Below are 57,671 nucleotides of genomic sequence, written 5' to 3' on the forward strand. Positions count from 1 at the left end.
TGAAATAATACCTCATTTTTATATTCCCCATTACTACTGATCCAATCTTTTTTTACACCAACTTTTACAAAACCTAATTTTTGGAACAAATGGATTCCCCGCCCGTTATCTTCCAAGATATTGGCATAGAGCTGTTTTAACTCCAACACCGTAAACGCATAGTCGCAAAGTATTTGAAGCGCCTCCGCTCCTACTCCCTTGTTCCTATCCGTCTCCTTTATAACAACGATTCCAACACCCGCACGTCTATGCTTTGGGTCAAAATCGAATAAATCGATCAAGCCTAGCGTATTTCCCTCCGTTCCGCAAATAACAAGTCGCAGTTGCTTTACGTCATATATATCCCTATGGGCATTCTCCAAATAAAATTGTAGCACAGTTTTGGAATACGGGGTTACAGTACCACTTATTTCCCAAATATGGGTATTATTTTCCAATTCGTATAAAAACTGAAGATCTTCCTTTTCCAAAGCTCTTAAAAATAGATTGTTTCCTTTTAAGAGTTCCATTGCACCTCGCCTTTAAAGACCTGTTTGGCCTCTCCAATTAAATAAATTTTCTCGTACCCCTTATCCATTGGAGCAAAAGTAACTGCTAATCCCCCTCCTAAGACATGAACTTTTACGCTATTCTTTTTTGTCATACCAAGATGGTGCATTACCAAAGCAACAGCGGTAACCCCAGTGCCACATGAGAGTGTCTCGTTTTCAACACCACGTTCATAGGTGCGCACGAAAAATTCTCCGTGTTCTTTTTCTTCCACAAAATTAATGTTACTTCCCTCTTGTCCGTAAAGACCATAACGCAGTTTTGCCCCTTCGGATACGACATTAAATTGCGAAAGATCGGAAACGATTTGTACGTGATGTGGAGAACCGGTGTTCAAAAAAGAAGCTCCTTGCTTTGCTTTTATTTCTGTAACATCCTGCATTTTAAGATCAACCATTAAACCCTTAATCCTAGCATGATGTAGTCCATCTATTGCGCTAAAAGTGGTTTCATTTCCTATTATCTCTAAAAAATTTGCAAAGGACACTATGCAGCGCCCTCCATTACCGCACATTGTACTTTCATTGCCATCGGAGTTAAAGTACACCATTTTAAAATCGGATTTTTCGCAGTGTTCCAGCAGGATCAATCCGTCCGCACCGATACCGAATTTTCTATCACATAAATAGGCAATTCGTTTCCTATCTTCTTTAGGAAAGGTTCCCAGACGATTATCGATCATCACAAAATCATTTCCTGTACCTTGATACTTATAAAAGTTGATTTTCATTCTTAACTTAATAAAGCACAAAGATAGGATTTTATTAAAAGCTTCGATAGCAGTTAAAATGTCGTTAAAGGGGGAGCATAGGAGATAAAATCTACTAATTTTACTTTACAAAATATTAAAGTGTAACAAATGAAAAAAATAGGAAGCCTTTTGTTGGTCTCGATTTTTGCCGGGGCAATTACATTGGGAGCGTACAAGCTCCTTTTTGAGAAAACCAATTACGCCATTGTAAACCAAGAAGCAAGCGGCTCACTAATTAACACGAGCTTTACGCCAACATCTGCCAAAGGCGCCGGAATAAACGAAGTTGACTTCACCAATGCAGCCGAGACTACCGTAAACGCGGTAGTGCATGTGAAAAATGTAACACTTAGCAAGGCACCCACCTCCATGTTCGATTTTTTCTATGGATCGGGCGGTAGTGTAAAACCACAGGTAGGTACGGGATCGGGAGTAATAATTTCACAGGACGGTTACATTGTAACGAACAATCATGTAATTGCGCGTGCCAGTCAATTACAGGTTACACTTAACAACAACAAAACGTACGAAGCCGAGCTCATTGGTGCCGACCCTAATTCGGACATTGCACTTATAAAAATAGAAACAGACGAAAAACTACCTTATTTGGCCTTTGGTGATTCTGACAACGCCAAGATTGGGGAATGGGTTTTGGCCGTGGGAAATCCCTTTAACCTTACTTCTACCGTTACCGCAGGTATCGTTAGTGCAAAAGCCAGAAGTTTGGACACAAGAACGAACCAATCCTTTATTCAGACAGATGCAGCGGTTAATCCCGGAAACTCTGGTGGTGCATTGGTAAATACGAACGGAGACTTAATAGGAATTAATACGGCCATTTCTTCACAAACAGGCTCGTACGTTGGCTATTCTTTTGCCGTACCAAGTAATATTGCCAAAAAAATAGTGGAGGATATAATGGAGTACGGTAATGTGCAAAAAGGGTTTATCGGAATACGACCTGCACCCGTGAATACCAGGGATGCCGTAGAGCGGGGAATAAGTGATATAGAGGGTGTATACATAGAATACATTGAAGAAGAATCCGGAGCATCCGACGCTGAGCTGGCCATTGGGGACATCATTAAAAAAGTAGACGATATAGACGTTCGTAAATTTCCCGATTTAACGGGGTACCTATCTACCAAGCGTCCTAAGGATACTGTTAACTTGATAATAGAAAGGTCAGGAGAATTGATAAACGTACCCGTAGCACTTAAAAAACGACAAACTATAAACGTTCCAGAAATGGGGTTGGAAGTAAAAAACCTTACAGATTCGGATAAAAAGAAATTTAAGACCAACAAAGGTGTGAAAATTACAGGCGTACCGGAAAGATACAGAGGTTTTGGTCTTCAGGGTAAGGTGATCTTGCAAGTGGATGATAAAGAAATCGAGGATATAGAAGATGCAAAAAACGCGTTTGGCGCCATATCTAGATATGGTAAAACCGTAATTACCATGATAAGCGAAGAAGGTGAGCGAGAACGACTCATTTTTCAGTAGATCGAAAATACAATAGTAAAAAGCACCTTTTAAAAAGGTGCTTTTTTTATAATTCACATTTACTAAATGCCTGAAAATCTCTAGTTTTGCACTAAACCACTATAGATTCAAAAAAGTATAACGTTAATGTGGTATTTAAATCCCAAAAGGGTATTTGATTACTTCGTTATTTATATGCAATAACTCAATAATCAATTACGACTCATCAAATTTCTAAAAATACTTACAGAAACTAACGTCACCAGAATGCCACAGTATTTTGTAGAATAGATGTAGCAGTCAACGAGATACGTAATTCAACAACCATTATTTTTTATGTCACATAAATTATCCTACGAAAAAGAATTAGCTTTCCAAGCGGATCGCAGAAAAGCAACGACAGAGTTTATTAAAATTGTAAGTGACCTTTGGTATGATAAATCCATAGAAATAGTCCTATTTAAAAATCAGGCTATCGATAAAAACGTAAGCGACATTATTCATTTGCATGAGTATGCGGGAGAATTTGTGCAAAAACCGATTTCGATTTTTGATTCGGTAGAATTATTAAGGGCAATTAACGACATTAAATTACCTCCATCCAAGCTTGACATTGGAAAACTTACGTACGAATATCATGCAGACGACAATCACTTCAATAACGTAAAGTCCTTTGTTATTGAGAAATTAAAAGATGCCTCAACATTCGCAAGTATAGAGCCAAAAGATGTGGTGCTTTATGGATTTGGAAGAATTGGTCGTTTGTTGGCCAGGGAGCTGATGACAAAAACGGGCAAGGGAAACCAGTTAAGACTTCGCGCTATTGTAGTAAGAGGGTCTGCGGATGCCGAGGTGTTGGAAAAAAGAGCTAGTCTCTTACGCACGGATTCGGTTCACGGCACATTTTCGGGAACGGTACGAACCGACTTTGAAAATAATGCACTGATCATTAACGGCACCACGGTACATATCATCAATTCAGAAACACCAGAGGAAATAGATTACACTCAATACGGTATATCCAATGCACTTATTATTGATAATACCGGAGCATTTAGAGACAAAAAGGAGCTTTCTAGACATTTGATTGCAAAGGGGACATCAAAAGTACTGTTGACCGCACCTGGTAAGGAAGCTCCTAATATTGTTCATGGTGTTAACCATAAGGAATACAATCCGGATGACTTAAATGTGTTTTCCGCTGCATCGTGCACTACAAATGCCATTACCCCAATACTTAAGGTGATAGAGGATTCTTTTGGAATCAAAAAAGGGCATTTAGAAACCATACATGCCTATACCAACGACCAAAACCTCGTAGATAACATGCATGCCAAGTATAGAAGAGGAAGAGCCGCAGGACTAAATATGGTACTTACGGAAACAGGGGCGGGGGAAGCCGTATCCAAAGCACTACCTACATTACAAGGAAAATTGAGTTCCAATGCCATTAGAGTTCCTGTTCCCAACGGGTCTTTGGCCATCCTTAATCTGGATTTGTTGAACAAAACATCTATGGAAGGAGTAAATACCATATTAAAAAAATATGCACTTGAAGGCGATTTGGTAGAACAAATACAATATTCGTTGAGCAAAGAGTTGGTATCCTCCGACATTGTAGGTACATCGGCACCCGCCATTTATGACAGTAAAGCAACGTTAGTTTCCAAAAATGGAAAGAACCTAATACTCTATATTTGGTACGACAACGAGTATGGCTATTCCCATCAGGTAATACGTTTGGCAAAATATATTTCTAAGGTTCGTAGATACACGTATTACTAAAAAATACCCCCTACAAAACATCCCAAGTCCACATATTTAACGTACCTATTCCACAACAGGACCTTAAAACAAATTTTTCCTTAATTAAGATTAATAAATTACTTTAGTTCTCGCTAAATCATATTTTAATACCAATACAAATGAAAATCCCTAAATTACTTTGTTTTTTAATTGTCCTACTTAGCGTAAATATCCATTTTTCCCAAGAAACCGAAACGGAGGATAAGCTATCGCTGGACCAAGGTCCGATAAGCAGTCAATTCGACTATATTTCCAAAAGATCAGGTAACTATCGTGCAGACGGTATTCGCTATGAGGTGGTAAAGGAAAGTAATCTATACAAGCTGCGAAAAAATGTGTTGGACTCCTTGGCAGCTATTTCCAAAAAAACCGCTGAGCTAAATGCTACTATATCCGAACATGAGACGACCATTACGTCCCTCAATAAAAAATTGGAAGAAACAACTACAAGTCTAACCGCCGTAAGTGCAGAAAAAGACAACATGTCATTGCTCGGAGCTCAGGTGTCCAAAGGTACATACAACATTATTCTTTGGGCTATTATCGGCGCCCTGTTTTTATTATTGGGACTATTTATTTATCGGTTCAGAAACAGTAATGTACTCACACAAGAAGCAAAACAAAATCTTTCCGAACTAGAATTGGAATATGAAGATCACAGAAGAAGGGCTTTGGAGCGTGAGCAAAAAATAAGTAGACAGCTACAGGACGAACGCAATAAACAGAAAAAAACCAAATAGCTAAACTTAAACTCACTTTTGGAAGTTTTTTATACTACATGGTAACCATAAAGCAAGTCTCAGAGGCAGAACTGGAAGATATTCTACCTCTTTTTAACGCATACCGTCTTTTCTATGGTCAATTTATAAACGAGTCGGCAGCATTAGATTTTCTAAAAGATAGGTTAACAAAAAAAGAGTCCGTTATTTTCCTATCCTACAACAACAAAGTACCTGTAGGGTTTACACAACTATATCCAACGTTTTCATCTGTATCGCTCCAGTCGTCATTGATTTTAAATGATCTTTTTGTGCACAAGTCATACCGCAATAAAGGCATCGCAAAAAAGTTGTTGGAGGCAGCAAAAAGATATTGCGGCACTAACAATTATAAAGGTCTTGCTTTGGAAACTGCGACAGATAATCCTGCCCAATATTTGTATGAAAAAGAGGGATGGCAAAAAGATGTACATTGTTTTCATTACTTTTGGACGGCCAAATAAATGTGGTCACGACCAGCTATGAGAATAGACATTATTACCGTCCTCCCAGAACTATTAAAAAGTCCGTTTGAGGCCTCTATACTAAAGAGAGCAATAGAAAAAGGCTTGGTAGAGGTGCACTTTCATAATATTAGGGATTATACGGACAGCAGCTACAACCAAGTAGATGACTACCAGTTTGGTGGTGGCGCAGGCATGGTGATGATGATAGAACCAATAGATAAATGTATTTCCAAACTAAAATCCGAACGGAATTACGATGAAATTATCTATATGACACCCGATGGAGAAACGCTAAACCAAAAAACCGCTAATAGCCTTTCCTTACTGGAAAACATCATTGTACTTTGTGGTCATTATAAAGGTGTAGACCAGCGGGTTCGGGACGCTTTTATCACAAGAGAAATATCTATAGGAGATTATGTGCTTTCTGGTGGAGAATTGGGAGCAGCGGTACTGTGCGATACCATTATTCGATTAATACCGGGTGTATTGAACAATGAAACTTCGGCACTCACGGATAGCTTTCAAGACGGGTTGCTGGCTCCTCCTGTGTATACCAGGCCAGCGGAATATAAAGGAATGACGGTTCCTGAAGTACTTTTAAGCGGTAATTTTGGAAAAATAGAGACTTGGAGGGAGGATAAAGCACTGGAAAGAACAAAACAATTGCGGCCGGACCTTTTGAAATAGCGTATTTTGTTGAAACGCAGATAAAAATCTTAAAAAACACTTGCGGATTCTAAATTTAGAATTATTTTTGCACCCTGTTAAATTAACCTCTGACGATAATCGTGTATGTTGATTTGATTTAATTCCAATAGTAAATCAAAATATGGAATCATTAATTAAGTTTGTTCAAGACGAATTTGTAACAAAAAAAGAATTTCCAAAATTTTCCGCAGGAGATACCATCACTGTATATTACGAAATTAAGGAAGGCGAAAAAACGCGTACCCAGTTCTTTAAGGGCGTAGTTATCCAAAGAAGAGGTTCTGGAGCAACAGAAACATTCACCATTCGTAAGATGTCCGGTACCGTGGGGGTAGAACGTATATTTCCGGTAAATTTGCCGGCATTACAAAAAATAGAAATCAATAAAAAAGGTAAAGTGCGTAGAGCTCGTATCTATTACTTCAGGGAATTGACAGGTAAAAAGGCAAGAATAAAAGAAATAAGGTCTTAAGAAACCGATATACCGAACAAAAAGCACCAACAAACCAGTTGGTGCTTTTTTATGAACAATTGTTAACAACCAGTGTTTATAACGTGTTGATTTTTACTGCCATCGAAACCACACTTCTTTTACTACAAAATTGTACTTTTAGATTATAGCAATTGGAAATCATTAACGTAAAATTTGGTTTACGGTGGCTAGTATAAAGTTTACGTTCTTATATTGTTGTTTCATAACGAGTATAGGGTATTGTTCTCAAAACCACTATCATTGCGCTATGCGTTTTAGCAAAAAAGGCTGTCGCTTTTTTTACTATTGTGAACATCTAAGCAGTTAATGCCAAATGAGAAGACAACAAGAAGAAATGCCCAGTAGTTCCATATTGGTTGTCCAACCAGGATCGAAACGTATTTCAAACGTTGAATTAGTTAAGCGGATGCAATCAATGGTTGCCGTTTTAATACCAATTAAAACAAACAAAATCTGTAAACTACTTCTAAAAAGCCATATCAATGTACTTGTACGATGATATGGCTTTTGTTATTGCACATGTTCAATATCCAAAAAATTTACTGGCAAACATTCCGCTGAATCCTATTAATCGAGCCTAGATAAAATTGTATATTTGCTCCGCTTGAATTAAAACCAATTGTGCATGTCCAAAATTTTTTACACTAAAACAGACGAAGCCCCAGCTTTGGCCACAGAGTCATTTTTGCCTATAGTTAAGGCATTTACCAAAACTTCCGGAATACAGATAGAAACCAAGGATATTTCCCTGGCAGGAAGAATATCCGCTACATTTCCAGAACTGCTAAAAGAAAATCAACGCGTAAGCGATGATCTTTATGAACTAGGCCAGATGGCCAAAATGCCAGAGGCCAATATCATAAAACTACCCAATATTAGCGCCTCTATACCACAGTTAAAGGAAGCTATTGCAGAATTGCAGGCCAAGGGCTATGCAGTTCCGAACTACCCGGACGAACCTAGTTCCGATACCGAGAAAAAAATACGTACCAAATACGATAAAATAAAAGGAAGTGCGGTGAACCCTGTCCTAAGAGAAGGGAATTCGGATAGGCGGGCGCCGCGTGCCGTAAAGAATTACGCCAAAAAAAACCCGCACAGCATGGGTGCTTGGTCACCCGATTCCAAAACACACGTAGCCACCATGACAAATGGTGATTTTAAGGCTAATGAAAAATCCGTAACCCTAGATGCAGATACGGAAGTACAAATCACACTTACGACCCCCAAAAATACAATAACATTAAAGGGAAATACCGCATTACAAGCCGGTGAGGTCATAGACGCCACGGTAATGAGCAAGAAAGCCTTGTTGGCTTTCCTTGCCGAACAGGTATCGGATGCCAAGGACAAGGACGTTCTTTTTTCCGTGCACATGAAAGCTACCATGATGAAGGTTTCGGATCCAATTATTTTTGGCTATGTGGTAGCGACTTTTCTACAGCCGGTCTTTGAAAAACACCGCGAAGTTTTTAATGACTTGGGTATTAACCCTAACAACGGGCTTGATAATCTGTACAAGAAAATAGATACACTTCCTGCCCGGGAGAAGGCACAAATAATGAATGACATCAACACAGTACTCGGAGATAGGCCTTCCTTGGCCATGGTGAATTCCGATAAGGGAATCACGAACCTACATGTTCCCAGCGATGTAATCATAGATGCCTCCATGCCGGCCATGATCCGTAATTCAGGACAAATGTGGAATGCCGAGGGTAAACCTCAGGACACCAAAGCGGTAATCCCTGATAGTAGTTACGCAGGCGTTTATGCCACTACTATAGACTTTTGTAAAAGACACGGTGCATTTGACCCAACTACCATGGGTACGGTGCCCAATGTAGGTCTTATGGCGCAAAAAGCCGAAGAGTATGGATCCCACGACAAAACTTTTGAAATACAGGAAGACGGTATCGTAAGGGTAGAGGATATAACAACAGGCAAAACACTTTTGGAGCACCGCGTAGAACGCGGTGATATTTGGCGTATGTGCCAAGTAAAGGACGCTCCCGTACAGGACTGGGTCAAACTTGCTGTTTCCCGAGCAAAAGCAACGCAACATCCTACTATTTTTTGGTTGGATGCCAATAGGGCCCATGATGCCGAAATCATTAAAAAAGTACATACCTACCTACCCCAACATGATACGGCCGGATTGGATATTCGAATTCTGTCTCCAGTTGACGCCACCCAGTTAACCTTGGAAAGGATGAAGGCGGGAAAAGATACCATTTCTGTTTCCGGTAATGTACTTAGGGATTACCTAACAGATCTGTTTCCCATACTAGAGGTAGGAACCAGTGCTAAAATGCTCTCCATTGTACCATTGATGAACGGTGGCGGACTGTTCGAAACCGGTGCAGGAGGTTCCGCTCCAAAACATGTAGAGCAGTTTCTAGAAGAAGGTCACTTACGTTGGGATTCTCTAGGCGAGTTTTTAGCGCTTGGTGTATCCTTGGAATTCTTTGGTGAAAAAAATAACAATCCAAAAGCAAAAATACTTGGGGATGCATTGGACAGTGCCACCGAAAAATTTCTATTGAACGACAAATCACCTTCTAGAAAGGTAAACGAGCGGGACACGAGGGGCAGTCATTTTTATTTGGCCCTATATTGGGCGGAAGCCCTGGCCCGGCAAAATGATGATTTAGATCTTAAATCGGTATTTTCAACTGTTTTCGCGGAACTACAAGGCAAACAAGAACAAATTTCAAAAGAGCTTATATCCGCACAAGGGAAACCGCAGGATATCGGAGGCTATTACAAGCCCGATGCGAATTTGGCAGCAAAAGCAATGCGGCCAAGTCCTACCTTAAATGCTATTTTGGACGCTATCTAAGGTAAAAGAAAGTAAAATGAAAGACCTTCAATCCGAGGGTCTTTTTTTTTGCAAAAAACTGTTAAGATCAAGTCATACAGATATTTTCTAATTATTTTTAAAAAAAAATAGATGAAGAAAGCAACACTAGTATCGGCGATACTATTTTTCTTTTACAGCTTACATTCCTTTTCACAGCAAAAATACACACTAAGCGGAACCATTACGGAAGAAAGTAGTAATGAAACCTTAATTGGCGTAACCGTAGCCTTTCCGTCTTTGGGTACAGGCGTGGTGACCAATGAATATGGTTTTTATTCCATAACAGTTCCCGAGGGCGCATATCAAATCGTGGTGAATTATTTGGGCTTCCAAGATATTGTTCGTTCCGTAAGCCTGACTTCCAACACTAAAATGGATTTTAAGCTTACAGAAGCTGCCGAACAATTGGACGAGGTTGTGGTAACCCAGGATGTTGAGCGAATGGATATTCGAAAACCGCAAATGAGCGTTAACAGCTTATCCGTAGAAACCATCAAAAAAATTCCCGTTATTCTTGGAGAGGCCGATATTATAAAATCGATACTACTGTTACCCGGTGTTACAAATGCCGGTGAGGGTGCATCTGGTTTTAATGTTCGAGGAGGCTCCGTAGACCAGAATCTTATTCTTTTGGATGAGGCCATCATTTTTAATTCCTCCCACTTATTTGGCTTCTTTTCCGTTTTTAATCCAGATGCCATTAAGGACATCAAACTATATAAAGGAGGGATTCCAGCGCGTTATGGAGGTAGGGTCTCATCCGTTCTGGATATCTTTCAAAAAGAAGGAAATAGCAAAGAGTTAAAGGTAAACGGTGGTATTGGCGCTGTTGCCAGTCGGCTTTTGATCGAGGGACCCATAAAAAAGGATAAAGCAGCGTTCTTAATAGGCGGTAGGGGCTCTTATGCACACTTGTTCCTTCCGTTGTTCGACCTGGACAATACCGCATACTTCTATGACCTAAACACCAAACTTAGTTATAACGTAAACGACAAGAATAGTATATTTCTCTCCGGTTATTTTGGTAGGGACGTATTTGGTATTAGCGAGAGCTTTGTAAACACATACGGGAATGCTGTAGGTAATTTTAGATGGAACCATCTATTTTCCGATAAACTTTTTTCTAACTTATCCTTGATCTATTCCGATTACTATTATGGCTTAAAACTAGATTTTGTTGGGTTCAATTGGAATTCGGGCATCCAAAATTTCAACGTAAAATATGACCTTAAACACTACCTGAACGATAAATTACAGGTAAACTATGGCGTTAACAACATCTATTACCAATTCAACCCCGGAAAAATTGAACCCAGTAACGATACTTCTGGCATCGTAGAAGACCAGCTTACCCAAAAGTATGCCAATGAATTTGCGGCTTATGTAGATATTGAACATCGCGTTACGGATGATCTTAGCTTGGGGTACGGCCTTCGGTTTAGTAACTTTATGAGGCTGGGACAGCAAGAACTTAACGTTTATGAAAATGACAATCCTGTCCGTTTTGATCCTGTTTTATCCATTTATCAAGAAGCGGATCCTATTGAAGTTATAAATCCAGGAAGAAAAGGCAGTTTGGCTACGTTCAACAACTTTGAGCCACGACTATCCATGTCGTATACACTAAACAGCGATAGTTCGGTTAAAGCGAGCTATACGCGTTTGGCACAGTACTTACATCTGCTATCCAACACGAACTCCCCCACTCCCTTGGATGTATGGACACCTAGTGGCCCTTTTATACAACCACAGTTATTGGACCAGTACGCGCTTGGTTATTTTAAGAACATTGCCAACGGTACCTATTCTTTTGAGACCGAGGTATTTTATAAAGATGTACAAAACAGGATAGATTATATAGACGGTGCCAACCTGATTGCCAATGATGCTATTGAACAAGTAATTCTAAATGGGGAAGCTAGGGCGTACGGACTAGAAGTATTGTTCAGAAAAAATGAAGGTAGATTGCAAGGATGGCTAGCCTATACCCTATCCAAATCGGAACAGCGAACCCCGGGTAGAACAGCAGCGGAAACCGGAATTAACCTTGGGGAGTGGTACAACACCCCCTATGACAAGCCGCATGACCTTTCCTTGTTCGCAAGTTATGATCTTAGCGAAAAATGGAGTATCAACAGTAATTTCGTTTATCAAACCGGGCAACCTACCAATTTTCCTATAGGACAGTTCGAATTTCAAGGGTTAACCGTACCTTATTATGGACTCAGAAACGAACAACGTTTACCGGACTACCACAGAATAGATCTATCGGCAACCTTGACCCCAAAAAAGAACAAAACAAGAAAAATGCAAGGAGAATGGGTGTTTAGCCTTTACAACCTATACAACCGAAGAAATGCAGCCTCCATTAATTTCCGTAGAAATCAGGATACCGGTGCAAACGAAGCGGTAAGGACCTCCATTTTTGGCCTCGTTCCGGCGGTGACTTATAATTTTAAATTTTAATACCATGCATAAATATACCTACATACTTGCCATCCTGTTTATTTTTATAAGCTGTGAAGATGTTATAGATGTGGAGCTTGATACTGAACCGTCCCGCCTTAATGTAGACGCCGTAATTCGCCTAGACACTAGCAAAAGCATCACAACAGCAACGGTGAAAGTTGGGCTCAGTAGTTCTTTTTTTGAAGAAAACCAAGCCGTATCCGTTGATCGAATAGTGATTGAGAATGCAGAATATCAAGGAACCGACGCAGGGGACCAAAATACCTTAGTGTTTAACGAAACCGAAACCGGTGTGTACGAGGCATCCAAGAATACCGCTTTCTTTACCTCGGGAGCGCTCGTTATGACCATAAATTATGAAGGTGCTGTTTTTGAAGCTAAAACTAACTTTACACCCTCGGTCCCCTTTGATAGTCTTGTTCAAGGAGATGCGGTGCTATTTTCTGGGGACGAAACCGAAATTGTGGTGTCATTTACCGATATCCCGGATATGGATAATTTTTATGTTTTCGATTTCGACTTTAACGAATTTCTGGTTTCGGAAGATGAATTTTATCCAGGCCAACGATTTGAGTTCTCGTATTTTTACGAAGACTTAGAACCTGGTTCCAGACTAAATATCAGTATTTTAGGAGCAGACGAAGGTTTTTTCAACTATATGAACCAGCTTATCGTGCAATCGGGCGGCAATCAAGGACCTTTTCAAACCCCGTTGGGAACCGTTAGGGGAAATTTTACCAATGTGAGCGAAACTAAGGAGGTAGATCGTCGTACTAATTTTGCTTTAGGTTATTTTGCGGTTGTTCAGGAATTTAAAGAAACGATAACTATCCAATAAAGCAGTAGTTATGGATAAACACCAATAACCTTATGAGAACAGATAAAGATATTTTGGTCAAAGGCCTTAAATTATTGGCCTATACGGTGCTGTTGATGTTTTCTGCACCCATCGTAATTTGGCAAGCCTTTAAAAATGAAGAACACCCGTTTTATTGGCCGGTACTTATTGTTGGAATCATATTGGCCATTACTGCCGTAGGCATGGGTTTTAAGGGAATAATGACCATAATGGAATCCCTTTTTGGGAAAAAGAAAAAGAATTAATTTTTAGATGGTTTTCTCCATTTATTAGTCAGATCGGCATAGTTGTAATCCAATACACTCTCCTGCCGATCCAGCCTTCCGGAAGAAAAAGCGCGCTGTAGAATATCCTCGATAAGATAATCTTCTTCTACCATATTCGGATGAAACTCTTCCTTTATACTTATTTTGAACATTTTGGCCGTAGTGTTGTACCAAAAAGCCCGCCAGCCGTTCCTAAGTTCCTTTACAAGGTCAAAGGCCGTTGTTCCGGTCTGCCGGTAAATTAGTTTTACAAGTATTTGACCCTCTGTTCTGGTGAGTTTCTTTAACTCTTCGGAAAACTCGCCTTCAATATACTTCTGTACTTTTTTGGTGTATTTTTTACGTTTTCTAGGTTTTTTAATCACCTTTAGGCTGTCGTTAAGTTCAACCAAACGCTCTGCGGCCAATTTCGCATACGGATATACTTTGTGGGTTTTTCTTCTTAGGATATAGTACCGTAATTTATCCTTATGCGAATCAAATTTCAACTTCCCAAAAACAAAGGTTTCCTGCAAGTCAATAGAGCTTCTAAAGACAGAATCCCCTTCTATGATGATTAATTTTTCGGATACGGAATCCAATACCTGCTCTGGCACCTGAGCCTTCGCTTTAAGAATCCCTATCGCGATAAAAAACACTAAAACACTTCTTTGTACCATGGTTTCGTTACTGCAAATGTCTTGCCAAAATTAACGATAATTGAAGCACTATAGTATTCAAAAAACAAGTGAATATTGTTAAGTTTGTAGTAAATAAACTAAACATGGCTAAAAAAGATATCATCAATAAAAAATCGCTCGATTTTTTTGAAAAATACTTAAACAATGCAGCCCCCACAGGTTACGAGTGGGAAGGCCAAAAAATATGGATGGACTACCTAAGACCCTACGTAGACACCTTTATTACGGATACCTATGGTACCGCTGTCGGGGTCATAAACCCTGATGCCAAATATAAAGTGGTTATTGAAGGACATTCCGATGAAATTTCTTGGTACGTAAATTATATAACGGACAACGGTTTGCTTTATGTAATAAGGAACGGCGGTAGCGACCATCAAATCGCGCCTTCTAAATGGGTCAACATACATACTAAAAATGGTATTGTTAAGGGAGTTTTTGGATGGCCTGCCATACATACCAGAAAAAATGAAAAGGAAGAACCGCCCAAATTAGATAATATCTTTATAGATATAGGTGCAAAAGATAAGGAAGAAGTTGAAAAAATGGGCGTTCATGTGGGTTGTGTCATTACTTATCCGGATACATTTCAGGTATTGAACAAGAATAAATTTGTTTGTAGGGCTATAGATAACCGTGCAGGCGGATTTATGATCGCAGAAGTGGCCAGACTATTGCACGAAAACAAGAAAACCCTTCCGTTTGGACTATATATTACCAATTCGGTACAGGAAGAAATAGGGTTACGCGGAGCAGAAATGATTACCCAGACCATAAAGCCCGATGTTGCCATCATTACCGATGTATGCCACGATACGACAACTCCAATGATCGAGAAGAAAACCCAAGGACATACAGAAATGGGTTCCGGTCCGGTAATTTCATACGCTCCGGCGGTACAAAACAAACTACGGGAACGGATTTTGGAAACAGCGGAGGCCAAGAAGATTCCTTTTCAGCGCATGGCAGCTTCTAGAGCTACCGGTACGGATACCGATGCCTTTGCCTACAGCAATGGCGGTGTTGCCTCGGCATTGATATCTTTACCTCTGCGTTACATGCACACGACGGTAGAAACCGTTCACAAGGATGATGTAGAAAATGTAATCCGATTGATATATGAAACACTGTTGACCATAAAAGAAGGGGAAACCTTTAGTTATTTCGACTAACTCAAATCTAAGCCCTTCTGTTCAGGAAGGGCTTTTTTATATGGATGAACTTTTGGATATTATAGATACGAACGGCAATCCCACCGGAACCACCGCGCTCAAGTCAAAAGCGCACCGTTTAGGACTTTTTCATGCTACAGTGCATATATGGTTCTATACAAAAAACGGGGACGTCCTTTTGCAGCAACGAGCACAAAACAAGGATACCTATCCCCTACTTTGGGATGTTTCGGTCGCCGGCCATGTGGGTTCCGGTGAAACCGTAGCACTATCGGCAATTCGCGAAATTAAAGAAGAAATCGGACTTACGGTACGAGAAGCGAACCTAGAAAAAATTGGTGTTTTTAAGTCGATGCAAAAACATCACGACACCCTGATCGATAATGAATTTCACCATACCTTCCTTTCTGAATTAAAGGTAACTTTACAAGCGCTAGAAAAACAAGAAAACGAAGTAACCGATTTAAAGTTGCTATCCATATCCGAATTTGAAAAAGAACTCTTTACTTCTAACATTCAATATAGAAACTATGTTCCTCATTCCAGCGCCTACTATAAAACCGTCATAGCCACGATTAAAACAAAACTATAGCTCCGATATAAAGGTACCTACGGCATCAAGACGATATGTCTTTTGCTCTCCGGTTTTCATATTCTTGGCAACAAAAGCGCCGTTGCTTAGCTCCTCTGTTCCCAAAAGTATGACAAAAGGTACCTTGCGATTGTTGGCATATTTAAATTGCTTTTGAATCTTGGTGTTGGATGGGTATACATCTGCCTTAATACCAGACTTTCGTAGCTCGCTCGTCAATTTCAAGGAAGTCAGGGCCTCTTTTTCGCCAAAATTCAAACAAAGGACATCCAAGGATTTTTCCAGGGATTTTGGGAACAAGTTTAACTCTTCCAACACCAAGTAGATGCGGTCCAGTCCAAAGGAGATCCCTACACCGCTAACATTTTTTAACCCAAAAATACCGGTAAGGTCATCATAGCGACCGCCTCCGCCAATAGACCCCATGGAAACCCCATCTGGCGCACTCACCTCAAAAATAGCACCCGTGTAATAGTTTAGCCCTCTCGCGAGGGTAACATCGATGGATAGTTGTGCTGTTTGCAAACCTAGTTCGTCAATACTCTCTATGATATATCGGAGCTCAGCCACTCCTTTACTGCCTTCCTCAGAGTTTTGAAGTAATGTTTCAAGGCTGTCTAATTGCGATGTATTACTGCCTTTTAATGTAAATAAAGGAGCTGACTTTTCAATGGCCGTATCCGAAATACCTTTCTCCCGCATTTCTTTTTTAACGCCTTCCTCCCCTATTTTATCCAACTTGTCCAAGGCCACCGTAAAATCGATCAATAAGTCTTTTGCGCCTATAACCTCTGCAATGCCCGCCAAAATTTTCCGGTTGTTCAGCTTTATGGTAACTCCGGTGAGTTGCAGCGCCGTGAATACGGTATCATACAGTTGTACCAATTCCACTTCTTGTAACAGGGAATCGGACCCTACTACATCTGCATCACATTGATAAAATTCCCTAAATCTTCCTTTTTGTGGTCTATCTGCGCGCCATACGGGCTGAATCTGGTAACGCTTAAAGGGAAAGTCGATTTCGTTCTGGTGCATCACTACGTAGCGCGCAAAGGGAACAGTAAGGTCATAGCGCAGCGCTTTTTCTGTAATCTTTGGTGCAAGAGAACTCGAGTTTTTAGAGCTGTAGGTAACGTCATCTACTTTGCTGATAAAATCCCCAGAATTCAAGATCTTAAATATCAGCCGGTCGCCCTCTTCTCCGTACTTTCCTAAAAGCGTATCCGAGTTTTCGAACGAAGGTGTTTCTATGGGCTGATAGCCAAAGTTTTGAAAGTGGGTTTTAACGATATCGAAAATATAGTTTCGCTTACTTATTTCATGCGGAGTAAAATCACGTGTTCCCTTGGGTATTGAAGGTTTCTGTGCCATTCGTTTTTGTTGCTGTTAACGGCTATTGAGACAGGCCCAAACTACCGAAATCAAAATTCATTAAATTATCAATAACAAATATACTCCTACCCAACCTGCTTTGCAACGTAGTAGAAAATTTATACAAAACCACTTTAGCATATTAGGATTACACACGATTAGTAAACCGTAACACTTTAGGTTCCTAAAACATCTAAGTGTTATGCTCAACAGTAAGCGTTCCCCCTTTGGGGGCTAGGGGGCTTTTAAGGGGCCGTGTTTTCCATCATTGATTGAAACCACTTGTACAAATCCCCTTTAGTAATAACGGCTCCTTGTTGGATCAACTGAAACTTATCCAGGTTCTTGTCCTCCGTATAGGCTTTGGACGCTGTCATATATTCTACAAAATCCGATTGCCAGTTTTTTTTGAACCAGCTAAAACCAATTTCCGTGGTTAAATCTATTTTGGGGTTCATGACCTTCACGGCAATGAGTTTCATTTCTTTATCCGTTAACTCGAACAAGTGCATTTGTTGTGCGGAGATGTTTTCCAAATACACCACCTTGCTCAATACACCTTCCCAAATAAGGTCACTAAAGACATCCAATTCATCTTCGGCCACTTCTGGAGTATCTCTTTTTATCTTGGCCCATTCCTCACCTGTGATGGACTGTGTTGCCAAAAAATTGATGAATTCTGGCTCCAATTCTTGTAGCTGTTCTTTTGTAAGTCGCGCGTACTTCATTGTCATAAAAACAAAATAAGCCCTCCAGAAAACTGAAAGGCTTATGGATTCTAAATACTAAAATTACTTCTTCTCAGCTACCACTTCAAAAGGGAAGTCTACAACTACCTCTCTGTGTAATCTGATCTGTGCGTTGTAAGGCCCTGTTCTTTTAACGGAACCACCTTGTATGCTAATAAACTTTCTGTCTATATCGTGACCTTCCTTAGCAATGGCCTCGGCCAAATCGGAGGTGGTTACCGAACCAAAAAGTTTGTCTCCCGCGCCGGTTTTCGCAGCTATCTTTAATTCCAATGCTTTAAGGGTATCGGCAACTTTGTTAGCGGCATCAACTACTTTCTTTTCTTTATGCGCTCTTTGCCTTAGGTTCTCTGCCAATACTTTCTTGGCAGAGGATGTAGCCATTGCGGCCAAACCGTTGGGAATAAGGTAATTTCTACCGTATCCGTTTTTTACAGTTACTACATCGTCTTTAAAACCTAGGTTTTGTACGTCTTCTTTTAATATAAGCTCCATGATTCTCTTCTTATTATTTTAATAAATCACCAACATAAGGCATCAAAGCCAAGTGACGTGCTCTTTTAACGGCCTGTGCTACTTTTCGCTGAAACTTCAAAGAAGTTCCCGTAAGTCTTCTAGGCAACAATTTACCCTGCTCGTTTACCAATTTCATAAGAAAGTCTGCATCCTTGTAATCAACATATTTGATTCCGGATTTCTTAAACCTACAATATTTCTTCTTGGTGTTGGTTTCAATATTCAATGGAGTTAAATACCTGATTTCCCCATCTTTTTTACCTTTTGCCTGTTGTTGTAATGTTGACATAGTACTTAAGCTTTAGCGGTTTTGTTTCTTGTTCTTCTTTTTTCTGCCCATGCAACTGCGTGTTTGTCCAGTTTAACGGTCAAAAAGCGCATTACACGTTCATCTCTTCTAAACTCTTGCTCATAAGGTAATACTACCTGGCCAAGGTCCGTGAATTCGAACAAGTGGTAAAAACCACTTTTTTTGTTTTGGATGGGATAAGCCAATTTTTTAAGGCCCCAATTCTCTTTGGAGACCATTTTGGCTCCATTCTTAATTAAGAAATCTTCAAATTTCTTAACTGTTTCCTCTATCTGTACATCAGATAGAACGGGATTCAAAATGAAAACAGTTTCGTAATGGTTCATATATATAATTTTTGTTTTAAAGAGTGCAAAAATAGCCATTATTTTAAAATATGTATAAGAAAAGATAAAAATCTTCGTTATAGCTTGGAAGAATATATAAATTGAACAAACCAAATCTTAATCTATTGTCATCACCATTTACACAATTAACACTACATTGTTTACATCTTTTGTTGCAGTTTGTCGTGTTTTTTCGGTTATTTGTCGATGATTTAACCCCACAAATCAGCCCTTATGAAGTTAAGAAGTATTATCGTTGACGACTCGTCCATGCAAAGGATGGCCGTCGCAAAGTTGGTGAACAACCACCCCAACTTAGCAATGGTAGCGGAATACAGCAATGCTATTGAAGCTAAGAACGGTATCAAAAACAATGAAATAGACCTAATATTTCTCGATGTTGAAATGCCGATTATCACAGGATTTGACCTACTCGAGTCCCTAGATAACAGTCCTCAGGTAATTTTGATTACCGGTAAACCAGATTATGCCCTTAGAGCGTTCGAGTACGATGTTACCGATTATTTGCACAAACCCATTACCATGGCCCGTTTTGATGCATCCGTTAAAAGAGCGGTGGCAAAATACGAGCAAGCGAACAGGGTTCTGGAAGACGAAGAGCACATCTTTGTAAAGAGTAATTTAAAGAAAAGAAAGGTTATCTTAAACGATATCAAGTGGATAGAAGCTTTAGGCGACTACATAAAGTTGGTAACGGATGAAGCCAATATCGTAATCTTATCAACAATGAAGTCTTTTGAAAAGCAACTCCCGGAGGATAAGTTTTTACGCATACACAAATCCTATATCGTTAATTTGGAGAAAGTTGAAAAATTCAACAGTAAGAACGTTGAAGTTAGCGGACGCTCTATTCCTTTAAGTAGAAACAAAAAGACCGAGTTGGCGGAAGCCCTTAGTAACGTATAGTTTTTATATGATATAAAATTACTTTAAAAAGAAACCGCCCAACGGCGGTTTCTTTTTTTATATATGGTCCACATTGTAAACGACCCTAACACTACGGTACATGGATATCGCATTAAAAGACTTTTCTATTCTTTTAATATGTTGCTTTTTTCTGGCAGCGGATTCCTTTTTATCCATCTTTACCAATACATGTTTTAGATATTGATTACGGATTCTGGCAACCGGCGGATATTCCGGCCCTAACACGTTCCCACCAAAATTAGTTTTGAGCGCACTAGAAAACCAGTCCGCCGCCTCGTTGAGCACATTATAATTTTTATGTTTGAAAGTAATCTTGATAATTCTGTTCACGGGCGGATATTTAAACTGTTCCCGTTCATATATTTGTTCTTCGAACATGTTGTCATATTCCCCAGTGGTGACTTGTTTTAAAATCTGATGGTAAGGGTTGTAGGTCTGTATGATCACTTTGCCCCTCTTTTTGGTCCGTCCTGCCCTGCCCGCTACCTGGGTGAGCAATTGAAAACTTCGTTCATGTGCCCTGTAATCGGGAAAATTCAAAAGCGCATCCGCATTCATAACCCCAACTAAGCTTACATTTCTGAAATCCAAACCTTTGGTAAGCATTTGTGTTCCAACAAGTATGTCCAATTGTTGCTGCTCAAAACGGGTAATGATTTTCTCATAAGCATGTTTTCCGCGGGTCGTATCTAGATCCATGCGATCGACTTTGGCTTCGGGGAATAACTTAATGACCTCTTGTTCTATCTGTTGTGTTCCGAAACCCTTGGTATCCAAATCTGGACTGCCACAGGCCAAACAACTTTCCGGCAATGCGGAATGATGTCCACAGTAATGACATCGCAACTGTTTTCTAAACTGATGGTATGTAAGGCTTACGTCACAATTAGGACATTGTGGGGTATGTCCGCAGGTTAAGCACTCCAAAACGGGAGCATAACCTCTTCTGTTCTGAAAAAGAATAATTTGTTCCCCAGCTTCCAGGGCCTCTGTCATTTCTTCTAACAAACGCTCGGAAAAATGGCCTTTCATTCGTTTTTTTCGCTGTGCTTCTTTAATATCTACCAGTTCCATATCCGGCATGAGCACATTACCGTACCTTCTTGTGATTTCCGCATAACCGTACTTCCCCATTTTTACATTATGGTAACTCTCTATACTAGGTGTGGCGGAACCTAGCAAAATTTTTGATGTATGCATACTTCCGAGCACAATGGCCGCATCTCGTGCATGGTAGCGCGGAGCCGGGTCAAATTGTTTAAAGGAACTTTCATGCTCCTCATCGACTAGCAACAAGCCCAAATCCGAAAAGGGAAGGAACATGGCCGATCTTGCACCGATAACTATTTGTGCCTTATTTTTCGCCAACAATACATTATTCCAGACCTCTACCCGTTCTTGGACATTATATTTGGAATGGTAAATCGCAATTTTTTCTCCAAAATATTCCTGTAACCTGGAAATTAATTGTGTGGTCAACGCAATTTCCGGCAATAAATAGAGTACCTGTTTTTTTAGTGCTAGGCACTCTTCTATCAATTTTACATAGACTTCTGTCTTTCCGGAGGAAGTAACCCCTTTTAATAAAGTGACCTTATCCGCATCAAAGGCGGTTTTAATATCGTTGAGTGCTTGTTCTTGATAGCTGTTCAGTTCTTTTACGGCGGAAACATCCCGAGTACCGTCAAAGTCCACCCGATCTACCCGGATGCTATACTCTTCTAAAATCCCTTTATCTACCAAGGCTTTTATAACCGCTTTGGAACTATTACCGGCTTGCTCCAGCTCCGAGGTAGAAATTGGTTTCTTACTTGTAGCCTGCAACTGGAACAGTGCCAATACAACCTGACTCTGTTTTGGTGCTCTGGTCAAGGATTCCAATAGTGTTTCCAAGGCCTCATCGGACGAATGCGCTATTCCCAGCCGAACATACTTGACCAGTTTAGGCTTGTATTGCTCAAAAACCTCCTCTTTTAACTTGATGACGTTCTTTGCCAGAAGTCGGTTTAAAATAGGTAATACGTTTTTCCGATCAACAATAGCGGCCACTTCGTGTACTTTTAATACAGATTGATGCTGCAAGGCTTCGAATACCAAAAACTCATCGTCCTTCAAATCTTGCTCATCTATCTCTGCATCCCTATTGCGCAGTACCAGGGTTTCGCTTTCCAAAAGAAATGCTCCGGGAAGCGCACTTCGTACCACCTCTCCCAAGGTACACATATAATAGTCGGCGATCCATTGCCAATGTTTCAATTGAATTTGGGTGACAATAGGTGTGTCATCTAGTATTTGATGTATTTCTTTGGCCTCATATACCTCCGGTGCCGTGGTATGAACGCTAAGTACGATTCCCGTATATATTTTTGATTTACCGAACGGCACCGAAACCCGCATGCCAGGTTGCAGTAATTTTGCCTCGGGGGCGGAAACACTGTAGGTAAAATGCCTTTCTAAGGGAATAGGTAAAACAAGATTTATAAAATGTGCCATACTACTTCTCTTGCACGCGAAGCCATGTTTGTGTACGATATATAAATGCCAGGTAGCCCCTGACCTTTAGCTCATTGGAGTTTTCCGGATTCAACCATATTTTACAGCGGAAGGTCATCGCCTGTTCCGGATCAAATAAGCGTTTTCCTTTCCACTCGCCATCTTCGTCCTTTTTGGCCGCCGTTATAATCTCCATTCCAATCACGGGTTTATCCTTTAGTTCGTCCTCACATTTTGTGCAGATAGAATCTTCTTTTCCCGGTTCCAATATTTTCTCTACATACCCGTACATTAAACCGTCTTTCTCATATATATTTATGATTCCTTTGGGATTTCCCGTTCGGTCGTCAATGGTTTTCCATTTCCCAAAAACAGATTGTCCGGACAGGATATGACCAAAACCAATAAGACAAACAAGTACTACTATTTTCGGGGGATGTATCATTCTTTATTTTTAGTGATTTTTCGAAGGGAATTAAGGGATGCGTTCAATTCAAAGCCAAGCAACAAGATATTGGAATTAAGCCAAATATAGACCATCAAAATCAATAGTCCTCCCAAAGCTCCGTACAACTCGTTATACCGTGCAAATTTATCAACATAAACACCGAACAAATAGGAGGTTACCACAAAAAGTATGGTCGTCATCAAAGCACCTACGGAAAAGAAATGCGCTTGCTTTCCTTCCCTTGTTCCAAAATAGTATAATGTAGCGGTCGTAAAATAAGAGAGAATTACAAAAAATAGAATCTTGGCAATTTGCACACCTGTTCTATCTCCGTCTTCCATTACATAACCACCAACTCTTGCCTGAAACTCGTCTAGGTATACCAATACATACACCTCAAAGTAAATGAACATAACAAATCCTACAATAATCAAAATTGCCAAGATCAATCCTACCATAAGAGCAAAAAGGTACTGCCTAAAAAAATTACGGGTCAACTCTATATGATACGAGGTTTCAAAACCTCCAAATATGGCATTTACCCCGTTTGCTACCAAAAAAATAGATATAATAAAGGCCGATGAAAGCAGTCCGCTGCGTTTTTGATCTTTTATTTGCTGAAACACTTCCCCAAAATAGTCCCCTGTGGCGGTAGGTAGAAAAGATTCCAAAAAGGATAGAAAATCGGCATCAAAATTTTCGTTCTGTAGGGCAACGATGTCCAACAAGTAGGGCACTAACGTTAACATGAAGATTAATAGGGGAAAAATAGCCATAAAAAGACTAAAGGCAATGGCACTGGCCCTTGTAGAGAGTGTTCCTTCGATAATACCCATAACATACATCTCGGTAAGATCATAAATAGAAAGTCCTTCAAAACCTGGTAACTTTATATTCTTCAAAAACCTTACAATCCAGTTTACGATTGGAATTTTCTCTAAACGGTTCTCTACCTCTACCGACATTTATACCGCTTTTAGGCTTAAGTCCAAATTATAGACCGAGTGGGTCAAGGCTCCCGACGAAATATAGTCCACACCACATTCCGCATACTGCCGAACGGTCTCCTCGTTAATACCTCCAGATGATTCTGTTAAGCAGCTATCGCCAATTAACCGAACGGCTTCCCTGGTGTCTTCGTAATTAAAGTTATCGATAAGAATACGGTATACACCATCGGTTTGGAGGATTTCCTTGATTTCTGCCAAGCTCCTTGCTTCAACGATAATTTTTAGATCTCTATTGGTTTCTTTCAAATATGTTTTGGTCTTTGCTATTGCCTTGGTAATCCCACCAGCGAAATCGATGTGGTTGTCCTTCAACATAATCATATCGTAGAGCGCAAATCTGTGGTTTTCACCACCCCCGATTTTTACCGCCCATTTCTCCAAGGCGCGTATGCCGGGAGTAGTTTTGCGCGTGTCTAAAATCTTAGTTCCCGTTCCTTCCAATAATCCCACAAAGTAGTTGGTTTTTGTGGCAATGGCACTCATGCGCTGCATTGCATTAAGTACTAGGCGTTCTGCTTTTAGTATGCTTTGCGAACTACCGGATACGTAAAATGCGACATCACCATATTTAACCGCACTACCATCATTGATAAGGGTTTCCACTTTAAGGTTTTCATCCACATGGGCAAAAACCGATTTGGCAAATTGCACCCCTGCAAGGATTCCTTCGTCCTTTACCAACAACTTTGCCTTTCCCGTGGCTTCTTTGGGTATACATGCAAGCGAACTGTGATCGCCATCGCCCACATCTTCTCGAATGGCGTTACTGATAATTATCTTTATTTCTTCCTTAAATTGTGCTTCTGAAATCATAGTGTGCTATTGACTGATGCTAAAATACGAATCCATTTCGGGAAATTGATTTACTTTTGGCGGCACCTAGTGTTTAATTTGTGCAAGCAGCAGCAAATCTAGATTTATAAACAAATGAATCATAACCAGTTAGGTTTTTATTTTTAGGCATATTATATGACAATAAAACTATTGGCCATTGGCAAAACGGACAGCCCGGAGTTACAGCAGCTCATTTCATTATATGAAAAGCGCTTGAAACACTATATAAATTTTAACCTAGTACTTGTTCCCGACCTAAAAAAGACCAAAAATCTTTCTGAACAGCAACAAAAGGAAAAAGAGGGCGAATTGATCCTAAAACAACTTGCCCCAACAGATGTACTGGTCTTATTGGATGAAAACGGGAAGCAGTACAATTCCATAGAATTCTCCGCTTACTTACAAAAGAAAATGAACTCGGGCATTAAACAACTGGTTTTTGTTATTGGAGGCCCTTATGGCTTTAGCGAGTCCGTGTACAAGATGGCCATGGGTAAGATAAGTCTATCTAAAATGACCTTTTCTCATCAAATGGTGCGGCTTTTTATGGTAGAGCAATTGTACCGTGCCTTCACCATACTTAAAAACGAACCTTATCACCATAGATAAAATCGCGTTCTAAACCACTGTTGCTAACCAAAGCGATACGGATTGAAAATCCATAGGTTTTATTGAAGCAATGAAATTGCAAATAATTATTGTGGTAGTTAGTTATACATTTATTTACTTCGAATTATAGAATATCCTATTTGTCAATAACCCAATAGCGAATGTAGCCATATTAAAATTACAGGGTTATAGCTTTTAACCGTAACATAATAAGAACAGGTATAACTACCTATGAAGAAGAAAAAATGCCTGAACAATTACTATACGGCCAATCAATGGAAAATAAAACAAGCTCTTGTTATAGTTAATGATCTATGACAAAAAATAAGATCTTAGTTTTACTACTGCGCAGATCAAAGAAAAGCGATATGTGCAACCCCCACAACGAATTTTCATCGAACACCCATAAATTTAAACCATCCTAAAAAAGAGAATATTGGATTTGTTCATTTGGTACTAACCTATGAATATAGACAAGCAAAAAACATGAAGTCTTAAACTAAAATGCATGCCGCAACGGCTAAATCTTAAGTAGCATTGATAGGCTCCAAGGTGTTTACCATATTATTTGAAACCTCTTCCAAATCATTTAACTCGTTCATAACACAGTCTAAAAGCTCCTGTTTGTGTGCTAAATTTTTCTCGATATCCATTACGTACTGCAGATCCTTGATGTTTTTAATATGGGAATTAAATGCATGGGACTGATGCCAAGCAATCTCTTTTAATTTCTTGTTCTGCACACTTATTTTCTTGATCGAGGGGTTTATAATAAAAATAACCTCCAGTAAAACAATCAAAATTGACAATGCAGCCAATTCCAGCTCTACTACCCTCAGTGTTTCAATATCATCCTCTGCCTTTTTTTGATATTGGCTTACGATGGTATTCATTCTGCTTACAAAAGTATTAACGTGCATGGAAACCTCTGCAAAGGAAACATTTTGTGCCTTGTTGCGATGATTTAAATTGTTGTACATATAGCTTAAACTAGGAGCTAGTTTATCAAAATTCCCCTGCATTTCTATGTACTCATCTTCTGTAAGACCTAAGTTTGAATTACCTGCACGTAGCGCTGCATTTGTAGAATATAACCTTTCTAAGCCAAGTATCATATCAGCGTAGTTGCATTTTAACAAACGACATTCATAAAAATTTGTAAGCACCTGCTGACCAATAAGACGTTGTTGGCCTGCAATATTCAGTAAAGCGGCAGATTCGGCTTGTTTTTTTAAGGAGTATTGGGTAATCGACTGTATGACGACAGTCAACAGTACAATAGTGCCACCTAGCAAATAATATGGATAAAAGCGCTTAGAAGGAAATGAAAGCTTGAACATTGAAATTATAAAGATATTTCCTACAATAATAACCAGCCTTTAATTAAAAGGCAATAATTTGTGGTATAACAAGGTATAGACGTTGTAAAACTAACTTTCTAAGATAAAAAGAATCGGGCATATTCATACCTGACCCTTATGTTATTGGTTTGAAGCTGCTAGCAGTCTAATAAAGTACTCTAAACTTTATAGTATTGTCTACCTTTCTTAAGGCCTTGATCACATCTTTATTATATTCTTTGTCCAAATCTGTAATTACGTATCCTACTTCGTTATCTGTAGATAAATACTGACTGGAAATGTTCAATTCATATTCCGCCAGGACTTTATTGATTTTGGCCATGATACCGGGCACGTTCTTATGTATGTGCAAGAAACGGTGTGCTTTGTTTTGTTTCGGCAGCCTAATATTAGGGAAGTTAACCGCATCTACGGTATTTCCAGAATTAATGTAATCCATTATTTTATTTGGAACAAAGTCCGCAATATCTCGCTGAGCTTCCTCGGTGCTACCACCAACGTGAGGTGTTAATATTACATTGGGCAATCCTTGCAGTTTGGTTGCAAAGCTCCCATTACTTCTTGGTTCTTCTGGATACACATCTATGGCCGCCCCTGCTAAATGACCACTCTTTAAAGCTTCGGCCAAGGCATCTATATCAACTACAAACCCCCTGGAAAGATTTACCAGCATGGCTCCCTTTTTCATTTGCTTGATTTCTCTCTCGCCTATAAAATTCTTGTTTGCAGGATTATCATCAATATGTAAAGTAACCACATCCGAAATATTCAATAAATCCTCGAGACTACTGCACTTTTTAGCATTTCCAAGCGCTAAACTATCCTCTACATCATAATAATAGACGCGCATCCCAATAGCTTCTGCCAGAACCGATAGTTGCTTTCCTATATTACCATAACCCACGATTCCTAAATTTTTACCACGCACCTCCCTAGAGCCCGATGCTGTTTTTTGCCATTGTCCGTTATGAAGTTCCGAGCTTCTGGCGAATACACTGCGCATCAACATAATAATTTCACCTATGGCCAATTCTACCACCGAACGCGTATTGCTGTAAGGTGCATTGAACACCACGATACCTTTTTTCTTGGCATACTCCAGTTCTATCTGGGTAGTTCCGATGCAAAAGGCACCGACAACCAGTAGTTTATCGGCCGCATCCAAGACCTTTTGACTTACTTGCGTCTTTGAGCGAATACCCAATACGTGTACGCCCTTTATTTTTTCTATTAGCTCCTCTTCCGGTAAACTATGTTTTACCAACTCTACGGAGAACCCATCTTCGGAAAGGTTATCGAACGCAGCGGTGTGTACATTTTCCAACAAAAGGACTTTGATTCTGTTCTTGGGGTATGATATATTTCGTGGCAAATCGTTGAGGTATAAAAATTCATCTAAACTAGGGGTAACGTGGTCCGCATTGTCCGCCGCCTTGTCCCTATGTACATTTTCTGTGTATGCGAAAAACTTATCGGCAATTCCTGCTTCTCTCATGACATAATCGCTATACCCATCTCCTATGACCTGGACCTCTCCTTCTAGATTCATATCCTTGAGACATTGTATTTTACCGTTGTGTTGGGAAAGCACATTATCCTCGTCAAAACCTACAATATTACCGGCGTCATCAAATTTGAAGGTGTTTGCATACACCCTATCCGATGGAATATTATATTCTTTGACTATAGGATCTATGAATTCTTTGAAACCACAGGAAATCACATAAATATCGTCCGCATATTTTTCAAAAAAATCCTTATTGGAAGCTATAGATTTTGATATTTTTTGTCTAAGCTCGTTTACCAAGTGCTCCAGATCGTTCTTGTGGGCATGTAACAATTTGATCCTACTTTCCAGAGATTCTGTAAACGAAATTTCGCCATCGATACCAAGATTGGTTATTTTCTGTATTTCGGCTATGATTTCGTCCTTGTCAGATTTTCCATGTAAGGTAAGCTCCGCCAGTACGTCAAGGGCCTCTACCCTAGTTAAAGTACTATCAAAATCAAACACATATTTTCTTCCTGTTGCTATCATTCTTTCCAATCCCTTGCTATAAAAAAATTAATTTTTCCAACGAATAGTATTCGTCTTCTGTATACATTGCTCAAAAGTAAAAATTATATCGCTGAGTGCACATCTTAAACGTCAAATAAAACAAAAAGTGCTGCCATTGGTTAAATTTCAAAAATAACCCCTGTGCTATTTTACAATTTTAGGGAATTAATCTATGGATTAGAGATAATTCGTGTACCATAACCCAGCCAAAATAGCCAATCCAAAACTCACCAAAGTTCCAATTAGGATATACTCCGTAAGCTTTCTACTGTTGCTTTCCTTTAAATCGTTAAAACGGAATACGGATTTTGCCGTAATCAATAGGCCAATAGCTTCCCACCTGCCGATCAATATAAAAACAAGGACGAACAACCGTTCAATGATCCCAATGTACTTACCGGCATTAGGGAGCGATTTATGGTCCGTATTTATTTGGCCCGACATAGGTTCCATTAGTTTCCCCATGATTATCGCAGATGGAAAAGTGACAAACACCACGGCCAAAACCAAAGACCAGTTTAAATTTTCGATAAAGGAGGTAAAATGCTCTGGTAGTTCTGTGTAAAATGCACAAAAGTAAAGGGCAAGTATATGTAGGAACTGGTCAACAAAAAAAGGAATTGTTTTGTTTTTAAACCAAGGGTCGCTAAACAGTTTGGCCAAGTCTATCAATAAATGTGATAAGGTAAGGACCACGGCAATTTTCCAAAGACGGAAATCCCATAATACCAATAAATATAATGCAAAATGAATAAGCACATGCAGGTATAGGTATTTGGACCTTGCCTTGTTGGATTCCTTGTGAATGACCCATTTTACCGGTTGCAACATAAAATCCCCTATAAGATGTGCAAGGAGTAGCTTTGTAAAAAGTACCATAGGTTAAATTTCCTTTATTACTTGTTGGTAATAGGCCAATAGATCTAAAACCAAATCTAGCCGTGCCCTTTTTATTCGTTGGCTAACAGCAGATTGTTTTATGCCCAGTTTTTGAGCAATTTCTTTTTGCGAAGCCTCTGGATTATCTAGCACCAGCAAGGTTATTTCTGCAGAAACCACACTCCAGTTATCCATAAAATCCAACGCTAGACGCAACATAAGGTTAAGGGTAAGGTCATGCGATTCGCTTCCCGTGGCAATACTCAGATTTACCTTGCTCTTCTTTAGGGATTCAAACTTTCTGCCGGAGCGTTGGTGTGCCGTGCCGTTAGATTCGCTTACTCCCGTTCCAATATAGGTCTCAAGGCCAATACCAATTCCCATTCTAACATCTAGTCCCTTGACCCTTTTCAGTAAGGCCTTTATTTGAATTGCGGATAATAAAGCGCTTTCGCCGGTAACCTTTAACTGAAATTCATCACCCCTATAGATTTCCCATTGCATGGGAGCAGGTCCAAAACGGTTAAAATAAGTTTTAAGGTCTTCTATCCATTCGGAGGATGGATGCTTTTCCGAGTTGATGATATCTCCGGTGATAATTGCAATCATAATAATTAACTATTATGCTAATATAATAAAATATAAGCCAAAAAATTAATATTTGAGCATATTAGCGATATACTAATACTAAGAAATTGAATGTTGGCTGTTTGATGTTTGATGTTTGATGTTTGATGTTTGATGTTTGATGAAAATTAAATAATTCGTCCCACTACTCCCAGATTACTAATCACTTTTTACCGCCACCTGCTCTTATGTACCAACTTGCCTCTAGACCAATAACACAGCAATAAAGTACAACTAGGTTAAAACCATCTTCTTGTTCGGGAAAGATACTCTTTATAGGGTTTTCCAAACGTTTCCAACAACATCCGTTCTTCTGGGATAATCTGAAATCGGTTCATGTAGCTTACAAATCCCGCAGCAATAATCGTATTGAATGCATTACCTAAAATAAGTCCAAATGCCAACAGTAACACTAGCAATGAGAAATACATTGGATTTCTGGAAAACCTGTACACTCCGTTAGTTATCAAAACAGTTGCCTTTTCCGGTTTTGTTGGGTCTACCGTAGTTTTTTTCATCAAAAACGGCAGCAAACTTAAAAAGCCTACCATCATTGCAATGATAACCAGAACTTTTGCCATGGGAAGCCTTCCAAAGAAATCAAAAAATCCAAACGGCAAGAGGACACTTAATAGGTACATGCCCAATGCAAAAAGCAAAAAAACAATCACGGGGGGTAATTTTAATTCCATGCTATAAAATTACTATTTTTGAACACGACACGTCCAATTAACTATCATTAAATTATTTTAAATGAAACTGGTATTTGCAACGCACAATCAAAACAAACTAAAAGAAATACAGGCGTTGCTTCCTAATGGAATCACACTAGTTTCCTTACAGGATATTGGTTGTAACGAAGCTATTCCGGAGACGGCCCCTACCCTGCAGGGCAATGCTAAACTTAAAGCAGATCATGTTACCAGGAATTATAAGTTAGCTTGCTTTGCAGACGACACAGGCTTAATGGTACCAGCGCTCCAAGGCGAACCCGGGGTATACTCGGCCAGATATGCAGGTAAGCAGAACGATGCCAACGCCAACATGGACAAACTATTAAAAAACCTTTCTGACAAAACGGACAGGTCAGCATCTTTTAAAACATCCATAGCACTAAACCTTAACGGTAATACGCTCTTTTTTGATGGTACTGTAGAAGGTGTAATAACGGAGAACAAAGTAGGCGAAAAAGGATTTGGTTATGACCCGATCTTTAAACCGAACGGATACAAACAAACCTTTGCAGAACTCCCTTTAGAAATCAAAAATCAAATTAGTCATAGAGGAAAAGCGTTCTCTAAACTTGTGGCATACCTAAAAACAATTTATGTTGACATCCAAGAAAAAAAATGATACCGTAGAAGTATCCGTAGCCTCTGAACGTGCAGAAGCCGTTGGTGGTGTACTAATTGCCTTTTTTGCTGCGCTAATGGCCATAGCCCAATTGGTAAATGGCGAATTGGAAGAAGAAATGATGATTGCCCACAACAGAGTGGTTAACTATTCTAGCTGGTACCAGTCTAAAAGTATTAAGGAAAGTCTAAAGGAGAGTGAACTAGATTATCTTACCGCCTTGTTGGAAAGTGGAATGGTCTTAGAAGAAAATAAATCCGTAATACTTCAGAAAGTAGCGAACGTAAAACAGAAGATTGAAAAATACGGCTTGGAAAAAACGGAGATTCTCATTGGGTCGAAACACGTAGGGCAAGCAAATTGGGCCCAGGACCTAGACGGGGAAATGGGTAGAATAACAGGTGTGAAAGAATGGGAAGCACTAGCCGAGGAATACGATACGGCAACCAAAAAATTTGATTTAGCGATGCTTTTCTTTCAAATAAGTATTGTTTTAGGTGCGGTATGCATTATTATATATGACAATCCCAAGTTGCAAAAAACCTTTATCATACTCATGATTTTATCGGGTATAATCGGCGTTTCCATGTCTATCTACGGCTACAGTTTTGCCCCATAGATCACCTCTATATAATAAATTATACCGTCTCGGTAATTAACAGTACCTTTGCCGCCAAATTAACGCCGCTGGTATAGCATGTGTTGCGCTGAGTCTATAAGGTTATACGATAATCGCTCTATGTAACATTCTTATTTGCGATCAAGTATAAAATAACATGACAAAGTTTGAAGCACTGGGACTCCAAAAGTCCTTATTAGATGCTGTTGCGGATATGGGTTTCGAAACCCCATCCGAAGTACAGGAAAAAGCAATCCCCATTTTATTGGAAAGCGACACGGACCTGGTTGCACTAGCGCAGACAGGAACCGGAAAAACGGCCGCATTTGGTTTTCCGTTAATTCAAAAAATAGATAGCAATAGCAGAACCACACAGGGCTTGATCTTATCCCCTACCCGTGAACTGTGTTTGCAGATTACCAAGGAAATGCAAAGCTATTCCAAATACGAGCGAAACATAAATGTTGTCGCTATTTACGGTGGCGCAAGCATAACCGATCAAGCAAGGCAAATAAAAAGGGGCGCACAGATTATAGTCGCTACACCGGGTCGTATGAAAGATATGATCAACCGTAGATTGGTAGATATTTCCAAAATTGACTACTGTGTTTTAGATGAGGCCGATGAGATGTTGAACATGGGCTTTATGGAGGATATTAAGGATATTCTTTCCAATACCCCAAATGAAAAATCTACTTGGTTATTTTCTGCGACCATGCCCAAAGAGGTGTCGATTATTGCAAAAAAATTCATGCACGCTCCACAGGAGATCACCGTAGGCGCCAAAAATTCCGGTGCATCTACCGTACAGCACGAATATTACATAGTGGGTGGTAGAGACCGTTACCCGGCACTTAAACGATTGGCCGATACCAACCCTGATATTTTCTCGGTTATTTTTTGCCGCACCAAAAGGGACACCCAAAAAGTAGCGGAAAAACTGATCGAAGATGGCTACAGTGCAGGTGCACTTCACGGAGACCTGAGCCAAAACCAGCGAGATCTGGTCATGAATTCCTTTCGTAAAAAACAAATTCAAATGTTGGTCGCTACCGATGTGGCCGCAAGGGGAATAGATGTAGACGATATCACCCATGTAATCAATTACCAGTTACCGGATGAGATCGAAACCTACACGCACCGTAGCGGTAGAACCGGTAGAGCCGGAAAATCAGGTATTTCGATGGTGATTATCACAAAAAGCGAACTCCGTAAGATAAAGGCCATCGAAAAAAAGATAAACCAGCCCTTTATTTCGAAAAAAATTCCTTCTGGAATGGAGATATGTGAAATTCAGCTGTACCACTTGGCCAATAAAATAAAGGACACGGAGATAAATCCAGAAGTAGATAGTTTCTTACCTGCCATTACCGATGTTTTAAAAGATATAGACAGGGAAGAATTGATCAAAAAAATAATTTCGGTAGAATTTACACGGTTCTACAATTATTACAACAAGACCAAGGACTTGAATTCATCCTCCGACAGGGAACGTAATCATGATCGTGGAGGAGATGTTCCCTCCAGTGGTGCTGTTCGTTACTTTGTAAACGTTGGGGAGAAAGACGGCTATGATTGGATGTCCTTGAAAGATTTTATTAGGGACACCGTAGGCCTAGGCCAAGAAGACATATTTAAAGTAGACGTAAAAGAGAGTTTCTCCTTTTTTAATACCGACGCAGAGGTAACGGAAAAAATCCTCGCTACGTTTACCGAGTTTAAGGTAAACGGTAGGTTTGTTAACGTTGAAGTTTCCAAAAGTCCCGGAGGCGGTGGGGGCCGAAGAAGCTATGGCGGGGGCGGTAGTTCCTACAAAGGCAAGCGCAAAGGGGGTAAAGATGGTTTCAGGAACCGTAAAAATGGTAGTGCCGACAACAGTCGCGGCAAACGAAGAGAACGTAGCGGCTCCACCAGTCCCAATTCTGGAAAAAGACGGAGCACCAAAAGAAAAGGTGATTTCTTTTAGTTAATTGTATATTAAAAAATACGCTTAGGCGTATTTTTTTGTTTTGTTTGTATCTTAGAATTAAAGATATTTTTTTAATGGGTAGATTTTTAGCATTTTTTCTAGTTTTTGTGACTATATCCGGGTTTGCCCAGGATGATATCGAAAACACCAGTATAAGTGCTATTGTAGTAAACGCCCAAACCGATGTTCGCATGGAAAGCGTACATGTTGTCAATCTAAACCAAGTGTCGGGCACCATTACCAATGAGCGAGGGGAATTTTCTATTACCGCGGCCGTAAATGATACGCTCTATCTATCCTTTCTTGGTTTCAAACCCCAAAAGATAAGGGTCACCAACGATATGTTCAAATTCGAGGATACCAAGATCGCCCTTACAGAGCTTGCATACGCGTTAGAAGAGGTTATCGTGCGACCGTATCAACTCACTGGTTATCTAGAAATAGATATAAAGAACCTTCCGATCAATAATGCCTACCAATATAGCATCTCAGGTTTATCGGTGGCGTATGAAGGCGGAAATAAAAATCCCAGTGCTGTAACCAAAGTACTTGGGGCCATACTCAACCCAGCGGACCTCCTTCGTAATCTATTTGGCAAAAAACCTGCTCAAATGCGAAAGTTAAGGCAGATGAAAGAGGATGAGGAAATAAGGAATCTTCTGGCTTCAAAATTCGATCGTGAAATATTAACCGAATTTTTACAACTAGAAAAAATAGATATTCAGGATATCCTTAATAACTGCAACTACTCCAAATCTTTTATCGTTACGGCAAACGACCTTCAGATTTTAGATGCGATAAGCACTTGTTATGAAGAATATAAGGTGCTTAACCGTAAGTAATCTAAGCGTAAGCCGGGAATATTCACAAGAAAACGACTTACAAAATAGTCAGAAATTCTCGTAACAAAATGTACTTCTATCGGTTTTAAAACACCATTGTCGTATAAAAATAAAATTTTTAGGTTCCATTTGCATTTTATAGCTTTAGAGCAAATAGATGATTTATGAAACACCTGCTTGCCCTACTTGGCCTTATTTTAATTATATCTTCCTGTAAAACCGAAAAAAGGCAACCGAAAGATGAAGCCTTGGCAGTTAAAGACACTATCATCGCTCCCGATAAAAAAGCTTCTTTTGACTGGGACGGGGCAAATATCTATTTTTTACTTACCGATAGGTTTAACAACGGAAACCCAAATAACGATATCAACTATGACCGTAACAACCCTACCGGAAAGCTAAGAGGTTTCATGGGTGGCGATATTGAAGGTATAACAAAAAAAATAGAGGACGGCTATTTTACCGATTTGGGTATTAACGCGATCTGGTTTACGCCAATAGTGGAACAAATACATGGAGATACCGACGAAACTACAGGGAACACCTATGGCTATCATGGATATTGGGCAAAAGATTGGACCGCTATAGACCCAAATTTTGGCACCAAGGAGAATCTTGCAAAATTAGTGAAAACAGCTCATGACAAAGGTATTAGAGTGCTGTTGGATGTAGTGTTGAACCATACCGGTCCGGTGACCGATAAAGATCCTGTATGGCCAAAGGAATGGGTTATTACCGACCCTACCTGTGAGTTTACTACCTATGAAAACACCACTAATTGTACCTTAGTGGATAACTTACCGGATATCCTAACCGCTTCGGACAAGCCGGTCGTGTTACCCGATGCCTTATTGGCAAAATGGAAACAAGAGGGCAGATTGAGTGAAGAATTGGACGAACTTCAATTGTTTTTTGACAGAACAGGTTATCCAAGGGCGCCCAGGTTCTACATTATAAAATGGCTCACGGATTATGTTCATGAATTCGGGGTAGACGGTTTTAGAGTGGATACGGTAAAACATGTGAACGAAAATGCATGGACAGAATTGTACAAGGAGGCTTCCTATGCCTTTGAAACATGGAAGAAGAAGCACCCAAACACCATTTTGGACGACACACCGTTTTACATGGTTGGCGAAGTGTATAACTACGGAATTTCTGGCGGAAGGGAATTTGACTTTGGCGATAAAAAAGTGGATTATTTTGACCACGGTTTTCATAGTCTTATAAATTTTGAACTTAAAAACGACGCAGTAAAAGACTATGATGCTATTTTTAGCAAATACAATAAACTACTTCATACCAAACTAAAAAATAAAAGCGTTGTTAATTACTTGACCTCGCATGACGATGGGCAACCCTTTGACCAAAAACGAACAGACCCTATACGAGCGGCTAACGTTCTTTTGTTGACCCCTGGCGCATCACAAGTATACTACGGGGATGAGACGGCTAGGAGTCTTGTCATAGACAGCACACAAGGTGATGCAACCTTACGCTCTTTTATGAACTGGGAAGAACTGGAAACTTCGGCAAAGACAAAAACAACTTTGGACCATTGGCAAAAATTAGGGAAATTCAGGAACAACCACCCGGCCATAGGAGCAGGAAAGCACAAGAGACTATCTAAAAAACCTTATGTGTTCAGCCGAACCTATAGTAAGGAAGATTATAAGGATAAAGTTGTGGTAGGACTGGACCTCCCTAAAGGTAAAAAGTCACTGACCGTAAAAGGTTTTTTTGGTGACGGTACAACGTTGTACGACACCTATTCCAATACCGAGGTTTTGGTAACCAATGGAGAGGTAGTTCTGGAAAATGATTTTGATATTGCTTTATTGGAATTAAGGGAGTAATCATGCCATTGGAAATATTTATGCATGAGTATTAAGTCTCACTATTGTAAAACGCTCAAAGGCTATATTCCAGTATTAACAACAATCAAGCTTTAGTGTGATAACGCTCCAAAATTTTATCGATACTTTTAATCGACTTTTTGGTCCATTCCAAGCGTTTTTCCAGTTTCTCGGCTTCTGTGAGTTGCCAAGGTACTTTCGTTTGCATCAACTTAGTACTTAAATTTTGTAGAATAATAGCTGCGGCAACAGATATATTTAAACTTTCCGTAAAACCTTTCATGGGAATTTTAAGAAATCCGTCTGCCTGTTCCAAAACAGCTTGGGTTAGACCATCTCGCTCCGTTCCAAAAAACAAGGCTATTTTCTCATCGACCTCAAAATCATGCAATAGCAAAGAATTATCATGTGGCGTTGTCGCTATAATTTTATAACCTTTCGTTTTTAAGGCCGTAATACAATCCGTGGTATCCTTATACCTGTACACATCTACCCACTGTTGGGCACCCATGGCAATGTTCTTGTCGAGTTCATTTGCATTACGGTTTTGAATCAGGTGTGCCTCCTGTATCCCAAAAACATCACAACTACGGATTACGGCACTGGTATTGTGCATTTGAAACACATCTTCAAGGGCAACGGTAATAAACTTGGTACGGTTGGCAAGCACGGAAATAAAACGTTCTCGCCGTTCTTCGGAAATGAAATCCTCTAAATAATCCAAAAGTTTTGCTTCTTCCATAAAACCAAGATAATAAAAAGTATATTTTTAAAGCAAAATAGCGTAAATGAAGCGTATTGTAGTTTTAACCGGAGCGGGAGTAAGTGCAGATAGCGGTTTAAAAACCTTTAGGGATGCCAATGGTTTGTGGGAGGGACACGATGTTATGGAAGTTGCCACCCCAGAAGGTTTTGCCAGAAACCCTGCTTTGGTACTGGAGTTTTATAACCAAAGACGTAAGCAACTGCTACAAGTAAGGCCAAACGCGGCGCATAGAGCGCTGGTCTCTTTGGAAACAAAATTTAAAGTGGATATTATTACACAGAACGTAGACGACCTACATGAAAGGGCCGGAAGTAAAAATGTATTGCACTTACATGGAGAACTCCTTAAAGCGCGAAGTACGCGTACGAACAGCGGTTCGGTCCCATGGTCCAAAGACATATTGCTTGGCGATGTTTGTGAAAAAGGATATCAAATGAGACCTCATATCGTTTGGTTCGGAGAGGCTGTCCCGATGATGGACAAAGCCATCCAAATCACGGAACAAGCAGAAATCCTGATCATAATAGGCACTTCTATGCAAGTATACCCTGCTGCGGGTTTAATAGATTTTGTCTCTAGGGAGATTCCTATCTATTTTATCGACCCAAAACCTTCCATATCGGAACAGCGTAGGAAACACTTGACCATTATTGCAAAAAGTGCCACTGACGGACTTCCAACATTAGTAGACAAACTGATAAATGAAAACGTATAAGTCTAAGCTTGTAGTTTGTTTATTCAAAATATAAAATAGTGCAAACTAGACCGCTATGGATTGAATATTCATAGATTTTAGTAAACTACGGGGCAAGCCCACGAGGCATTAAATAAGAAAACGATTTTTAATTTCGAGGCAAGCCTCGGAGTATCAAACCCTTTGGCGGTGCCAATGAAACAATTAAATTGCAAATGCTTATTGGTTTAATTTAGGCTATTCGGTTATTTATTTGGAATTACAGAACAACCCATTAATCAATAACTAAAAATGCGAAAATGTTTAAATAAATTTGAGCAGCTACATTAAAAATGCAGGGGTTTTAAACCTCACCTAGAAAAGATAGGCTCAAAAATTACACCATAAAAAAGGTAACAGTTTTCAAAAAGCGTAAAACATAAAACAATATGATGGGTCGTCTACCCAACTTTTGATAAAAATCCTGTAAAAGCTAAAATGACGGAAGAAGAACTATACAAAAAACTCGAATACACAAACCATACTAGAGAACAGCGCGGAACAATGGCCACGTTTATATTGGACAACCCTAGTTTAATTTTGACCCTTCTATCTATAATTTTACGCGTAGAAGATGTGATCAGTTGTCGCGCAAGCTGGATTTTGGAGTGTGTGGTTCGCAAAAACAAAGACCTGCTCTATCCTTATTTGGATGAATTTACGCTACTACTGCCTAAGGTACAGCTAGATTCCTCTATTAGACCCATTGCTAAAATCTGCGAACTACTTATTATTTCGTACTATGCTAAAACGCCTAATAAAAGCCAACAACACCTCAATAAAAAACATTTAGAACGCATTACCACAGCGTGTTTTGATTGGCTTATAGGAGACCATAAAGTAGCAGCCCAGGCCTATTCGATGACAACCTTGCAGTTATTAGGAAAAACCTTTGCATGGATCCATCCGGAACTCAAAATTCTTTTGGAACAAAATTATCATACAGGAAGCGCCGCATATAAGGCAAGGGCAAGAATGGTGTTAAAAAAAATTGGTTCAGCCTAATTAGTACTGAAAATTGTCTCCTTTTATTAAAGTCTTCCTCCCTGTTCTTTTAAACCGCGTTGGTAATAAGTATCTTTGCGTGCTTAAATACGAACCAATACTACGAGTATGACCCTGAACCAACTAAATGCCATATCCCCTATTGACGGTCGCTATAGAAACAAAGTTGCTAGCCTTGCTCCCTACTTTTCGGAAGAAGCCTTAATAAAATATAGGGTACAGGTAGAAATAGAATACTTTATCGCATTATGCGAGATTCCCCTACCTCAACTATCCGCTTTTGATCACAAAAAGTTTAGTGCTTTAAGGGAAATCTACACCAATTTTGATGCAAAGGACGCCCAGGACATCAAGGACATAGAAAAAACGACCAACCATGATGTTAAGGCAGTTGAGTACTTTATCAAAAAAGCCTTTGACACTCTTGGTTTATCGGCATTTAAGGAGTTTATACATTTTGGGCTTACCTCTCAGGACATTAATAACACGGCGATTCCACTTTCTATCAAGGAAGCGATGAACGAGGTTTATGTACCGCACTATTTTGAGGTATTGGAAAAGCTAGAGGAATTGTCAACAGAATGGTCTAACATTCCTATGCTTGCAAGAACGCACGGCCAGCCTGCATCACCTACGCGTTTAGGAAAGGAAATTTCGGTCTTTGTAACACGGCTAAAAGAACAATTTAATCTACTAAACGATATTCCCAGTGCGGCTAAATTTGGCGGGGCTACAGGTAATTTTAACGCTCATAAAGTAGCCTATCCACAAATTGACTGGAAAGCCTTTGGCGGTAGTTTTGTGCAAGAAAAATTAGGCTTGCAGCATTCGTTCCCAACCACACAAATTGAGCATTACGACCATATAGCTGCTCTTTTTGATACCCTAAAACGTATCAACACCATTATCCTTGATTTGGACCGTGATTTCTGGACCTATGTTTCCATGGATTACTTTAAGCAAAAAATAAAGGCAGGGGAAGTCGGTTCCTCGGCAATGCCCCACAAAGTAAATCCTATCGATTTTGAAAACTCCGAGGGGAATATTGGTATGGCAAATGCCATTTTTGAACATTTATCGGCCAAATTACCGGTATCAAGACTACAACGTGATTTAACCGATAGTACGGTGCTAAGAAATGTTGGGGTTCCGTTTGCGCATACGATCATTGCGTTTCAAGCTACCTTGAAAGGTTTGAACAAATTATTATTGAACAAGGAAAAATTTGAGCAGGATCTGGAAAATAATTGGGCCGTAGTCGCCGAGGCCATACAAACAATCTTAAGGCGCGAAGGCTATCCCAATCCATACGAGGCACTAAAGGGACTTACCCGTACCAATGAAATAATAAATCAACATAGCATTGCAAATTTCATAGATACATTAGCCGTTTCAGAAGCGATCAAAACAGAGCTAAAACAGATTACCCCAAGTAATTATACAGGAATTTAATTGGCACCGCCAAAAGGCATATTTCCACGAGGGCTTGCTCCAAAGTCAAAAGTTCATTACTTAAGACCTACTCCTTAACTTGCTCTCGAGGTAGTTTACTTTAGCATATCAGAGCCTACACAGCTAGGCTATAACTGAACAATTACAAAAAAAGACCGCGAAATTGCGGTCTTTTGTGTTTAAAGTGAAGTAAACTTCTTATTTGTTGATCTGTACTTCGTGCGGGTAGGGAATTTCGATACCTGCTTTATCCAATGCCAATTTACAGTTTTCATACGTAGCAAAATACACATCCCAATAGTGCTCTGGTTTACAGAACGGCCGCACTGCAAAGTTTACGGAACTATCTGCCAACTCCATAACGTTTACAGAAGGTGCAGGATCCTTTAAAACCAATTCGTTAGAAGTCAATACTTCCATTAAAACGTCTTTGGTCTTTTTAATATCCTCACCGTATCCAACGCCAATAACCGTATCTACCCTAATCTTACCTTCTGCGGTGTAATTCGTTATGTTTCCATTGGCCATAGCTCCGTTGGGAACGATTACCAATTTATTATCCGGGGAAACTAGCTTGGTCGTAAAAATCTCTATCTCTTTTACAACACCAAGAGAATCCTGTGCTTCGATTAAATCGCCTATCTTATAGGGCTTAAAAATCATTAAAAGCACACCGCCCGCGAAGTTGGACAAAGAGCCCTGCAAAGCTAAACCGACCGCCAAACCGGCAGCGGCAATAACAGCGGCTAAACTCGTAGTTTCTACCCCTAAAGTGGATATTACCGTAATAATCAAGAAAATCTTTAGCGCCCAAGAAACAAGGTTTACTAAAAATTTCTGTAGGGACTCGTCATAAGACCCTTTTGCCATAATCTTTTTCACGGCCTTGGTTATTTTTTTAATAATCCAAGAACCGATAAGGTATATTAAAATTGCCTTTAATAAAGGAACACCGTAGCTTTCTACGTAGCCCATAATTGTTTCCATCGATAAATTTTCCATAATAGTTTTCTAGGTTTTAATATTATTTGTTCTTTAACTTATGACACGAATATAAACAGAAGGTCACTTTTTTAAAACATAAAACTACGGACCTAACAAAAAAACCTATTGCATTTGTTCTGCAATAGGTCTTAAACACTAAAGGATAAAAACACTATCCTTTAAAAAACGCTCCTAAATCCCCAAGTTCCGCTCCATTAAAATCAGATTGTTCCAGTGCCTGTATCAATTGAACAAAATGTGCAGGATTCATATCTTTTCCTAAAACACGTACCAAAGCGAATCCTTTGTCTTTATTATCCCCGAAAATAATAACCTCATCTATGGCATCGTCCGCTCCTTTAAACTGTATGCTTGCACCGCCAAAACCTGTATTCATTTTCATAAGTTCCTCATAGTCATCATTGGCCAAAATTGCTTTTACCTTGATTTTCTCGGCCTTGTAAGCAGCGGCATTGTCCAATGTTTTTTTAAATGCCAAAACATTTAATTTTTTAAGGGATTCGTAGGCTATTTTTTGTTCCTTATCCAGTTCTACCGCATCTAGGTTCAATATGCTGGCGGGAATATCAAAAGCTAAAAAATCTGGATTCTCGGTATTGTCAATATAGTATTCTTGGAGACTTTGTTGAGAAGAACAAGAGGAAAGTACTATCAATGCTATTAGCAATACGCATCTAACTAATTTTTTCATCGTCTTTTTTCATTATGGTTATTACAGAAAAGAACCCATAGTCCTAAGGTACACCTTAGGACTATAGGGAGTTCTTTAGATTCTTTTATTATTTGCCTGCATCCTTTAATTCTTTTGGCAGATTCATTTTATTGGTAAGGGTTCCTATTTTGTTCAAATCGATATTCCCCGTTAAACTTACCAAAACAGTTTCCAATTTTCTGCCGTGGTTTCCAATTTCAGTATTTTCGAGCCCCGAAACGAACATCAATAATTCGGTTACATGATCTTTCTTTTTACCCTCTCGAACATAAAATTTTACGTTCACATCTTTATCCTTCACCCGCATTAACTCTTCTAGTTTAGAAGACTTCAGATATTTTTTTACTGTTTTAGCCATGTCAAGGGATACCTTGGAATCCTCGGTCATAAAAACCTTTACACCGTTAAGACCACTGGCTACTTCTATAAACTCCTTTGCTTCGGGATCATCGCTCATATCACCAATATTGGAGACCAATTCTATAAGTCCTTTGTTGATGATTACAGAGCCTACATTATCCATGTCTTCATACTTGTCAAAGATGGATTGTGAGAAACCAAATACTGGTACTAATGCGATTAAGAATACTACTGCTAATTTTTTCATGATTGTTGTTTTTAAGTACTTCCTTTAATTTTAGGGAAGATTGATTTATAGATTGATGAATTTATACTCCTGTTTATAATGGCTGTTGGCTATTGGTCCCTAGCCTTTTGCCATGGGTTCTTGTATTTTGCAATTATTGCCCGTGACCAATTTTCTATTTTTACCCACTATTGTACATTGGATGCAGATTATTGGGTAATTCTGCAACTTTTCCCTTTTAGTTTCCTTTTTTAGAGGCCTTGCCTAGCTGATCACCGCCGGGAAGATCCATTTTATCGGTGAGCTTGGAAACGGATTTCAAATTTATATCTCCGGTTAACGAAAGTAGTACCGTTTCTATCTTCCTTCCGTTAAGGTCTATGTCCATATCCTTCATTCCGGTTACAAACATTAAAAGTTCCTTTACATGATCCGAGTCTTTACCTTCTTTTACATAAAATTTCACATTGGAGCCTCCGTCCCGTATCCGCATCAATTCTTCAAAAGAGGATGTTTTTAAGCGATTGGTAACCCAGCCATCAACATCTTTGGTAATTAGTGCATCTTCTGTAGTAATTACCTTGAAACTGGTAATCGAATTTACAAGGTCAAAGAACTCCTGCGCTTCGGGGTCGTCCGAATTCACACTCATTTTTGCTAACATTTGGAACATTTTTGGCTGCATGGCCACAAAGGTCACTTTATCGTCATCCTCGTATTTATCGAAAATATCCTGTGCCAGTGAAGCATAGGGAGCTATGGCCAATAGTAGTACAACAAGTATCTTTTTCATAGTATTATATTAAATGGTTATGTATTATTCTTTGATTAAAAATTTATTTGTGCTCTTTTCAAATTCTTCCAAGTGGTACAATTGTTCGGTACCTTTATTAAAGTTCATTGCCAACAAGGCGAAAGCTTCTTGTGCAGCCGCAATTTCTTGCGCGGTATATACTTCTTCTAAATCTTCGGGCGAGGTATGAACGGTACTGGTAAAGTAAAACCCCAACATAAAAACAACTACTGCAGCTACCGATGCCCATTTGTATATCGTTGTTCTTGTTTTTAACGCTACCGGCTTGGTGTAGCGTTCTTCCTTGGCATTGGAGAAATACCGAAACATCTGGGAATACTGTTCTAAATGTGACGCAACATCATCACTTAAAAAATATGTTCTTAAGATTTCTTCCTCGGCAACCGTGGTGGTCGCTTCAAAATATTTTTCCAACAGTTTTTCTATATTATCCAATTCCATACCTATGTTTTTCCGTTAACTTTTCTCTTATCGTTTTCCTTGCTCTGGAAAGGGCAACCCTTATTGCCGTTGGTCTCATATCCAGTAGCGCTTCAATTTCGTCGTATCCGTACTGCTCCACATCCCTTAATTGTACGACCATTTTTTGTTGCTCCGGCAATTCATCCATAATCCGCTGTACCCAATTTATACTGTCCTTTGCTTCTAACTGCGTTTGTAGCGAGCTACTTTCATCACTGTAGTTACTATGCACTAGCTTTAGGTTACCGGCTTGTTTGGACTTTAATCTATCCAAACAAAAATTTTTGGTCATTGTCATGGCAAACGCCTCTACACTTTTATAACCTTCCATCTTGTTTTTCTTGGCCCATAACTTCATTAAAATCTCTTGTGTAGCATCTTCCGCTTCCTCGTTAGATACTAAAAGTCGCTTCGCCAGTCGGTATAATTTATCCTTAAAAGGCATCACTACATTTAAAAATTCCGATTGTTTCATAGTTGTTCGTTGTTCGACGATGTACCTAAGGCGTTACAAAATGAAGACGAAGTTCAACGAAATTTGTTACAAATTATTTTTATTTCTTAAAGATGTACCTAAATTTAACATCTTAACGCTAAGGATTTACGTAGATAAAACAACTGCGTCTTTATTCTTTTAGTAATCCTTTCCTGTTTGGTGCGATTGTTGAAAAAGAAAACCATTAAAAAGAAAACACTATGAAAAAGTATGTATTCCTATTCCTATGCATTGGCCTTGCCTTTGGTTCTTGTAACAAAAATGATGACAGCCCTGTTATCGAAGAAACACGTGAAGAAGAGCAGGTACAGCCCACTAACGCAGTAGCGGATTTCCCTGCCCAAAACTTTATGTGGCAGGCGATGAACGCATTTTACTTTTGGCAAGATGATGTAGCCGATTTAGCGGATGACCGCTTTGATTCCGAAGAAAGTTATGCCAATTTTTTAGCTGGCGAAGAGGATCCCGAGGCGTTTTTCTATCAAATCTGTAATGACCATATTCGATTGGTAGGAGAAGAAAATGCGGTAGATCGCTTCTCAGGTGCGGTTGAAAATTACAAGGATCTGGTAAATAATCTGCAAGGGGTTTCTAGAAGTAACGGTGTTGAGTTTCAATTATATCTTTTTAGGGATAGTGATGATATTTACGGTGTAGTGACCTATATCGCGAACGACTCCGACGCTTCATCAAAAGATATAAGAAGGGGGGACATTTTTACCGGTGTTAATGGCCAAACCTTAAATCGTAACAATTATATAGACCTTCTGTTCGGTGAAGACGACAGCTATACTCTAGTAATGGCCAGCGTAGAAAATGGCACGATAACAGAAAATGGAAAAGAAGTTGCATTGACCAAAGTGGTGAATTTTGCAGAAAATCCCATTTTACTTAGCAAAGTTATTGAACAAGAAGGTATCAAAATAGGTTATCTTATGTACACCGGCTTTTTAGCCGCTTACGATGAGCAATTAAACACAGTGTTTGGAAACTTTAAATCGGAAGGGATAACCGAATTGATTTTAGATTTTAGGTACAATGGAGGTGGACGGGTAAGCTCAGCGGTGCAAATTGCAAGCGCTATTTATGGGACCAACACCAATGACCTTTTTATAAAGGCAAGGTATAATAGTAAAATACAGTCTGGTTTAACTGCGGCACAGGTAGAAACAAACTTCACGGACACCACGATAGACGGAACACCGTTAAATTCTTTAAACCTACAAAGGGTACATATCATAACAACGGAAGCTACGGCATCGGCAAGTGAACTTGTTATCAACGGTTTGGCTCCTTACGTCGATGTTGTTCAAATCGGAGAGACGACTAGTGGCAAAAATGAATTTTCAATTACGTTCGTAGACGATGTTGAAAACAGTTTTTTCTATGACGAAGATCGCGAGGCAAACATAAATCCAAACAACCAATGGGGTATTCAACCCTTGCTGGGAAGAAATGAAAATGCCGACGGTTTCTCAGATTTCACCTCAGGTCTCGTTCCAAGATTTGAACTATCTGAAGATATCGTAAATCTAGGAACGCTGGGAGACCCATCGGAACCACTTTTGGCACTGGCCCTAAGTAAGATTACCGGGGCGAGTGCCAAATTTGACCTAACCCCTACAATGGTTGCCCCTACGTTTGTGAGTTCCTACCAGTTCAAAGGAAACAACAACCTATCCCTTATGGATGGTTTAATAAAAATAGATCTTGACAAAAAGGAAGAAAATAGTGTTAGATAATTTTTTTCGGTATTTGTAGTTATAACAGATACGGCACATTGCAATTAACGCTACTTATGAAAAAAGTTCTATATTTCTTTAGTATTATACTTTTTATATCCTGTTCCAAGGATGAACCCTTCTCCATTCCCGGAACGGTGAGCCCAAATCCTGATGCTGATGTAGACGTACAGGATTTTATGTGGAAAGCCATGAACTATTGGTATTTCTGGCAAAATCAGGTTCCCGATCTGGCTGATGACCGGTTTGTAAATACGCCCGAGGGAATTGAAGCGTATACCAATTTTTTGTCTTCAGAGGAAAATCCGGCAGATTTTTTTGACAACAGGTTGCTTTTTGAAGAGGATCGCTTTAGTTTTTATAATGAAGATTATAGGGTCCTTACCCAATCCCTGTCCGGAATATCGAGAAGTAACGGTCTAGAATTTGGCCTGGTCCGTTTTCAAAGTGGCCAAAACCTATTTGGCTATGTTCGCTATATCGTTCCTGGATCTAATGCTGCCACGAAGGATATTCAAAGAGGGGAACTGTTTAGCGGTGTCGATGGTCAAACCTTAAACCTTGATAATTATATCCAATTGCTTTTTGGGGAAAACAACGATTATACGCTAAATATGGCAGAATTTGTGGATGGTGCCTTAGCTCCCAGCGATAAAGAAGTGTCTCTCACCAAGGAAGAAGCATTGTCCGAAAATCCGGTATTCATCTCAAAATCCTTTTTAATAAACGGAGAGAACATAGGCTATCTTATGTATAACCAATTCACTAACGAATATGATGATGACCTGTATACCGCAATTGAAAATCTAAAAACTGCGGGCATTACAAATCTTATAATAGACCTTAGGTACAACCCCGGCGGTTCGGTTAACACGACACGGCTATTGGCCAGTATGATATATGATACAAATACCGACAATCTTTTTCTAAGAAAACGATACAATGATAAACTACAGCCAGAGTTTAGCAAGGAACGATTAGAGGTCTATTTTGCCGACAAAGTAGGAAACAGGGAAATAAACTCGCTAAACTTGAGCAAAGTATATGTGTTAACTAGTGCCAGCTCAGCCTCTGCGAGTGAATTATTGATCAACTCCCTAGAACCTTATATGGATGTGATACAGATCGGTGATGTTACCAGGGGTAAGAATGAATTTTCTACGACCTTGGTAGATGATAGGGATAATTCTTATTTGTACACCCCTTCACGAATTAATCATATAAATCCAAATGTTCAATGGGCCATACAACCTTTACTAGGTCGTAATGAAAACGCCGAAGGTTTTTCAGATTTTACAAATGGTTTGATTCCCGATATACAACTTAAGGAAGATTTACAGAATCTAGGTATTCTAGGAGACCAAAACGAACCTTTATTGGCAAGAGCGATACAAGAAATAACGGGTAGCACGGGCAAACGCGATTTTACTGTCAAACGGCCTGCAAATATTATGAGTAGTTCAAAACTGTTCAGTCCCTTAAGTGACCGGATGATCGATGACACACATTATTAAACGCAAGAAATGAAGTACATAAAAAAGGAGCATGTAAATCACGCTCCTTTTTTATGTACCTCTAAATTAAGACTTTTAAAACTCAAATGACCCGTTAAAATATACGGCTCCCGGAATAACAGAAACTTCTAAAGATGAGCTAAGGCTATTTGAAGCAAGGTCGTATATTTCCAAAGAACCGTTACTTGCAAAATCCTTGGCGTCTACTCCGTATAACATTCCATTGTTAACAGTCATGTCGTAGAAGGCCACCCCAGAAATAATAGCTGCGGCCGGTAAGCTTGCATCCGTTACATCAATGCTAAAAATATTTCCATCCATTAGGTAATACAACGTATCCTTATCTACCGATAAAAATCCGGGATGTTCGGTTTGTGCAAATTCCAGTGTTTCAAGAACCGTGTTGGAGACCAAATCTATTTTATCCAGTTGTCCTGCCGTTTCATCTCCTGTCCATGAAGGATTACCACCGGAAAGCACCCATAGATAACCATCCGCTATCTGCATAGAATTAGGTCTATTGGCAACGGTAATAGGACTATCTACCGTATTGGTACTCGTATTTATAATAGTCACAATATTATTCTGTCCAAAACCACCTTGATGTGCCACATAGACATAGTCTGCATTGGCTAAGACCCATTCCGGTCCTTCAGGTACAGAAAAGGTACGCTCCACACTGTAGGTGCTTAAATCGATTACAGCTACAAAATCATCCAGAACATCGGCACCATCGCCCCAATTGCTAACATAGCCCTTTCCGTTGGAAAACGCCATATATCGTGGGTTTAAAAGTCCGGTTGCAATAGTGGCAACAGATTCAAAGGTATATCTGTTAACAACTTCTATCTTTTGTGAGTTATTGACGATAATATAAGCCAAATCTTCATGGAAGGCCATACTTTGGGCAACATCCCCTAAGGGCATATCGTTGTTTTCGGCAAAAATAGCATTGCTGGTATTCGCCAAATCTTCAGATATGAATGAAACGGAGGCATTGCCCGCAAAAAAATTACCCTCGTTTAGCACCAGAATTCCATTTTCATAAGCAAAGGAGTCATTATCCGTAATCGTCAACGTAACAGCACTACTGGGAAGGCCAAAATTATATGAACCGTCTACCATACCGCTCAATCCGGTAATATTAATGGTCATTTCTTTACTTGGCGCTACTTCATCGTTATCAATTAAAATAATGTTTTGAATTACTTCCTGCGATCCGGCAGCAAGTAATACCCGTCCCGATAAAGACTCGTAGTCCTCACCAGCAACCGCGGTACCTGTTACTTCGTAAGTAAATTCCACATCATTTGAAAATGGTTGACTGGCCCTAAAGGTTACTGGAACGGTTCCGTCGCCTTCACTAAAAGTTTGCTGGGTAGCGGAAATCTCTAAAGTAGTAAAACCTTCGGGCGTGTCATCATCGGTACATCCTGTTAATACGAAGCCGGCTAAAGCCGTCATCAAAAAAATACTTCTTATTCTCATCTTTAAAAATTTAAAATTAATTGGGTTTGAATGTTTCTATTTGGCATAGGTCGTAAGGCGATATTTTCGTAATACGTGTTAAAGAGATTGTTTATCGTCACACCGATCCGGTATTCCAATTTTTGCTTTGTAGGGATTGTATAGCTTAGACCGGCATTAGCCACTTGGTAGCCGTCCAACTCGCCGCCAATAATGGAAACCGAGCCATTGTAAAGGTGCTGATAGAACACACCGAGATTAGCAATGCTATAGGCTATTGATGCATTTGCCCTGTGAAAGGGAACATAGATTAGTTGTACACCACTTGCTTTGTCCTCAGATACAGTATACGCGTAGTTTCCGTTTAGACGGATAAGCTGATTCTCTCCAATGGATTTTTGAAAAGCTACCTCACTTTCCAAACCATATATCCGGACTTCATCTACATTATTGGGCGACCAAAACCCGTTCACATTAGGAAGCCAACGAATCATATTCTCCGTTTGAATGTAATAAGTGTTCAATTTAAAAGTCAGGCTATCCCATCGAAGCCTATGACCCAAGTCCACTTGATAGGATTGCTCGGGAACAAGATTTAGATTACCCCCCGGCGTCCAGTATAAATCGTTGAACGTTGGCATTCGAAAATTACGTGAGCCGTTCAACTGTACCCGATAGTTTTTTCCAATATCGAAACTCCCGTCCCATGCAAAAACCAAAGGAGCGTTAAAGTCGGACGACACATCCTGTCTTAAACTAAAATTGTATCGCGTTTTGTTATTAACAGTATGTTTAAGGACTGCCGTTACCGCTGCATCGTTACGCTGGGGTGCATCAAAATTACTTCCTAGTGCCCTAAAATTATTGTATTCTATATAGGAATTAAGTCGAAAAGATTTGGATAGCTCTAAATCCACAGCGTAGCGTGCCAAGAGCGTGGTTACTTTGCCTTCGGAAAACGTGTCGGAATCCTTGTTTTCAAAATACTTAAAATCTTCATGCAGATACGCCAACTTTAAGCGTCCTACACCACTTTTAAAAAAATTGACCCATTCTAGTTGCGTCCTATGCTGATTATCTTTAAACCGACTGCGACCCACCGCTACCAAATTACCGGATAGGTTACGGTCCCCGATAAAACTCTGATGGTATAATCGAAGGCTATTTTTATCGTTTAGTATGTAGCCCGCATTCGCGTTCAAGTTTACGTGTTCAAATTCGCCATTGATGTTCCTAGCATCGGTCTCCAAGTAGCGGTAATCGTTATCCGAACTGTTATAATTGACACCAACGGTACTGGACCATTTTTCGCTTCCAAAGCTTGTACTGTAATTGATGCTCCGGGTGTCAAAACTACCATACCCCGTAAATACCTGATGATTTATGTGTTTTTCGAATTTTAAATCGTTGTTTAAATGCACGGAACCGCCAATGGCCCCGCTGCCAAACTGCACGCTTCCACCACCACTACGAATGCCTACAGAACTGTAATTAAACGGATTAATGGTGTTAAAATCTGTTTGTCCAGTAAGTTGCGAGTTAATATTGATACCGTTCCAAATAACGGCTGTATGGGATGCATTGGTTCCACGAAATGCAGGGGATGAAACCATTCCCAATCCATTTTCCTTAAAGTAGATATTGGAGTTAAAATTGAGCAGTGCTGTCAAAAAAAGCCCGTTCCGCTTTATGACACTGTCTTTTAAAACGGTGACTTTGTGCCCATCGGCATAACGTTCCAGCCTGGAATCGGATACCACAACTTCCTCCAAGAGCTGCAAAGGCATATCTTGGGCATAAATCTGCCACATAGCGGACATTAGGAACAGTATGGTGTACCTTAGACTTTTCATGATTCGAACTTTTATCCCGAAAGTTTCCAATATTATGTTATGAATTCGGCAGGTCTCCTGGCTTACAATTTGTTCCTTAACCTTCCCATCCTATTATGCTGGACAGTGGTATGAAGAAAGGACAACCCATATTACAATACGGGATACCAATTTATACTTGGTATATGTTTACAGTTGCGGGAACAGCTCCGGAATTTTTGACAATGAAATTCGAAATAAAGGCACGACATTATTCTTAATCGAACCTCTACATCCAAACTTCATATTTCAAAGCACCGGATTCCCTTTTAATTGACGCAGTCGTGCTGAACTTCCTTCAGTACAAGAAACAACCGTGTCAAACCTAAATTCAAAGCGAAAGTAACTTAATTATTTACGTTATCATCTTTTTTCTTGGTCATTTTAACGGCAAGCCAGATAAAACCAACTACAAAATGTAAAAGGATAATTGCGCCAATGCTATAAATAAGTGTGTTAGAATCGCCTCGCATAATTTTTGTTTTGAACAAAACTATCACATCTAGGACCCATCAAAAATGACTTTTGTTACTTTGCAGTTAAATAAAGTATTTTCTTGCTAATATTATGGATCGTTTGAAACGTATTTCTCTTTTTATTTGCGCTATTTACCTACTTACATCGGTTTCTTGTAAGGAAGATAAAAAATCGCACTCAAGTGTTATAAAAGAACAGCAAACCACGGTTAGCCATGCATTGGGGTTTCGAATAGATAATACTGGTGCATACCCTGTAGTCACCGTTACCGAACCTTGGCCAAATGCAGAACAGAGCTTTACCTACGCTTTTATCCCAAAATCGGAACTGGTGGCAAACCCGGATGATTTTAAAGGTTATGACGCGATCATTGGTACCCCGATAGAAAATATTGTAGTGACCTCTACCACACATATTCCCGCTTTAGAAGCTTTAGGCGGATTGGAAAAATTAAAGGGATTTCCGGATACCCAGTACATTTCTTCCATGCCGGCGAGACAACTGATTTCCGAGGGAAAAATAAAGGAGTTGGGGAAAAACGAAACTTTGAATACCGAAATGGTGCTAGAAATGCAGCCCGATGTCATAATCGGCTTTGCGATGGACAATAACAATGCCGCCTACAAACTACTTCAAAAAGCCGGTATCCCCATCTTGTTTAACGGAGACTGGACAGAACAGACCCCGTTGGGCAAAGCGGAATGGATAAAGTTTTTCGGGGTACTTTTAAACAAGCAGGAACAAGCAGAGAAGATGTTCCAAGAAATCGAATCTGATTACAAAAGCATAAAAGAGCTCGCCAAAAAAGCCGCTAAACAACCCACTGTACTCAGTGGTGCGCTATACAAGGATATTTGGTACTTGCCTGCCGGGGAAAGTTGGGCCGCCCAATTTATAAGGGATGCAAATGCAGACTACCTCTGGTCCGACACAAAGGGAACTGGAAGCCTGTCCCTAAGTTTGGAGTCCGTCTTGGAAAAAGGACAGGCAGCAGATTTTTGGGTTTCTCCAGCCCAGTTTAAAGCGTACGAAGAAATGTCCGAGGCAAACATCCACTATGCTGAATTCGAAGCCTTTAAAAATGAAAAAATCCATACTTTTTCTGCCACAACAGGCCCTACCGGAGGTTTGCTATATTATGAACTTGGCCCACAAAGACCGGATATCGTCTTAAAAGATTTGGTCAATATTTTTCATCCAGAATTACTCCCGGAGCATGATCTCTTCTTTTTTCAACCTCTAAAATGAATTTAGGTAAAACTTCATACCGTCTTTGGTTTATCGCACTTGTTTTTGCGCTAGTGTTCGCTATGCTGTTGAATGTAAGTTCAGGAAGTGTATCCATCCCATTCGGAGCTACGCTAAAAGCCTTGTTCGGAGGGAATCTGGACACACCATCTTGGGGATATATTATACTGAATTATCGTTTACCCAAAGCCATAACGGCTATTTGGGTAGGTGGTGGCTTGGCCGTAAGCGGACTCTTAATGCAGACCTTGTTCCGGAATCCTTTAGCAGGACCCTTTGTTCTCGGAATAAGCTCGGGCGCAAGTCTGGGAGCCGCACTATTACTTATGGGTGGTTCGTTATTGTCCGGTTTTGTGGTATTTGATGTTATAAGTGATATTTCGTTGGCAATAGCTTCGAGCGTTGGTAGTTTTTTGGTGTTGGCCGTGGTGACGATGGTAGCCAACCGTGTGCGCGATACCATGGCGCTATTGATTATCGGACTGATGTTCGGGAGTATTACCGCGGCCATCGTTAGTGTTCTGGCCTATTTTTCCGATGCGGAACAATTACAACGCTTTATATTTTGGTCCTACGGATCTGTAGGTAGTTTGTCATGGTCCCAAGTGCTCTTGTTAAGCTTGATCGTCACCATAGGACTTCTTATCAGCGTCTTATCCCTTAAAAGCTTAAACTCCTTTTTATTGGGCGAGAATTATGCCAAGAGTTTGGGCGTAGGACTAAAAAAATCTAGATTATTGATAATAATCGCTACCGGATTGTTGGCCGGCGGTATCACCGCATTTGCCGGCCCTATAGCTTTTGTGGGACTTGCGGTGCCCCATTTGACCCGCCAACTTTTCAAGACTATGGACCACCGTGTTTTACTGCCGGCCGTATTTTTATACGGTGCCGTTCTAATGCTGCTTTGTGACACTATCGCCCAACTACCAAACTCCGCCAGTGTACTTCCCATAAACGCGATTACCTCTATTATTGGGGCACCAGTCGTTATTTGGCTCTTGGTACGAAAACGTAAAATGATTTTTTGATATGGAAGAAACCCAAGCTACGATCACTGTACACGAGTTGGCTATTGGATATAAATCCATGAAAATTGCCGGCGATATCAATTTCAGCTTACAAAAGGGGGAACTCTGCGCCATTGTAGGCATCAACGGGATCGGAAAATCTACACTTCTTCGTACGTTGGGGAACGTACAACCTAAACTATCCGGAAATATTTTAATTGACAGCTCAAATGTAGAAAAATATACCTCATTACAGCTAGCGGCACAACTTAGTGTGGTTCTTACGGAACCCCTCGCCTCAAAAAACTTGACTGCTCTAGAGTTGATTTCATTAGGTCGATTACCGTATACCAATTGGCTGGGTACTTTAGAGCATAAGGATAAGGTTCATATTCAAAACTGTGTGCAACAATTGGATTTGCAAGACCTACAGCATAAGCACTGTTTTGAACTTAGCGATGGTCAGCTGCAACGCGTATTGATCGCACGTGCCGTGGCGCAGGATACCCCTATAATTTTACTGGATGAGCCTACCACCCATTTAGACCTCTATCATAAAGTACAGATTTTTAAACTTTTGAAAGGATTGACGCGCAAGCATCAAAAAACAGTACTTTTCACAACCCATGAAATAGATTTGGCGATTCAACTTTGTGATAAAATATTAATACTAGATGGTACTGAAAATCCGGTTGGACAACCTTGCGAACTTATTGAAAAAGGTGCTTTTGACCAACTCTTCCCTAGCGATATGATTGCTTTTGATGCTATTACCGGTACATTTAAAGTGAAAAATTAGTCATCGGCCAAGATTCGCCTCCTTAAAAACAAGACCTTCAACTACTGGATAAAAGTTACTTCCCTTGAAAAATTCAAGGAAGATTTCTATACTTTTTATGTTACAAAAGACGGAAAATAATGAACCTCCGAGCTATGGATTTAAACCTAATATAATAACTTGAGTTGGCTCACCACCGGACTTACACCTTCTCATCAGCACATCGGCTAACTCGCTACCAGCGCAGCATCGCCTTTTTGAAAAAGAAACCAAACATACTTTTCCCATTTAAACCATTATCTTTATCAGGTTAAAAAAATATATGAACACTGAGCTTATATATATCATCATAGCACTACTTTCCGTTGGTTTGGGAGCATTGGTGGGCATGTATATCCAAAAGTTAAAGACTCGTTCTACAGAAACCATCTGGAAAGAGCGACAGCTACAATGGGAAATAGAGTTACAAGACCTTAAACACCGTCTAACAATTTCCAATGAGGAACACAAAAAGGCACAACTGGAAAAAGAACTACTAGGCCAGAAAGTGGTACGTTTGGAAGGCATCAATGACAATTTAAACCGACAGAATACCGAACAAAAACAGGAAACGACCAAGCTACAGGAAAAATTCACCAAGGAATTCGAAAATTTGGCCCATAAAATTTTGGAGCGGAACAGCTCCAAGTTTACGGAGCAAAACCAAAAAAACATTACCCAAATCCTAAGTCCCCTGCAGGAAAAAATACAGCGGTTCGAAAAGAAGGTCGATGACACCCAAAAAGAGAACATTAGTATACATTCCGCTTTAAGGGAACAACTGTTACACCTTCAACATCAGAATATTAAAATTACCCAAGAAGCTGAAAACCTGACCAAAGCATTAAAGGGAGATAGTAAAATGCAGGGCAATTGGGGCGAATTGGTACTAGAACGGGTACTTGAAAAATCCGGACTGGAAAAAGACCGGGAGTATACCGTGCAGCAATCATTTCAACGGGAGGACGGGTCCAGAGTGTTACCGGATGTTATCATCAACCTACCGGACGGAAAAAAAATGATCGTAGATTCAAAAGTTTCGCTAACGGATTATGAGCGTTTTGTAAATGCGGAAGAGGAATTCAAACCAAAACATTTAAAGGACCATATCAATTCCTTACGGCGACACGTGGAACAACTTTCCGCTAAGAAATATGAAGATTTGTATGACATGGAGAGTCCGGATTTTGTATTGCTTTTCGTTCCCATTGAACCTGCCTTTGCAGTAGCGATCAATCACGATAATAGCTTGTACAACAAAGCGTTTGAGCAAAACATCGTTATTGTGACCCCTGCTACCCTACTGGCTACCCTTCGTACGATAGACAGTATGTGGAACAACGAAAAACAACAGCGAAACGCCATTGAAATTGCACGACAAGCCGGTGCCCTTTACGATAAGTTTGAGGGCTTTGTAACCGATTTAAGCAAAGTGGGCAAGAAAATGGACGAGGCAAAATCTGAGTACCGTGGTGCCATGAACAAATTAACCGAGGGTCGCGGAAATATTGTAACCAGTATCGAAAAATTAAAAACCATGGGAGCCAAGGCCAAAAAATCGATACCGGAGAAATTACTAAAAAAAGCCGAGGAAGATTCGTTATAAACCGATAAGTTAACTTTATAAAATGAAAAAAATATTATTGTTATTCATAGCCGTTGTACTTGCGCTAATGGCACTTTACTATGCATTTATCTACTTTGTACCCTATAGTGAAGGTGTACGGTCCGGAGAACTTATCAAGGTGAGCCATAAAGGAGTGCTCGTAAAAACATGGGAAGGAGAGATTAGCCAAGGAATCTCCGGGGCTCAAATTTTTCCGTTTTCTGTACTGGACAAGGATGCACAGGTTATCGAAAAATTAAAGGAATACCAAGGGCAGTATGTGAAAGTGAGCTATACAGAACGCTATGCTACCTTCTTTTGGCTTGGAGATACCAAGTACTTTGTTACAGATGTTAAACAGGAGCAATCCCCTCATTTCAGAAACTAATGGCAAAATATAAAAGTGCAAAAGAATCGATAGTTTCCATTACGGAACTCATGCAGCCCTCCCACTCCAACTTTGGTGGAAAAGTACACGGTGGGTATATTTTGAATTTAATGGACCAGATAGCCTTTGCATGCTCCAGCAAGCATTCACAAAGCTACTGCGTTACGGCTTCGGTGAACAGGGTAGATTTTCTTAATCCCGTAGAGGTTGGCGATTTACTTACCTTAAAAGCATCTATCAACTATACCGGAAGAACCTCTATGGTCGTGGGAGTGCGTGTAGAGGCAGAAAACATAATTACAGGAAAAAAAAGACATTGTAACTCTTCTTACTTTACAATGGTGGCAAAAGATGAAAAAGGAAAAAACCTAAAGGTACCCGGACTTATCATTAAGGATAA

General features: G+C 39.8%; 57 protein-coding genes and 1 riboswitch (2 of these 58 cut by a window edge). Of the genes, 30 read left to right on the forward strand and 27 right to left on the reverse strand.

Features of this window, described 5'->3' with window-relative positions:
* On the reverse strand, window positions 1-509 hold the 5' portion of the coding sequence (locus tag ACFQZJ_RS09545; RefSeq protein WP_379934139.1) for a GNAT family N-acetyltransferase. The gene continues 16 nt to the left of window position 1, outside the view; the window shows 509 of its 525 coding nt (coding positions 1-509); its start codon is at window positions 507-509; the stop codon falls past the left edge of the window.
* Entirely contained in the window at window positions 497-1,279 is a 783-nt protein-coding gene (gene dapF, locus ACFQZJ_RS09550) for a diaminopimelate epimerase (RefSeq protein WP_379934140.1), read from the reverse strand. Before dapF ends, ACFQZJ_RS09545 begins: the two co-directional genes overlap by 13 nt.
* Before the next feature lie 129 nt (window positions 1,280-1,408).
* On the opposite strand from dapF, the gene ACFQZJ_RS09555 reads away from it, so the two are divergent.
* The 10 genes from ACFQZJ_RS09555 to ACFQZJ_RS09600 all read left to right on the forward strand — a co-directional run bounded on the left by ACFQZJ_RS09555 (window position 1,409) and on the right by ACFQZJ_RS09600 (window position 13,456).
* On the forward strand, window positions 1,409-2,806 hold the full coding sequence (locus ACFQZJ_RS09555; RefSeq protein ID WP_379934141.1) for a trypsin-like peptidase domain-containing protein: 1,398 nt from the start codon (window positions 1,409-1,411) through the stop codon (window positions 2,804-2,806).
* 315 nt (window positions 2,807-3,121) lie between these two features.
* Entirely contained in the window at window positions 3,122-4,570 is a 1,449-nt protein-coding gene (locus ACFQZJ_RS09560) for a glyceraldehyde-3-phosphate dehydrogenase (protein ID WP_379934142.1), read from the forward strand.
* Between the two features lie 140 nt (window positions 4,571-4,710).
* Complete coding sequence (locus ACFQZJ_RS09565; RefSeq protein ID WP_379934143.1) at window positions 4,711-5,331, forward strand: tRNA (guanine-N1)-methyltransferase; 621 nt, start codon at window positions 4,711-4,713, stop codon at window positions 5,329-5,331.
* 38 nt (window positions 5,332-5,369) lie between these two features.
* A complete protein-coding gene (locus ACFQZJ_RS09570; RefSeq protein WP_379934144.1) occupies window positions 5,370-5,813 on the forward strand; it encodes a GNAT family N-acetyltransferase in 444 nt (147 codons plus the stop codon).
* Between the two features lie 18 nt (window positions 5,814-5,831).
* Window positions 5,832-6,506: a tRNA (guanosine(37)-N1)-methyltransferase TrmD gene (gene trmD / locus ACFQZJ_RS09575; protein WP_379934145.1), complete on the forward strand. Its 675-nt coding sequence runs from the start codon at window positions 5,832-5,834 to the stop codon at window positions 6,504-6,506.
* A 142-nt stretch (window positions 6,507-6,648) separates the two neighbouring features.
* Window positions 6,649-6,999, forward strand: coding sequence for a 50S ribosomal protein L19 (gene rplS, locus ACFQZJ_RS09580; protein ID WP_379934146.1), 351 nt, complete (start codon window positions 6,649-6,651; stop codon window positions 6,997-6,999).
* Window positions 7,000-7,645: 646 nt separating this feature from the next.
* A complete protein-coding gene (locus ACFQZJ_RS09585; protein WP_379934147.1) occupies window positions 7,646-9,862 on the forward strand; it encodes an NADP-dependent isocitrate dehydrogenase in 2,217 nt (738 codons plus the stop codon).
* Window positions 9,863-9,973: 111 nt separating this feature from the next.
* Window positions 9,974-12,349: a TonB-dependent receptor gene (locus ACFQZJ_RS09590; protein ID WP_379934148.1), complete on the forward strand. Its 2,376-nt coding sequence runs from the start codon at window positions 9,974-9,976 to the stop codon at window positions 12,347-12,349.
* 4 nt (window positions 12,350-12,353) lie between these two features.
* Window positions 12,354-13,190 (forward strand): hypothetical protein, encoded by an 837-nt coding sequence (locus ACFQZJ_RS09595; protein ID WP_379934149.1) that lies wholly within the window; start codon window positions 12,354-12,356, stop codon window positions 13,188-13,190.
* 32 nt (window positions 13,191-13,222) lie between these two features.
* Complete coding sequence (locus ACFQZJ_RS09600; protein WP_379934150.1) at window positions 13,223-13,456, forward strand: DUF6095 family protein; 234 nt, start codon at window positions 13,223-13,225, stop codon at window positions 13,454-13,456.
* On the opposite strand, the gene ACFQZJ_RS09605 is transcribed toward ACFQZJ_RS09600, so the two are convergent.
* On the reverse strand, window positions 13,453-14,136 hold the full coding sequence (locus ACFQZJ_RS09605) for a DUF4294 domain-containing protein (RefSeq protein ID WP_379934151.1): 684 nt from the start codon (window positions 14,134-14,136) through the stop codon (window positions 13,453-13,455). The genes ACFQZJ_RS09600 and ACFQZJ_RS09605 overlap by 4 nt on opposite strands.
* A gap of 104 nt (window positions 14,137-14,240) precedes the next feature.
* Here ACFQZJ_RS09605 and ACFQZJ_RS09610 point away from each other — a divergent pair, with 104 nt between their 5' ends.
* Both ACFQZJ_RS09610 and ACFQZJ_RS09615 read left to right on the forward strand, forming a co-directional pair.
* Window positions 14,241-15,329 carry a M42 family metallopeptidase gene (locus ACFQZJ_RS09610; protein WP_379934152.1) on the forward strand — a complete coding sequence of 363 codons (1,089 nt, stop codon included), beginning with the start codon at window positions 14,241-14,243 and terminating at the stop codon, window positions 15,327-15,329.
* Window positions 15,330-15,369: 40 nt separating this feature from the next.
* Window positions 15,370-15,921 carry an NUDIX hydrolase gene (locus ACFQZJ_RS09615; protein WP_379934153.1) on the forward strand — a complete coding sequence of 184 codons (552 nt, stop codon included), beginning with the start codon at window positions 15,370-15,372 and terminating at the stop codon, window positions 15,919-15,921.
* On the opposite strand, the gene hisS is transcribed toward ACFQZJ_RS09615, so the two are convergent.
* The 5 genes from hisS to rpsF all read right to left on the reverse strand — a co-directional run bounded on the left by hisS (window position 15,916) and on the right by rpsF (window position 19,193).
* Window positions 15,916-17,292, reverse strand: a complete 1,377-nt coding sequence (hisS, locus tag ACFQZJ_RS09620; RefSeq protein ID WP_379934154.1) for a histidine--tRNA ligase — start codon at window positions 17,290-17,292, stop codon at window positions 15,916-15,918. The genes ACFQZJ_RS09615 and hisS overlap by 6 nt on opposite strands.
* 245 nt (window positions 17,293-17,537) lie before the next feature.
* Complete coding sequence (locus tag ACFQZJ_RS09625) at window positions 17,538-18,020, reverse strand: DUF6495 family protein (protein ID WP_379934432.1); 483 nt, start codon at window positions 18,018-18,020, stop codon at window positions 17,538-17,540.
* Between the two features lie 63 nt (window positions 18,021-18,083).
* Window positions 18,084-18,536, reverse strand: coding sequence for a 50S ribosomal protein L9 (gene rplI, locus ACFQZJ_RS09630; protein WP_379934155.1), 453 nt, complete (start codon window positions 18,534-18,536; stop codon window positions 18,084-18,086).
* A gap of 13 nt (window positions 18,537-18,549) precedes the next feature.
* Window positions 18,550-18,846: a 30S ribosomal protein S18 gene (gene rpsR / locus ACFQZJ_RS09635; protein ID WP_027075749.1), complete on the reverse strand. Its 297-nt coding sequence runs from the start codon at window positions 18,844-18,846 to the stop codon at window positions 18,550-18,552.
* A 5-nt stretch (window positions 18,847-18,851) separates the two neighbouring features.
* A complete protein-coding gene (gene rpsF, locus ACFQZJ_RS09640) occupies window positions 18,852-19,193 on the reverse strand; it encodes a 30S ribosomal protein S6 (RefSeq protein WP_379934157.1) in 342 nt (113 codons plus the stop codon).
* Between the two features lie 234 nt (window positions 19,194-19,427).
* Here rpsF and ACFQZJ_RS09645 point away from each other — a divergent pair, with 234 nt between their 5' ends.
* Window positions 19,428-20,120, forward strand: coding sequence for a LytR/AlgR family response regulator transcription factor (locus tag ACFQZJ_RS09645; protein WP_379934159.1), 693 nt, complete (start codon window positions 19,428-19,430; stop codon window positions 20,118-20,120).
* A gap of 57 nt (window positions 20,121-20,177) precedes the next feature.
* Here ACFQZJ_RS09645 and priA read toward each other — a convergent pair whose 3' ends face one another.
* From priA to nadC, 4 genes are read right to left on the reverse strand one after another with little or no spacing between them, the layout of a single operon-like run.
* Window positions 20,178-22,634, reverse strand: a complete 2,457-nt coding sequence (gene priA, locus ACFQZJ_RS09650; protein ID WP_379934161.1) for a replication restart helicase PriA — start codon at window positions 22,632-22,634, stop codon at window positions 20,178-20,180.
* Window position 22,635: 1 nt separating this feature from the next.
* Entirely contained in the window at window positions 22,636-23,079 is a 444-nt protein-coding gene (locus ACFQZJ_RS09655; RefSeq protein WP_379934162.1) for a DUF2147 domain-containing protein, read from the reverse strand.
* A complete protein-coding gene (locus ACFQZJ_RS09660) occupies window positions 23,076-24,047 on the reverse strand; it encodes a YihY/virulence factor BrkB family protein (RefSeq protein ID WP_379934163.1) in 972 nt (323 codons plus the stop codon). The genes ACFQZJ_RS09655 and ACFQZJ_RS09660 overlap by 4 nt, the downstream gene beginning before the upstream one ends.
* Window positions 24,048-24,905, reverse strand: a complete 858-nt coding sequence (gene nadC / locus ACFQZJ_RS09665) for a carboxylating nicotinate-nucleotide diphosphorylase (protein WP_379934164.1) — start codon at window positions 24,903-24,905, stop codon at window positions 24,048-24,050.
* Between the two features lie 156 nt (window positions 24,906-25,061).
* Here nadC and rlmH point away from each other — a divergent pair, with 156 nt between their 5' ends.
* Window positions 25,062-25,535 (forward strand): 23S rRNA (pseudouridine(1915)-N(3))-methyltransferase RlmH, encoded by a 474-nt coding sequence (gene rlmH / locus ACFQZJ_RS09670; protein ID WP_379934165.1) that lies wholly within the window; start codon window positions 25,062-25,064, stop codon window positions 25,533-25,535.
* A gap of 527 nt (window positions 25,536-26,062) precedes the next feature.
* Here rlmH and ACFQZJ_RS09675 read toward each other — a convergent pair.
* The 5 genes from ACFQZJ_RS09675 to ACFQZJ_RS09695 all read right to left on the reverse strand — a co-directional run bounded on the left by ACFQZJ_RS09675 (window position 26,063) and on the right by ACFQZJ_RS09695 (window position 31,132).
* A complete protein-coding gene (locus ACFQZJ_RS09675) occupies window positions 26,063-26,875 on the reverse strand; it encodes a hypothetical protein (protein ID WP_379934167.1) in 813 nt (270 codons plus the stop codon).
* A gap of 166 nt (window positions 26,876-27,041) precedes the next feature.
* Entirely contained in the window at window positions 27,042-28,934 is a 1,893-nt protein-coding gene (gene serA, locus ACFQZJ_RS09680) for a phosphoglycerate dehydrogenase (RefSeq protein WP_379934169.1), read from the reverse strand.
* Between the two features lie 198 nt (window positions 28,935-29,132).
* Window positions 29,133-29,834 (reverse strand): DUF3307 domain-containing protein, encoded by a 702-nt coding sequence (locus ACFQZJ_RS09685; RefSeq protein WP_379934170.1) that lies wholly within the window; start codon window positions 29,832-29,834, stop codon window positions 29,133-29,135.
* A 3-nt stretch (window positions 29,835-29,837) separates the two neighbouring features.
* A complete protein-coding gene (locus ACFQZJ_RS09690; protein WP_379934172.1) occupies window positions 29,838-30,443 on the reverse strand; it encodes a SatD family protein in 606 nt (201 codons plus the stop codon).
* Between the two features lie 257 nt (window positions 30,444-30,700).
* Complete coding sequence (locus ACFQZJ_RS09695) at window positions 30,701-31,132, reverse strand: methyltransferase family protein (RefSeq protein WP_379934174.1); 432 nt, start codon at window positions 31,130-31,132, stop codon at window positions 30,701-30,703.
* Window positions 31,133-31,214: 82 nt separating this feature from the next.
* On the opposite strand from ACFQZJ_RS09695, the gene ACFQZJ_RS09700 reads away from it, so the two are divergent.
* The 5 genes from ACFQZJ_RS09700 to ACFQZJ_RS09720 all read left to right on the forward strand — a co-directional run bounded on the left by ACFQZJ_RS09700 (window position 31,215) and on the right by ACFQZJ_RS09720 (window position 37,100).
* Complete coding sequence (locus ACFQZJ_RS09700; protein WP_379934176.1) at window positions 31,215-31,814, forward strand: non-canonical purine NTP diphosphatase; 600 nt, start codon at window positions 31,215-31,217, stop codon at window positions 31,812-31,814.
* Window positions 31,789-32,433 (forward strand): DUF4337 domain-containing protein, encoded by a 645-nt coding sequence (locus tag ACFQZJ_RS09705; RefSeq protein WP_379934178.1) that lies wholly within the window; start codon window positions 31,789-31,791, stop codon window positions 32,431-32,433. The genes ACFQZJ_RS09700 and ACFQZJ_RS09705 overlap by 26 nt, the downstream gene beginning before the upstream one ends.
* Window positions 32,434-32,590: 157 nt before the next feature.
* Entirely contained in the window at window positions 32,591-34,399 is a 1,809-nt protein-coding gene (locus ACFQZJ_RS09710; RefSeq protein WP_379934180.1) for a DEAD/DEAH box helicase, read from the forward strand.
* A 77-nt stretch (window positions 34,400-34,476) separates the two neighbouring features.
* The gene (locus ACFQZJ_RS09715) at window positions 34,477-35,244 is read left to right on the forward strand and encodes a carboxypeptidase-like regulatory domain-containing protein (protein WP_379934181.1); all 768 of its coding nucleotides are present in this window, start codon (window positions 34,477-34,479) and stop codon (window positions 35,242-35,244) included.
* 164 nt (window positions 35,245-35,408) lie between these two features.
* The gene (locus ACFQZJ_RS09720) at window positions 35,409-37,100 is read left to right on the forward strand and encodes an alpha-amylase family glycosyl hydrolase (protein ID WP_379934183.1); all 1,692 of its coding nucleotides are present in this window, start codon (window positions 35,409-35,411) and stop codon (window positions 37,098-37,100) included.
* An 85-nt stretch (window positions 37,101-37,185) separates the two neighbouring features.
* Here ACFQZJ_RS09720 and ACFQZJ_RS09725 read toward each other — a convergent pair whose 3' ends face one another.
* A complete protein-coding gene (locus ACFQZJ_RS09725; protein WP_379934185.1) occupies window positions 37,186-37,842 on the reverse strand; it encodes a TrmH family RNA methyltransferase in 657 nt (218 codons plus the stop codon).
* Between the two features lie 46 nt (window positions 37,843-37,888).
* On the opposite strand from ACFQZJ_RS09725, the gene ACFQZJ_RS09730 reads away from it, so the two are divergent.
* From ACFQZJ_RS09730 to purB, 3 genes are all read left to right on the forward strand, one after another.
* Window positions 37,889-38,581 (forward strand): SIR2 family NAD-dependent protein deacylase, encoded by a 693-nt coding sequence (locus tag ACFQZJ_RS09730; protein WP_379934186.1) that lies wholly within the window; start codon window positions 37,889-37,891, stop codon window positions 38,579-38,581.
* Between the two features lie 456 nt (window positions 38,582-39,037).
* The gene (locus ACFQZJ_RS09735; protein ID WP_379934187.1) at window positions 39,038-39,604 is read left to right on the forward strand and encodes an adenylosuccinate lyase; all 567 of its coding nucleotides are present in this window, start codon (window positions 39,038-39,040) and stop codon (window positions 39,602-39,604) included.
* Window positions 39,605-39,712: 108 nt separating this feature from the next.
* Entirely contained in the window at window positions 39,713-41,056 is a 1,344-nt protein-coding gene (purB, locus tag ACFQZJ_RS09740) for an adenylosuccinate lyase (RefSeq protein WP_379934188.1), read from the forward strand.
* 198 nt (window positions 41,057-41,254) lie between these two features.
* Here the strand turns inward: purB and ACFQZJ_RS09745 are convergent, their stop codons facing one another.
* The 6 genes from ACFQZJ_RS09745 to ACFQZJ_RS09770 form a co-directional block, all read right to left on the reverse strand.
* Window positions 41,255-42,058: a mechanosensitive ion channel family protein gene (locus tag ACFQZJ_RS09745; protein WP_379934190.1), complete on the reverse strand. Its 804-nt coding sequence runs from the start codon at window positions 42,056-42,058 to the stop codon at window positions 41,255-41,257.
* 154 nt (window positions 42,059-42,212) lie between these two features.
* Entirely contained in the window at window positions 42,213-42,752 is a 540-nt protein-coding gene (locus ACFQZJ_RS09750) for a DUF4252 domain-containing protein (RefSeq protein WP_379934191.1), read from the reverse strand.
* Between the two features lie 88 nt (window positions 42,753-42,840).
* Window positions 42,841-43,380: a DUF4252 domain-containing protein gene (locus ACFQZJ_RS09755; RefSeq protein ID WP_379934192.1), complete on the reverse strand. Its 540-nt coding sequence runs from the start codon at window positions 43,378-43,380 to the stop codon at window positions 42,841-42,843.
* A gap of 217 nt (window positions 43,381-43,597) precedes the next feature.
* Window positions 43,598-44,152: a DUF4252 domain-containing protein gene (locus ACFQZJ_RS09760; protein WP_379934193.1), complete on the reverse strand. Its 555-nt coding sequence runs from the start codon at window positions 44,150-44,152 to the stop codon at window positions 43,598-43,600.
* A 24-nt stretch (window positions 44,153-44,176) separates the two neighbouring features.
* Window positions 44,177-44,614 carry a hypothetical protein gene (locus ACFQZJ_RS09765; protein ID WP_379934194.1) on the reverse strand — a complete coding sequence of 146 codons (438 nt, stop codon included), beginning with the start codon at window positions 44,612-44,614 and terminating at the stop codon, window positions 44,177-44,179.
* The gene (locus ACFQZJ_RS09770) at window positions 44,601-45,110 is read right to left on the reverse strand and encodes an RNA polymerase sigma factor (protein WP_379934195.1); all 510 of its coding nucleotides are present in this window, start codon (window positions 45,108-45,110) and stop codon (window positions 44,601-44,603) included. The genes ACFQZJ_RS09765 and ACFQZJ_RS09770 overlap by 14 nt, the downstream gene beginning before the upstream one ends.
* A 221-nt stretch (window positions 45,111-45,331) precedes the next feature.
* On the opposite strand from ACFQZJ_RS09770, the gene ACFQZJ_RS09775 reads away from it, so the two are divergent.
* Both ACFQZJ_RS09775 and ACFQZJ_RS09780 read left to right on the forward strand, forming a co-directional pair.
* A complete protein-coding gene (locus ACFQZJ_RS09775) occupies window positions 45,332-46,873 on the forward strand; it encodes a S41 family peptidase (protein WP_379934196.1) in 1,542 nt (513 codons plus the stop codon).
* Window positions 46,874-46,929: 56 nt separating this feature from the next.
* Window positions 46,930-48,387: a S41 family peptidase gene (locus ACFQZJ_RS09780; RefSeq protein ID WP_379934198.1), complete on the forward strand. Its 1,458-nt coding sequence runs from the start codon at window positions 46,930-46,932 to the stop codon at window positions 48,385-48,387.
* Between the two features lie 75 nt (window positions 48,388-48,462).
* Here the strand turns inward: ACFQZJ_RS09780 and ACFQZJ_RS09785 are convergent, their stop codons facing one another.
* From ACFQZJ_RS09785 to ACFQZJ_RS09795, 3 genes are all read right to left on the reverse strand, one after another.
* Window positions 48,463-49,875 (reverse strand): YncE family protein, encoded by a 1,413-nt coding sequence (locus tag ACFQZJ_RS09785; RefSeq protein WP_379934199.1) that lies wholly within the window; start codon window positions 49,873-49,875, stop codon window positions 48,463-48,465.
* 2 nt (window positions 49,876-49,877) lie between these two features.
* Entirely contained in the window at window positions 49,878-51,707 is a 1,830-nt protein-coding gene (locus ACFQZJ_RS09790) for a TonB-dependent receptor plug domain-containing protein (protein ID WP_379934201.1), read from the reverse strand.
* Between the two features lie 30 nt (window positions 51,708-51,737).
* A riboswitch (cobalamin riboswitch) is annotated at window positions 51,738-52,032 on the reverse strand.
* Window positions 52,033-52,072: 40 nt separating this feature from the next.
* On the reverse strand, window positions 52,073-52,198 hold the full coding sequence (locus ACFQZJ_RS09795) for a hypothetical protein (RefSeq protein ID WP_379934203.1): 126 nt from the start codon (window positions 52,196-52,198) through the stop codon (window positions 52,073-52,075).
* Window positions 52,199-52,292: 94 nt separating this feature from the next.
* Here ACFQZJ_RS09795 and ACFQZJ_RS09800 point away from each other — a divergent pair, with 94 nt between their 5' ends.
* The 6 genes from ACFQZJ_RS09800 to ACFQZJ_RS09825 form a co-directional block, all read left to right on the forward strand.
* On the forward strand, window positions 52,293-53,450 hold the full coding sequence (locus ACFQZJ_RS09800; protein WP_379934205.1) for an ABC transporter substrate-binding protein: 1,158 nt from the start codon (window positions 52,293-52,295) through the stop codon (window positions 53,448-53,450).
* Window positions 53,447-54,481 (forward strand): FecCD family ABC transporter permease, encoded by a 1,035-nt coding sequence (locus ACFQZJ_RS09805; RefSeq protein WP_379934207.1) that lies wholly within the window; start codon window positions 53,447-53,449, stop codon window positions 54,479-54,481. Before ACFQZJ_RS09800 ends, ACFQZJ_RS09805 begins: the two co-directional genes overlap by 4 nt.
* Before the next feature lies 1 nt (window position 54,482).
* Complete coding sequence (locus ACFQZJ_RS09810) at window positions 54,483-55,259, forward strand: ABC transporter ATP-binding protein (RefSeq protein ID WP_379934208.1); 777 nt, start codon at window positions 54,483-54,485, stop codon at window positions 55,257-55,259.
* Window positions 55,260-55,560: 301 nt separating this feature from the next.
* On the forward strand, window positions 55,561-56,883 hold the full coding sequence (gene rmuC / locus ACFQZJ_RS09815) for a DNA recombination protein RmuC (protein ID WP_379934210.1): 1,323 nt from the start codon (window positions 55,561-55,563) through the stop codon (window positions 56,881-56,883).
* 22 nt (window positions 56,884-56,905) lie between these two features.
* A complete protein-coding gene (locus ACFQZJ_RS09820) occupies window positions 56,906-57,271 on the forward strand; it encodes a 6-phosphogluconate dehydrogenase (protein ID WP_379934211.1) in 366 nt (121 codons plus the stop codon).
* Window positions 57,271-57,671: the 5' portion of an acyl-CoA thioesterase gene (locus tag ACFQZJ_RS09825; RefSeq protein ID WP_379934213.1), read on the forward strand. The gene runs 145 nt beyond the window's last position; only the first 401 of its 546 coding nucleotides appear in the window; its start codon is at window positions 57,271-57,273; the stop codon falls past the right edge of the window. The genes ACFQZJ_RS09820 and ACFQZJ_RS09825 overlap by 1 nt, the downstream gene beginning before the upstream one ends.

It is taken from the genome of Maribacter chungangensis (genome assembly GCF_042676845.1).
Taxonomy (GTDB): Bacteria; Bacteroidota; Bacteroidia; order Flavobacteriales; family Flavobacteriaceae; genus Maribacter; species Maribacter chungangensis.

What these genes read in the sequence shown, in the direction of transcription:
- dapF (WP_379934140.1), bottom strand. Translation starts at nt 1,279, where the DNA reads ATGAAAATCAACTTTTATAAGTATCAAGGTACAGGAAATGATTTTGTG.
- ACFQZJ_RS09555 (WP_379934141.1), top strand. Translation starts at nt 1,409, where the DNA reads ATGAAAAAAATAGGAAGCCTTTTGTTGGTCTCGATTTTTGCCGGGGCA.
- ACFQZJ_RS09560 (WP_379934142.1), top strand. Translation starts at nt 3,122, where the DNA reads ATGTCACATAAATTATCCTACGAAAAAGAATTAGCTTTCCAAGCGGAT.
- ACFQZJ_RS09565 (WP_379934143.1), top strand. Translation starts at nt 4,711, where the DNA reads ATGAAAATCCCTAAATTACTTTGTTTTTTAATTGTCCTACTTAGCGTA.
- ACFQZJ_RS09570 (WP_379934144.1), top strand. Translation starts at nt 5,370, where the DNA reads ATGGTAACCATAAAGCAAGTCTCAGAGGCAGAACTGGAAGATATTCTA.
- trmD (WP_379934145.1), top strand. Translation starts at nt 5,832, where the DNA reads ATGAGAATAGACATTATTACCGTCCTCCCAGAACTATTAAAAAGTCCG.
- rplS (WP_379934146.1), top strand. Translation starts at nt 6,649, where the DNA reads ATGGAATCATTAATTAAGTTTGTTCAAGACGAATTTGTAACAAAAAAA.
- ACFQZJ_RS09585 (WP_379934147.1), top strand. Translation starts at nt 7,646, where the DNA reads ATGTCCAAAATTTTTTACACTAAAACAGACGAAGCCCCAGCTTTGGCC.
- ACFQZJ_RS09590 (WP_379934148.1), top strand. Translation starts at nt 9,974, where the DNA reads ATGAAGAAAGCAACACTAGTATCGGCGATACTATTTTTCTTTTACAGC.
- ACFQZJ_RS09595 (WP_379934149.1), top strand. Translation starts at nt 12,354, where the DNA reads ATGCATAAATATACCTACATACTTGCCATCCTGTTTATTTTTATAAGC.
- ACFQZJ_RS09600 (WP_379934150.1), top strand. Translation starts at nt 13,223, where the DNA reads ATGAGAACAGATAAAGATATTTTGGTCAAAGGCCTTAAATTATTGGCC.
- ACFQZJ_RS09605 (WP_379934151.1), bottom strand. Translation starts at nt 14,136, where the DNA reads ATGGTACAAAGAAGTGTTTTAGTGTTTTTTATCGCGATAGGGATTCTT.
- ACFQZJ_RS09610 (WP_379934152.1), top strand. Translation starts at nt 14,241, where the DNA reads ATGGCTAAAAAAGATATCATCAATAAAAAATCGCTCGATTTTTTTGAA.
- ACFQZJ_RS09615 (WP_379934153.1), top strand. Translation starts at nt 15,370, where the DNA reads ATGGATGAACTTTTGGATATTATAGATACGAACGGCAATCCCACCGGA.
- hisS (WP_379934154.1), bottom strand. Translation starts at nt 17,292, where the DNA reads ATGGCACAGAAACCTTCAATACCCAAGGGAACACGTGATTTTACTCCG.
- ACFQZJ_RS09625 (WP_379934432.1), bottom strand. Translation starts at nt 18,020, where the DNA reads ATGAAGTACGCGCGACTTACAAAAGAACAGCTACAAGAATTGGAGCCA.
- rplI (WP_379934155.1), bottom strand. Translation starts at nt 18,536, where the DNA reads ATGGAGCTTATATTAAAAGAAGACGTACAAAACCTAGGTTTTAAAGAC.
- rpsR (WP_027075749.1), bottom strand. Translation starts at nt 18,846, where the DNA reads ATGTCAACATTACAACAACAGGCAAAAGGTAAAAAAGATGGGGAAATC.
- rpsF (WP_379934157.1), bottom strand. Translation starts at nt 19,193, where the DNA reads ATGAACCATTACGAAACTGTTTTCATTTTGAATCCCGTTCTATCTGAT.
- ACFQZJ_RS09645 (WP_379934159.1), top strand. Translation starts at nt 19,428, where the DNA reads ATGAAGTTAAGAAGTATTATCGTTGACGACTCGTCCATGCAAAGGATG.
- priA (WP_379934161.1), bottom strand. Translation starts at nt 22,634, where the DNA reads ATGGCACATTTTATAAATCTTGTTTTACCTATTCCCTTAGAAAGGCAT.
- ACFQZJ_RS09655 (WP_379934162.1), bottom strand. Translation starts at nt 23,079, where the DNA reads ATGATACATCCCCCGAAAATAGTAGTACTTGTTTGTCTTATTGGTTTT.
- ACFQZJ_RS09660 (WP_379934163.1), bottom strand. Translation starts at nt 24,047, where the DNA reads ATGTCGGTAGAGGTAGAGAACCGTTTAGAGAAAATTCCAATCGTAAAC.
- nadC (WP_379934164.1), bottom strand. Translation starts at nt 24,905, where the DNA reads ATGATTTCAGAAGCACAATTTAAGGAAGAAATAAAGATAATTATCAGT.
- rlmH (WP_379934165.1), top strand. Translation starts at nt 25,062, where the DNA reads ATGACAATAAAACTATTGGCCATTGGCAAAACGGACAGCCCGGAGTTA.
- ACFQZJ_RS09675 (WP_379934167.1), bottom strand. Translation starts at nt 26,875, where the DNA reads ATGTTCAAGCTTTCATTTCCTTCTAAGCGCTTTTATCCATATTATTTG.
- serA (WP_379934169.1), bottom strand. Translation starts at nt 28,934, where the DNA reads ATGATAGCAACAGGAAGAAAATATGTGTTTGATTTTGATAGTACTTTA.
- ACFQZJ_RS09685 (WP_379934170.1), bottom strand. Translation starts at nt 29,834, where the DNA reads ATGGTACTTTTTACAAAGCTACTCCTTGCACATCTTATAGGGGATTTT.
- ACFQZJ_RS09690 (WP_379934172.1), bottom strand. Translation starts at nt 30,443, where the DNA reads ATGATTGCAATTATCACCGGAGATATCATCAACTCGGAAAAGCATCCA.
- ACFQZJ_RS09700 (WP_379934176.1), top strand. Translation starts at nt 31,215, where the DNA reads ATGAAACTGGTATTTGCAACGCACAATCAAAACAAACTAAAAGAAATA.
- ACFQZJ_RS09705 (WP_379934178.1), top strand. Translation starts at nt 31,789, where the DNA reads ATGTTGACATCCAAGAAAAAAAATGATACCGTAGAAGTATCCGTAGCC.
- ACFQZJ_RS09710 (WP_379934180.1), top strand. Translation starts at nt 32,591, where the DNA reads ATGACAAAGTTTGAAGCACTGGGACTCCAAAAGTCCTTATTAGATGCT.
- ACFQZJ_RS09715 (WP_379934181.1), top strand. Translation starts at nt 34,477, where the DNA reads ATGGGTAGATTTTTAGCATTTTTTCTAGTTTTTGTGACTATATCCGGG.
- ACFQZJ_RS09720 (WP_379934183.1), top strand. Translation starts at nt 35,409, where the DNA reads ATGAAACACCTGCTTGCCCTACTTGGCCTTATTTTAATTATATCTTCC.
- ACFQZJ_RS09725 (WP_379934185.1), bottom strand. Translation starts at nt 37,842, where the DNA reads ATGGAAGAAGCAAAACTTTTGGATTATTTAGAGGATTTCATTTCCGAA.
- ACFQZJ_RS09730 (WP_379934186.1), top strand. Translation starts at nt 37,889, where the DNA reads ATGAAGCGTATTGTAGTTTTAACCGGAGCGGGAGTAAGTGCAGATAGC.
- ACFQZJ_RS09735 (WP_379934187.1), top strand. Translation starts at nt 39,038, where the DNA reads ATGACGGAAGAAGAACTATACAAAAAACTCGAATACACAAACCATACT.
- purB (WP_379934188.1), top strand. Translation starts at nt 39,713, where the DNA reads ATGACCCTGAACCAACTAAATGCCATATCCCCTATTGACGGTCGCTAT.
- ACFQZJ_RS09745 (WP_379934190.1), bottom strand. Translation starts at nt 42,058, where the DNA reads ATGGAAAATTTATCGATGGAAACAATTATGGGCTACGTAGAAAGCTAC.
- ACFQZJ_RS09750 (WP_379934191.1), bottom strand. Translation starts at nt 42,752, where the DNA reads ATGAAAAAATTAGTTAGATGCGTATTGCTAATAGCATTGATAGTACTT.
- ACFQZJ_RS09755 (WP_379934192.1), bottom strand. Translation starts at nt 43,380, where the DNA reads ATGAAAAAATTAGCAGTAGTATTCTTAATCGCATTAGTACCAGTATTT.
- ACFQZJ_RS09760 (WP_379934193.1), bottom strand. Translation starts at nt 44,152, where the DNA reads ATGAAAAAGATACTTGTTGTACTACTATTGGCCATAGCTCCCTATGCT.
- ACFQZJ_RS09765 (WP_379934194.1), bottom strand. Translation starts at nt 44,614, where the DNA reads ATGGAATTGGATAATATAGAAAAACTGTTGGAAAAATATTTTGAAGCG.
- ACFQZJ_RS09770 (WP_379934195.1), bottom strand. Translation starts at nt 45,110, where the DNA reads ATGAAACAATCGGAATTTTTAAATGTAGTGATGCCTTTTAAGGATAAA.
- ACFQZJ_RS09775 (WP_379934196.1), top strand. Translation starts at nt 45,332, where the DNA reads ATGAAAAAGTATGTATTCCTATTCCTATGCATTGGCCTTGCCTTTGGT.
- ACFQZJ_RS09780 (WP_379934198.1), top strand. Translation starts at nt 46,930, where the DNA reads ATGAAAAAAGTTCTATATTTCTTTAGTATTATACTTTTTATATCCTGT.
- ACFQZJ_RS09785 (WP_379934199.1), bottom strand. Translation starts at nt 49,875, where the DNA reads ATGAGAATAAGAAGTATTTTTTTGATGACGGCTTTAGCCGGCTTCGTA.
- ACFQZJ_RS09790 (WP_379934201.1), bottom strand. Translation starts at nt 51,707, where the DNA reads ATGAAAAGTCTAAGGTACACCATACTGTTCCTAATGTCCGCTATGTGG.
- ACFQZJ_RS09795 (WP_379934203.1), bottom strand. Translation starts at nt 52,198, where the DNA reads ATGCGAGGCGATTCTAACACACTTATTTATAGCATTGGCGCAATTATC.
- ACFQZJ_RS09800 (WP_379934205.1), top strand. Translation starts at nt 52,293, where the DNA reads ATGGATCGTTTGAAACGTATTTCTCTTTTTATTTGCGCTATTTACCTA.
- ACFQZJ_RS09805 (WP_379934207.1), top strand. Translation starts at nt 53,447, where the DNA reads ATGAATTTAGGTAAAACTTCATACCGTCTTTGGTTTATCGCACTTGTT.
- ACFQZJ_RS09810 (WP_379934208.1), top strand. Translation starts at nt 54,483, where the DNA reads ATGGAAGAAACCCAAGCTACGATCACTGTACACGAGTTGGCTATTGGA.
- rmuC (WP_379934210.1), top strand. Translation starts at nt 55,561, where the DNA reads ATGAACACTGAGCTTATATATATCATCATAGCACTACTTTCCGTTGGT.
- ACFQZJ_RS09820 (WP_379934211.1), top strand. Translation starts at nt 56,906, where the DNA reads ATGAAAAAAATATTATTGTTATTCATAGCCGTTGTACTTGCGCTAATG.